Here is a 57,524-nt window from a genome sequence, read left to right as displayed (position 1 = left end):
TCCCCGGTGAAGAAGGGCAGCACCAGCGGCGTGGTCTCGTGCGGCTCGGCGGTGAGCGCGGCGGACAGGTCCTCGGGGTCGACCTGGTCGACGGCCAGGGTGACGTCCGCCCAGGCCAGCGCCCGGCCCACGTCGTTGAGCGCACCGCCCACGAGCGCCCGGTCGTGCGAGACGCGGTAGCACCACAGGCCCTCGGGCAGCTGCTCGGGCATCTCGCTCACCAGCACGCGCAGCGCGCCGGAGGTCGCGCACGACGCGCCGATCGCGGTCTCGTCGAAGGCCCCCAGCCCGACGTTGGCCGCGAGGCCGTCGGTGATCGGGGCGTACCACCGGGCGTCCTCGAGGGCCGGCCAGCGCTTGGCGATCTTGGCGGCGCGCCGTGCCTCGACCGTGACCGGCTCGTCGAGGTGGTGCACCGGAGGCAGCTGGTCGAGGCGGATGCCCGCGATCTCGACGAGCTCGGCATACCAGTCCGCGGTGTGCCGGTCGACCAGACCGGTCCAGGCGGCCGTCGAGGTGCCGGTGGCGAGCACGCCGGTGAGCGCGCGCAGGACGTAGTCGCCGAGCGAGAGGTAGTGCGCCGCCGACCCGGTGACCTCCGGGCGCGTGCGCGCGAGCCACCGCAGCCGGGCGGGCCAGTAGCTCGAGTGCACCCGCGTGCCGGTCCGCTGCTGCAGCGCGGCCTCGTCCAGCTCCTCGCGCAGCTCGCCGACCTCCTGGGCGCAGCGCCCGTCGGCGTAGGTGAAGCACGGGGTCAGGGCGTGCCCGTCGGCGTCCACCACCACGAGGCTGGAGGCGAAGGTGTCGAGCGCGACGCCTGCGGCCCGGCGCTCGCCGAGCGCCTCAGCGAGGGTGGTGACCACCTGCGTCACCTCGTCGACCACCTGGTCGGGGTCGATCTGGGAGGTGCCGTCGGGAGCCACGGTGAAGCTGTGGGAGACCTTGGCGCGGCGCCCCACGGGCCGGCCGTGCGCGTCGTACACCATGCCCCGCGTCGCGGTCGACCCGACGTCGATCGCGAGCACCAGGGGGTCGACCGCGTCCTTCAGCTCGATCTCGAAGTCGGAAGCCATAGTGCCCACTACTCTAGGCGCACCGGCCGCTGAACCGCCCCCGTCCTAGGATCGGCCCGTGCACCCCTCCACCGCGCTGGCCTGCGTCATCGTCGACGAGCTCGTCCGCGGCGGGGTCCGTGAGGCGGTCCTCGCGCCCGGGTCCCGGTCGGCCCCGCTCGCCTATGCGCTCGAGGCTGCGGACCGCGCCGGACGGCTCCGGCTGCACGTGCGCGTCGACGAGCGCTCCGCGGCCTTCCTCGCCCTCGGTATGGCGCGCGCGTCCGGTCGTCCGGTCCCCGTCGTCACCACCTCGGGCACTGCGGTGGCCAACCTGCACCCCGCCGTGCTCGAGGCGCACCACAGCGGCATACCTCTCGTGGTGGTCTCCGCCGACCGGCCCGCCGAGCTGCGGGGCACGGGCGCCAACCAGACGACCGCTCAGCCCGGGATCTTCGCCGGGGCGCTGCGCTGGGAGGCAGACCTCCCGGCACCCGCCTCGGTCCCGCCCGGCGCCGCGGGCGAGTGGCGCTCGACGGTATGCCGCGCGCTCGCCGCCGCGGTCGGCGCGCCCCCGGGGTGGGCGGGGCCGGTCCACCTCAACGTCTCCTTCCGCGACCCGCTGGTGCCGGACCTCGCCGACGTGGTGGGCAGCGAGGGCTCCGGGGTGCCCGAGGGCCGGGCCGGGGGCGGGCCGTGGACCCTCGTCGACCGCGTCCCTGCCGCGCCGGCGGAGCCGGTCGAGCCGGGGGAGCGGACGGTCGTGCTGCTGGGGGACCTGCCCACCCCGGACCTCGCGCACCGGGCCACGGCCTGGGCCGCGGCTGCGGGGTGGCCGGTCCTCGCCGAGCCGTTCGGGGCGCTGCCCGTGGGGGAGAGCGTCGTGCCCCACGGCGTGCTCGTCGCGGGGCGGGTGGCTCGCGGCGCCGAAGGCCTGCAGCACCTGGTGCCGGAGCGGGTCGTGGTGGTCGGGCGGCTGACCCTCTTCCGAGAGCTGGGGGCGCTGTCGCGGCTCCCGGGTGTGCGGGTCGAGCAGGTCTCGGCGGTGCCGGCCTGGACCGATCCGGGCCACGTCGTGGAGCGGGTCCGCCCTCTCGGCGCGCTCGAGCAGCCGGTCGAGCCGACGGTCGGTGCCGACGGCTGGGTATCCGCCTGGCTCGAGGCCGGGCGCGCGATGACCCCGGCGGTCGTGGAGGCCGTCGGCCTGGGAGACGGCCGGATGACCGGCGTGGGTGACGGCCAGGCCGGCGAGGCGACCCCCACCGTGACGGGCCCCGGGGTGGCGATCACGGTGGCCGCGTCGCTGCAGGCCGACGACGTCCTGGTCCTGGGCTCCTCCAACGGGCCGCGCGACCTGGCCCTCGTGCTCGGCGCGGTGCCGGTGCCGGCCTGCCGCGTCGTCGCCAACCGGGGGCTCGCGGGCATCGACGGCACCGTGTCCACGGCGGTCGGGGTGGCGCTGGCCCACGAGGCAGGCCGGGCCGTCGCGCTCATGGGCGACCTCACCTTCCTGCACGACGCCAACGGCCTGCTCATCGGCCCCGACGAGCCGCGGCCCGACCTCACGATCGTCGTGGTCAACGACGACGGCGGCGGGATCTTCTCGACGCTGGAGTACGGCGAGCCGCAGCGCAACGCCACGCCCCTCTCGGCCGCCGCCACGGAGCGCGTCTTCGGGACCCCGCACGGCACCGACCTGGGCGCGCTCTGCGCCGCCCACCACGTCGGTCATACGCGCGTCACCACCCTGGCGGGGCTGCGCGACACGCTCGCGAGGCCGACCGAGGGTCTGCGCGTCGTGGAGGTGCCCCTCGACCGCACCGCCCACCGCCCGCTCCGCGACCGCCTCCGCTGAGGGACCGCCGCCGCCCGCCCCCCGGAGCCGCGGAGCCCCGGCCACCGTCGGTTCCGCTTCCCCCGTTGCCCGCCTCATAGCGCACACTTCCGGCAAGGATTCGTTGGTCACGTCCAACGAATTCATCGCCGAACTGTCGGCTATGACCGGACTCGTGGCTCGGCGCTCAGCGCGCGGTGATCCAGTACCTCCGCTTGCCCGGCCGGTCAGGGCCGGTCTGCCGCACGTCCTCCAGCACCCCGCCGCAGGCCTCGACCACCGTCGCGGACGCCACGTTGTCGTCGTCGCAGGTCACGAGCACCCGGTCGACGCCGAGGTCGGCGAGCCGCTCGACCGACCGGCGCAGGATCTCCGTGGCGTAGCCGCGGCGTCGGAACCGGCGGCCCACGGCATACCCGACATGACCGCCGACCTCGACGAGGAATTCGTTGAGCTGGTGCCGGATCGAGACTCGGCCGACGACCTCACCGTCCACCTCCGCCAGGAGGAAGTCCGCCGGCACTCGCCCAGGAGCCAGACCGACGCCGGACGCCTCCCGGGCGACCTGCGCCAGCACGTCGTCCCACGTGCCGTCGGTGAGGACGAACTCGAAGTCCTCGGCGAGGAGCTCCTCGTGCAGCGCCCGCACGGCCGTCTCGTCGTCCGCCGTCGGGGGTCGCAGGATCAGCTCCACGTGGCGCAGGTTAGCCGAGCCCCGGGTCCTGCTCCGCCAGCGCGGCGAACCGGGCGAGCAGGTGCGGCCACTCGGTGAACTTGCCCCGGTAGGCCAGGTTGTCGGCCTCCCACCCGTCGTGGGTGAGCGTCACGGCCGTGCCGCCGTCCTCGGGGGCGAAGTCCACCGTCAGGCCCGTCGGGTGGTCGCGGGGCAGGGCCAGGTGGAACGTCATCGCGAAGCGCTCGCCCTTGTCCCACACCAGCACCTCGCCGATCGGGTAGTCCTCGCCGTCGACGTGCAGCACGACCGCGCCGCCCTCGACCTCCTCGACGTCCGCGCCCTCGAACGCGGCGGGGTCCGGCGTCAGGCGCGGGTCCCACCAGTCCCCGAGACGTTCGGTGAACACCTCGAAGGCGTGGATCGGGTCCGCGTCGACCGTGGTCCGGTGGACGATCGGGCCGGTGTCGACCCCGGCGGCGTGGTGGGTGTCCATGCGCAACCTCCTCAGGACCCAGTGTGCCCCCGGGGCCGCCCTCCGTGGGGCGTCCTGGTGGGAGCGCCGTGGGCGCGGCGGTGACGGGCGCAGGTCAGCGGGTCGCGAGCCCCAGGGCGTGCCGCATCGCGGTCAGCTTGACCTCGGTCTCGGCCAGCTCGGCCTCGGGGTCGCTCGCCGCGACGATGCCGCCGCCGGCGAAGAGCCGCATCGACCGCCGGTCGGGCGCCAGCTCGCCGCAGCGCAGCGCGATGCCCCAGTCCCCGTCGCCGGACCCGTCCATCCAGCCCACGGGACCGGCATACCGGCCCCGGTCCATGCCCTCGAGCTCGCCGATCACGCGGGCGGCCACGTCGGTGGGCGTGCCGCAGACGGCGGCGGTGGGGTGCAGGGCGGCGGCGAGGCGCAGCGAGGTCGCGCCGCTCACCATCGTGCCCGTGAGGTCGCTGGCCAGGTGGTAGACGTCTGGCAGCTCCAGCACGTACGGCGCCTCGGGGACGTGCAGGTCGGTGCAGTGCGGCGCCAGCGCCTCGCTCACCGACCGCACCGCGTAGGCGTGCTCGTCCAGGTCCTTCGCGCTGCTCACCAGGTGCAGGCGCGGGTCGCTCGGCCCCGTGGTCGGCTCCGCCGGCAGCGGTATGCCGTTCGCGCGCCGCATGGTGCCCGCGAGCACCCGCGAGCGGGCGCGCCCGCCCTGCAGCCGCACGAGCATCTCCGGGGTGGCACCGACCAGCCCGGCGACCGCGAAGGTCCAGGTCGCGGCATACCGGCACTCCAGGCGCTCGAGGACCGGCGCGAGGCGCACGACGTGGCCCAGGTCGTGCCGCACGACGACGTCGCGCGCGAGCACCACCTTGTCGACCTCGCCGGCGACGATCCGGTCGATGCCGCGGGAGATGACCGCGGGCCAGCCGGAGGCGGGGACGGCGCCCTCGGACTCCACGAGCGGGTCGGGGGTGCTGATGTGCGGGTTGCTGCGCCCCAGCAGCTCGACCGGGTGGCCGGGGGGCCACGGCTCGCCCTCGACGACCACCTGGGTCACCCACGCCAGGCCGTCGCGACGCCCGATCAGCACCCGGGGCACGGTCAGGACGCTGGGGTCGGCCGAGCCGGGGGAGAAGGCGAAGGAGCCGAACGCGACCAGCCCGGTGCCCGGCAGCCGCACCTCGTCCTCGACCTGCGCCGTGCCGCGCAGCTCGTCCCACCAGCGCTCCGCGGCCGCGAACCTGTCCTCCCCGTGGGTGCGCACCTCGGCGGCGCAGCCCCAGCCGACGAGACCGTCGCCCTCGCGCAGCCAGGCCACCACCTCGCGCGGGTCGACCTCGTCGGGGATCCTGGTGAGCAGGTCGCCGGTCACGTCGACGGCGAGCGTCCGCGCACGCAGACGGGGGGCAGGGGACATAGCCGTCCACTCTAGGCCGTGGTGCGAAGATGGACGCATGAGCCCGTCGCGTGCCAGCCTGCAGAAGAAGCCCCGCGAGGTCGCGGCGATGTTCGACGACGTCGCGAGGCGCTACGACCTCACCAACATGGTGATGACCGGCGGCATCGACCACCTGTGGCGGCGCGCGGTGACCGCGGCGGTCGACGCCCGTCCCGGCGAGCGGGTCCTCGACATCGCCGCCGGCACCGGCACCTCCAGCGAGCCCTACGCCGACCGCGGCGTCGACGTCGTCCCGGCCGACTTCTCGATCGGCATGCTGCGCGAGGGCCGCCGTCGGCGCCCCGACCTGCCGTTCACCGCCGCCGACGCGATGCGGCTGCCGTTCGCCAACAACTCCTTCGACGTGGTGACGATGAGCTACGGCCTGCGCAACGTCGAGGACGTCGACGCGGCGCTGCGGGAGTTCCTGCGGGTGACCAGGCCGGGCGGCCGCCTCGTCGTGTGCGAGTTCTCCACCCCGGTGGTGCCGGGCTTCAAGCAGGTCTACCAGCACGGGGTCCTCAAGGTGCTGCCCGCGATCGCCCGGCGCACCAGCTCCAACCCGGACGCCTACGTCTACCTGTCCGAGTCCATCGAGGCCTGGCCGGCGCAGGAGGAGCTGGGACGTGCGGTGCGCGCGGCCGGCTGGCAGCAGGTGCGCTGGCGCAACCTCACCGGCGGCATCGCCGCGATCCACCACGCGCGCAAGGCGCCGTCCGCCGACGAGGAGTGAGGCGACCGCGGGCAGCCCGGGCGCGCCGCGGCATACCGAGGAGGGGCAGTGGAGGTCGAGCTCGCTGAGGTCCGCGACTTCCTGGCGGCGCACGCGCCGTTCGACAGCCTGCCCGGCGAGGTGCTCGACGACCTGCCGCGACGCTGCACGCTGCGCTACGCCCGGCGCGGGAGCGAGATCCTGCGCGCGGGGTCGATGAACGACCGGCTCTTCGTGGTGCGTTCCGGCGCGGTGGACATCACCGACGACGGGCAGGTGGTGGACCGGGTCGGGGCCGGCGGCAGCTTCGGCATGTCCGCGGTGGTCGAGCACGTCCCCACCCGGTATGCCGTGACCGCCCGCGAGGACACGCTGCTGATCACGCTGCCGCAGGCCGCCTTCGACGAGCTCAGCGCGGCGCACCCGGTGGTGGCGCTCCACTTCGCGGCGACCCACCACGAGCGGATCAAGGCGGCGATCGGCCAGCTGCACCAGGCGCGGCGCGGGTCAGCGGTGCTGCGGACCACGGTCCGGGACATGCTGCGGCGCCAGCCGGTGACGGCCGGGCCGGGCGCGACCGTGCGCGAGGCGGCCCAGGCGATGACCGACGCGGGCTTCTCGGCGCTGCTCGTCGTGGAGGAGGGCCGGCTGGTCGGCATCGTGACCGACCGCGACCTGCGACGGCGCGTGGTGGCCGCCGGGCTCGACCCCTCCCGTCCGGTGCGCGACATCATGACCGAAGGGCCCGTGACCGTCAGCGCCGACGCGCTGGCGCTCGAGGTGATGCTGGAGATGACCGGTCGCAACCTGCACCACCTGCCGGTGCTCGAGGTCGACGGCTCCGTGCTGGGGCTCGTGACGACCACGGACCTGGTCCGGCTGGAGCAGGCCAGCCCGGTCTACCTCGTCACCGACCTGGCCCGGCAGCAGGACGTCGCGGGGGTGGTGCGGCTGGCCCGCGAGGTGCCCGCCGTCGTCACCCAGCTGGTCGCCGAGGACGCGACCGCGGCGGACATCGGGCGGGTGACGAGCGCGCTCCTCGACGCGGTGGCGGTCCGGCTGCTGCAGCTGGCGGAGCAGGCCCTGGGGGAGGAGCTCGGCCCCGCGCCGGGCGGGTGGTGCTGGACGGTCCTGGGGTCGGCGGCGCGCGAGGAGCTGGGGCTCAGCGGCGATCAGGACCACGCGCTGGTCCTCGCGGACGACGCCGACCCGGCCGACCCCTGGTGGGCCGCGCTCGCCGAGCGGGTGACGGCCGGTCTGGAGGCCGCCGGCCTGCCCCGCTGCGACGGCGGCGTCATGGCCACCAACCCGCGGTGGCGGATGCGCCGGCGCGACTGGGCGACGACCTTCGCCGACTGGTCGCGGGCGCCGGAGCCGGAGGCGGTCCTCGGGGCGGCGATCTTCTACGACATGCGGCCGCTGCACGGCGACACCACGCTCGTGGAGCGGCTGCGCGCCGAGGTGCTGCCACGGGCCAGCCGGTCCGAGCTGCTCCTGACCCACCTCGCCGCGCAGGCCACCCGGATGCGCCCGCCGATCGGCTTCTTCCGCGGCTTCGTCCTGGAGGACTCCGGTGCCCACCGGGACACCCTCGACGTCAAGCGCGGCATCGCGGCCGTCGTCCAGATCGCCCGGGTGCACGCGCTGCGGGCCGGCTCGGGCGAGCTGGGCACCGCCGCCCGGCTGGCTGCCGCGCGCGCAGCCGGGGTGATCTCGGCCGAGACCGCCCGGGACCTCTCGGACGCGCTCGAGCTGATGTCCTACCTTCGGCTGCGGCACCAGGCCGACCAGCTGCGCGCCGGCGAGCGACCGGATAACCACCTCTCGCCCGAGCGCCTCGGCAGCCTCGACCGGCGTCACCTGCGCGATGCGTTCGCGATCGTTCGGACCGCCCAGCAGGGTATGGCGCTGCGCGTCCCCCGGGTGGGCTGATGGAGGCACGCGAGGCGACCGGCCCGCCTGCCGGACGTCGCGGATGGTCCGCCTGGGCCCGTCGGTCGCCTGCCCCGGCCGCGCCCCTGGCGGCGCTCGAGGCGCTGCCAATCCTGCCGCGCTCCACACCGCTGGCGGACGTGGAGCTCGTCGCGCTCGACGTCGAGACGACCGGCCTGCGACCGCGGCGTGACGAGCTGCTCTCGGTCGGCCTGGTCCCGGTCGGGGGAGGGGAGGTCCGTCTCGGCGGCGCCCGGCACCTCCCGGTCCGTCCGCGCCGGCCCGTGGGGCAGTCGGCGGTGGTGCACGGCCTGACCGACGACGCGCTCGCCGCCGCGCCCCCGCTGGAGGAGGTGCTGCCCGAGGTCCTCGGCGCCTTCGCCGGCACGACGCACCGACGCGTGCTGCTCGCCCACTTCTCGCAGGTCGAGATGACCTTCCTCTCGGCCGCCTGCCGGTCCCTGCTGGGCGGGCCGCTCCGGCTGCAGGTCGTCGACACGCTCGAGGTGCAGCGGCGACTCCTTCGCGCCCAGCACCACGAGCTGCCCCGCGGCACGCTCCGTCTCGACGCGTGCCGCCGGTCGCACGCCCTGCCGCGGTATGCCGCTCACCTCGCCACCACCGACGCGGTCGCCTGCGCCGAGCTCTTCCTGGCCCAGTGCGCGGAGCTGGAGGTCCGGCGTGGGCGTCCCCTCGTCCTTGACGACGTCGCCGAGCGCGGGCTGTCGCGTTGACGCGCACGCCGCCGAGGCGCACCGGCCAGGTGCTGACCGTGCACACGTCACTCACGTGAGTGGGTTGTGCACGGGTTCACCGGGTCGACAGTGCAGGAGTCACTCACGTGAGTGGGTTGTGCGCGGCTGCGAGGGCCTGACCGTGCGCAACCCACGCACGTGAGTGGGTTGAGGGACCTGGAGTGCTTGCGGCCCGTCCCAGCGACGTCACCGCCCCACTCCCGCCCTCGGGCAGGGCTTCCACGGGTTCCCGGTCAGGAATAACCGCCCCGGGAACTGCGGGACGCGTCAGGGTCGGCACGGTGACGCGTCGCGCCATACCCGGGGCCAGGTCCTGGTCAGTTGAGACAGATCCTTCTTCCGTAATTCGCGGAAGGTGAGCCTGTGCTGGGCCCCAGGAACGCCCGTCCTAGACTGGCGCAGTTAGTGAACGTCGGCACAAGCGAGGCGCATCCAAGGTGAATCCGCAGGTCGAGACCGCTCAGGTCATCGTCGTCGGCGCCGGCCCCGGAGGGTCGAGCACCGCCGCCTACCTCGCGGCCCACGGCGTCGACGTGCTGCTCCTCGAGAAGTCCGCCTTCCCCCGCGACAAGATCTGCGGCGACGGCCTGACCCCGCGCGCGGTCCGGGAGCTGATCAACCTCGGCGTCCCCACCCGCGAGGAGGACGGCTGGCACCGCACCAAGGGGCTGCGGATCGTCGGCGGCGGCATGCGCCTGGAGCTCGACTGGCCGGGCAACGCCACCTTCCCGCCCTACGGCCTGGTCCGCACCCGGATGGACCTCGACGAGCTCCTCGCCCGCCACGCGGTCGCCCGCGGCGCGCGCCTGCACGAGCGCACCAACGTCCAGGAGCCGATCCTCGACCACCGCGGCCACATCTGCGGGGTGACCGCCAAGGTCATGGGCGAGGACGGCCGGGCCACCGGTGAGGTCCGCGAGTTCCGCGCCCCCGTGGTCGTCGCGGCGGACGGCGTCTCCAGCCGGCTCTCGCTGTCGATGGACCGCCCCAAGCGCGACGACCGCCCGATGGGGGTGGCGGTCCGCACCTACTACACGACGCCCCGTCACGACGACGACTACCTCGAGTCCTGGCTGGAGCTGTGGGCCAAGGACGAGGCCGGCGGCCCGGACGTCCTCATGCCGGGCTACGGCTGGATCTTCCCGCTCGGCGACGGCACCGCCAACGTGGGCCTCGGCATCCTGGACACCGCCAAGGACTTCGGCACCTTCGACTCGCGCGACGTGATGCGCCGCTGGGTGGAGACGATGCCGGAGAGCTGGGGCTTCTCCGAGGAGACCCGCCTCGCGCCGGTCCGCGGCGCGGCGCTGCCGATGTGCTTCAACCGCCAGCCCCTCTACGACCGCGGCCTGCTGCTCGTCGGCGACGCGGGCGGCATGGTCAACCCGTTCAACGGCGAGGGCATCGCCGAGTCGATGGAGGCCGGCCGGCACGCCGCCGAGGTCATCGCCTCCGCCCTCGCGCGCGCCACCCCCGGCGAGACCGAGGCCGTGCTGCGGTCCTACACCACCGTCATGAAGCAGGCGCTGGGTGGTTACTACACGCTCGGGCGCCACTTCGCCACGCTCATCGGCAAGCCGGAGATCATGCGCCTGGCCGTCAAGTACGGCCTGCCGCGCCGGTCGCTCATGCGCCTGCTGCTCAAGATCATGGCCAACCTGCCCCAGGAGCGCGACGGTCAGCTGGACGACCGGGTGATCAATGCGCTGAGCCGGATGACACCTGCGGCATGATGGCCCTGACGCCCCCTACGATTGCCCTGCGTCCGACCCCGCCCCCGGCGTGCCCGCCGTGGCCGCCCCGAAAGGAGTCCAGGCACCGATGATGGACTACCACCCGTATCTGCCGATCGTCTTCTTCCTCTTCTTCGGACTGCTCTTCGCGTTCGGGTCGGTGTTCGGCGGTGGCCTCCTGGGCAAGGCCCAGTACAACCGCGCCAAGGCCGAGGCCTACGAGTGCGGCATCCAGCCCACGCCGCAGGCGCACGAGGGCGGCCGCGTGCCGATCAAGTACTACCTGACCGCGATGCTCTTCATCGTCTTCGACGTCGAGGTGCTCTTCCTCTACCCGTTCGCGGTGGCCTTCGACCAGGTGGGGCTGTTCTCGGTGCTCGCGATGCTGCTCTTCCTCGTCGTGGTCTCGGTGCCGTTCGTCTACGAGTGGAGCCGCGGCGGCCTGGAGTGGGACTGATGCAGGGGTATGACGTCGTGCCGGCGTGCGGGAAGCTGTCCCGTCCCGGCGGAAGGAATGGGTGAGACAGATGGGTCTTGAGGACAAGATTCCCGGCGGCATCATGCTCAGCACCGTCGAGGGCCTGGTCGGCCAGCTGCGTCAGCAGTCGGTCTGGCCGGCGACCTTCGGTCTGGCCTGCTGCGCGATCGAGATGATGGCGGTCGGCACGCCCGACTACGACATCGCGCGCTTCGGCATGGAGCGCTTCGCGGCGACCCCCCGTCAGGCCGACCTGATGATCGTCGCGGGACGCGTCTCGCAGAAGATGGCCCCGGTCGTGCGCCAGGTCTACGACCAGATGCCCAACCCCAAGTGGGTCATCTCGATGGGTGTGTGCGCCAGCTCGGGCGGCATGTTCAACAACTACGCGATCGTCCAGGGCGTCGACCACATCGTGCCCGTCGACATCTACCTGCCCGGCTGCCCGCCCCGGCCGGAGATGCTGCTCAACGCGCTCCTGGAGCTGCAGCGCCAGATCCGTGAGTTCAAGTTCGGCTCCAGCCGCGAGGAGGCCGCCCGCGCCGCCGAGCGCGCGGCGCTCGCCGCGGTGCCGCTGCACGACCAGAAGGGTTTGCTCGCGTGACGACCACCGGACCGGAGACCCCGGACAAGACCCCGCCGTCGCAGACCACGACGCGCGACGAGGCCAACCAGCCCTCGCAGACCGAGGAGCAGGTCGTCGACACCACGACCGCCCAGGCCGGCGCGGCCGTCGTGCCCGCGGGCGCCGGCGAGCCCACCGTCGTGGCGCACCGCACGGGCATGTTCGGCGGCTCACTCGGCGGTGACACCAGCGGCTACGGCGGTCTCGACGTGCCCGTCCTCTTCCCGGGCGCGTCCGAGCGGCCCTACGGCTCCTACTTCGACGAGGTCGTCGACGCCCTCCAGGCGGCGGCCCCCGAGGCCTTCGCCGCCGGCGTCGAGCGGGTCGTCGTCGACCGCGGGGAGCTGACCCTCGTGGTGCGCCGTGAGCAGCTGCGCGCGCTCGTGGCGGCGCTCCGTGACGACGCCCGGCTGCGCTTCGAGGTCATCTCCGGCGTGTCCGGGGTCCACTGGCCCCAGCAGACCGGTGCCGAGCTGCACGCGGTCTACCACTTCGTGTCGATCACGCACGGCACGCGCCGCGTCCGCCTCGACGTCAGCTGCCCCGACGAGGACCCCCGGGTCCCGAGCATCGTGGACATCTACCCGGGCAACGACTGGCACGAGCGCGAGACCTTCGACATGTTCGGGATCGTCTTCGAGGGCCACCCCGGCCTGACCCGCATCCTCATGCCGGACGACTGGGCCGGACACCCCCAGCGCAAGGACTACCCCCTGGGTGGCGTCCCGGTGGAGTACCACGGCGCGACCATCCCGGCACCCGACCAGCGGAGGAGCTACAAGTGACCTACTCCGGCCAGCACGACCCCACCTTCGTGGGCTCCCGCGCCGACGACGGCGCGGAGTACCTCGACTCCGTCGGGACCGGCGACCTCTACGCCGGGGGCGACGAGTTCGCCGACTCCGTCGACAGCGGCGCCGTCTACACCGCCGGCGGCGGCGACTGGGACCAGATCGTCAAGGACGTGGCGACGCTCGGCGCCGAGCGCATCGTCGTCAACATGGGTCCCCAGCACCCCTCGACGCACGGCGTGCTGCGCCTGGTGCTCGAGCTGGACGGCGAGACCGTCCGCGAGGCCCGCGCCGGCATCGGCTTCCTGCACACCGGCATCGAGAAGAACATGGAGTACCGCACGTTCGTGCAGGGCACCACGTTCTGCACCCGGATGGACTACCTGACGCCGATCTTCAACGAGGCCGCCTACTGCCTGGCGGTCGAGAAGCTGCTCGGCATCACCGACCAGATCCCGCAGCGCGCCAGCGACATCCGCGTGCTGATGATGGAGCTCAACCGCATCGGCTCCCACCTGATCTGCCTGGCGACGGGCGGCATGGAGCTGGGCGCGACGACGATCATGACGGTCGGCTTCCGCGAGCGCGAGCGCATCCTGCGCTTCTTCGAGGCCGTCAGCGGTCTGCGCATGAACCACGCCTACGTCCGACCGGGCGGCGTGGCCCAGGACGTCCTGCCCGAGCACCTCGACCAGCTCGAGTCCGAGCTCCCGGCCCTGCGTCGCGGCATCCGGGAGATCGAGCTCCTCCTCCTCGAGAACCCTGTCTTCAAGGGCCGCACCGTCGACGTGGGTCACCTCTCCCTCACGGGCTGCATGGCGCTGGGGGTCACCGGGCCGATCCTGCGCTCGACCGGCCTGCCGCACGACCTGCGCAAGTCCGACCCGTACTGCGGCTACGAGACCTACGACTTCGACGTGGTCACCCGCCAGGACGCCGACGCCTACGGCCGTGTCGTCATCCGGCTGGACGAGATCTGGCAGTCGCTGCGGATCGCCGAGCAGGCCATCGCCCGGCTGCGCGCCAGCCAGGGCGAGCCGGTCATGGTGGCCGACCGCAAGATCGCCTGGCCGGCGCAGCTGTCCGTGGGCGCCGACGGCCAGGGCAACTCCCTGGACCACATCCGCGAGATCATGGGCGAGTCGATGGAGTCGCTCATCCACCACTTCAAGCTGGTCACCGAGGGCTTCCGCGTCCCGCCGGGGCAGGCCTACGCCGCGATCGAGTCGCCCAAGGGCGAGCTCGGCGTGCACCTGGTCTCCGACGGCGGCACCCGCCCCTACCGCGCGCACTTCCGGGACCCCAGCTTCCACAACCTGCAGGCGGCCTCGGCCCTGGCGGAGGGCGGCCTGGTCGCCGACGTCATCGTCGCTGTCGCGTCGATCGACCCGGTGATGGGAGGCGTGGACCGCTGACCGCGGCCCGACGACACATGAGCAACGACACTTTCCACGGCGAGGCACCGCTCCACCACCAGACGCCCCTCCAGGCGTCGGAGGAGCCGTACGCCGACGACGTCCTGGAGCAGCTGCGCACCGACGCGGCCGCGATCATCGCGCGCTACCCGCAGAAGCGCTCGGCCCTGCTGCCGATGCTGCACCTCGTCCAGTCGGTCGACGGCTACGTCACCGGCCGCGGGGTCCACTTCTGCGCCGAGCAGCTGGACCTGACCACGGCCGAGGTCAGCGGCGTCGCGACCTTCTACACCCAGTACAAGCGCCACCCCAACGGCGAGTACACCGTCGGCGTCTGCACCAACACCCTGTGCGCCATCATGGGTGGCGACCAGATCTTCGACGAGGTCAGCGAGCACCTGGGCGTCGGGCACGACGAGACCACCGCCGACGGCAAGATCACCCTGGAGCGGGTCGAGTGCAACGCGGCCTGCGACTTCGCACCCGTCGTGATGGTCAACTGGGAGTTCTTCGACAACCAGACCCCCGACTCCACCAAGGACATCGTCGACCGGCTCCGGGCCGGCGAGGAGGTCGCCCCGACCCGCGGCCCGCGCAGCGTCTGCAGCTTCAAGCACGTCTCCCGCGTGCTGGCCGGCTTCCCCGACGGCCTGGCCGACGAGGGTGTCGGCGCCGGTGAGGCCTCGGTGCGCGGCACGCTCCTGGCCCGCGAGCAGGGTTGGACCGCTCCCGGCGACGAGCGCGCGGACACCAGCGCCAGCCCCGCTGCGCAGGCCGAGGAAGGCCTGGCGCCGGGACGGCATACCTCCGTCAACGCGGGCACCAACGCGCCCGACGAGCTGCCCAAGTCCAAGGAGGACGGCCAGTGAGCACCGTGCTGACCCCGGTCCTGACCAAGTTCTGGGACCACCCGCAGTCCTGGACCCTGGAGACCTACGAGGCCAACGAGGGCTACCAGGCCCTGCGCGCCGCGCTCCAGAAGGACCCCGCCGACCTGGTCGCGATGGCCAAGGACTCCGGCCTGCGCGGCCGTGGCGGCGCCGGCTTCCCGACCGGTATGAAGTGGGGCTTCCTGCCCCCGCCGGACGGTGGCCCCCGCTACCTCGTCGTCAACGCCGACGAGTCCGAGCCGGGCACCTGCAAGGACATCCCGCTGCTCATGGCCGCCCCGCAGTTCCTCATCGAGGGCATGGCCATCACCTCCTTCGCGATCGGCTGCAACCACGCGTTCGTCTACCTGCGCGGCGAGGTCGTGCACGTCTACCGCCGCCTGATGCGCGCGGTGGAGGAGGCCTACGCCAAGGGCTACCTCGGCAAGAACATCCTTGGTTCCGGCTTCGACCTGGACATCACCGTCCATGCCGGTGCCGGCGCCTACATCTGCGGTGAGGAGACGGCGCTGCTCGACTCGCTCGAGGGTCGGCGCGGCCAGCCGCGCCTCAAGCCGCCGTTCCCCGCGGTCGCCGGTCTCTACGCGCGCCCGACCGTCGTCAACAACGTCGAGTCGATCGCCTCGATCCCCCCGATCGTGCTGCACGGCGCCGACTGGTTCTCGGGCATGGGCACCGAGCGGTCCCAGGGCTTCGGCATCTTCAGCCTCTCCGGTCACGTCGCCCGCCCCGGCCAGTACGAGGCACCGCTCGGCATCACGCTGCGCGAGCTCATCGACATGGCCGGCGGGATGCGCAACGGTCACCGGCTGAAGTTCTGGACGCCGGGAGGCTCCTCCACGCCGATCTTCACCGACGCCCACCTCGACGTCCCGCTCGACTTCGAGTCGGTCGCCAAGGAGGGCTCGATGCTCGGCACGCGAGCCCTGCAGATCTTCGACGAGACCACCTCGGTGGTGCACGCCGTCGCCCGCTGGACCGAGTTCTACCAGCACGAGTCGTGCGGCAAGTGCACCCCGTGCCGCGAGGGCACCTTCTGGCTCAAGCAGATCATGAACCGCCTCGAGAACGGCCAGGGCCACGAGGGCGACATCGAGAAGCTGGACGACATCTGCGACAACATCCTCGGCCGCGCGTTCTGCGCGCTGGGTGACGGTGCGACCAGCCCCGTGACCTCGGCCATCCAGTACTTCCGCGAGGAGTTCGAGCAGGGGATGACCACGCCCTGGTACGAGCTCTTCCCGCCGGAGCGCTCCACCCTGTTCGCGAAGGAGAGCCAGCCCGCATGACCGTCACGACCTCCCCCGCAGCAGGCGGCAACTCCGTCTCCGACGGCGGCGACGCCACGACCGAGAAGCCGACCGTGAAGATGGTCGAGCTGACCATCGACGAGGTGCCGGTGTCCGTCCCCGAGGGCACCCTCGTCATCCGTGCCGCCGAGCAGGTCGGCATCCACATCCCGCGCTTCTGCGACCACCCGCTCCTGGAGCCCGTGGGCGCCTGCCGCCAGTGCCTCGTGGACGTGGCCATGCCGGACCGCGAGGGCAACCTCAAGCCGATGCCCAAGCCGCAGGCCTCCTGCACGATGGTCGTCGGGCCGGGCATGGAGGTGAAGACCCAGCACACCAGCGCGGTCGCCGACAAGGCCCAGCACGGCGTGATGGAGCTGCTGCTCATCAACCACCCGCTCGACTGCCCGGTCTGCGACAAGGGCGGTGAGTGCCCGCTGCAGAACCAGGCCATGTCCAACGGCCGCCCGACCTCGCGCTTCGAGGACATCAAGCGGACCTTCCCCAAGCCCGTCAACATCTCCAGCCAGGTCCTGCTCGACCGCGAGCGCTGCGTCCTGTGCGCCCGCTGCACCCGCTTCTCCGACCAGATCGCCGGCGACCCCTTCATCGCCCTGATCGAGCGCGGCGCGCTCCAGCAGGTCGGCATCTACGAGGAGAAGCCCTTCGAGAGCTACTTCTCGGGCAACACCGTGCAGATCTGCCCGGTGGGCGCGCTCACCGGGGCGGCCTACCGCTTCCGCTCGCGCCCGTTCGACCTCGTCTCCACGCCCAGCGTCTGCGAGCACTGCGCGTCCGGGTGCTCCCTGCGCACCGACCACCGCCGCGGATCGGTCCTGCGCCGGATGGCGATCAACGACCCGCAGGTCAACGAGGAGTGGAACTGCGACAAGGGTCGGTGGGCCTTCACCTACCCGACCCTGCCGGACCGCCTGCGCGACCCGGTGGCCCGCGGCACCGACGGCGAGTATGCCGTCGTCTCCTGGCAGCAGGCCTACGCCGCCGCGGCGGCCGGCCTGCGCGGCGCCCGCGCGGCGGGAGTGCTGGTCGGTGGCCGGGTGAGCGTCGAGGACGCCTACGCCTACGCCAAGCTGGCCCGCGTCGCCCTCGGCACCAACGACGTCGACCACCGTGCGCGGCCGGTCAGCCAGGAGGAGACGGACTTCCTCGCCTCCAGCGTCGTCGGTCAGCGCGAGGTGAGCTACGAGACCCTCGAGCAGGCCCCGTCGGTCCTGCTCGTCGGCCTCGAGCCCGAGGACGAGAGCCCGATGATCTTCCTGCGCCTGCGCAAGGCCATGCGCACGAACAAGACGCAGGTGTATGCCGTCGCCCCCTTCGCGACGCGCGGTCTGACCAAGATGGGCGGCACGCTGCTGGCGTCGGCCCCGGGCACCGAGGCCGAGGTGCTCGTCGCGCTGGCGCAGCACCGCGAGAGCGGCGCGAGCCGCCCGGTCGACGGCGCCACCGAGGCCCTGCCGGGTGCGACCACCGCCGAGGCTCGGACGAGCGAGTACACCCTCGCCGCCGACGCGCTCACCGCTGGCTCGGTCATCCTCGTCGGAGAGCGCCTGGCGACCGTGCCGGGCGCGCTGTCCGCCGCTGCCGCGCTGGCGGAGCGCACCGGCGCCGCACTGGCGTGGGTCCCGCGCCGCGCCGGCGAGCGGGGCGGCATCGAGGTCGGCACGCTTCCGACGCTGCTGCCCGGCGGTCGCCTCGTCAGCGACGAGGCCGCCCGCGGCCAGGTCGCCACGGCCTGGGGCGTGGACGGCCCGGGGCTGCCCGCGACCCCCGGTCGCGACACGACAGCGATCCTGGAGGCCGCCGCACGCGGCGAGATCGACGCCCTGGTGGTCGGCGGTCTCGAGATCGACGACCTGCCCGACCCGGCGTTGGCGCGTCAGGCCCTCGAGCGGGCCTTCGTCGTCAGCCTCGAGGTGCGCGAGACCGAGGTGCACGCCTACGCCGACGTGATCCTGCCGGTCGCGCCGCAGCAGGAGAAGGCAGGCGCCTACGCCGACTGGGAGGGCCGCCTGCGGCTCTTCGAGCAGGCCCTGGACAGCTCCTCGCTCTCCGACCACGTCGTGCTGGACCGCCTCGCCGCCGCCCTGGGCGTGTCGCTCGGGACGGGGTCGGTGGACGCCGTCCGCGCCGAGCTCACCTCGCTCGGCACCGTCGACTCCCGCCCCGCGGCACCCACCGTCAGCCCGGTCGGACCGGCCGCGCCGGGGGAGGGTGAGGCTGTCCTCGCCACCTGGCACCACCTGCTCGACGCGGGGTCCCTGCAGGACGGCGAGCCCTTCCTGGCCGGCACCGCGCCGCAGTCGCGGGCCCGCGTGTCCGCTGGCACCGCCGCCGCGCTGGGCCTGGCCGACGACGACCTGGTGTCGGTGTCGACCGACCGTGGCTCGATCGTGCTGCCGGTCACCGTGACGGCGATGCACGACGGTGTCGTGTGGGTGCCGACCAACTCCACCGGCTCCGCGGTCCGGGCCACCCTCGGGGTGGACGCCGGCGCCGTGGTCCGTATCGCCGCGGCGGGCACCCCCGACGCGCAGACCGACCTGCGAGGTGAGGCATGAGCCTGCTCACGGCATACCCCGACCTGATCAGCGCCGGACTGGCGCTGCCGGCGACGGACGGGCCGGTGGCCGACTTCAGCGACACGCCGGTCTGGCTGTCGCTGGTCAAGGCGGCCTTCCTGTTCGTCTACGTCGTGCTCTCGGTCGTCGTCGTCATCTGGTTCGAGCGCCGCGTCATCGGCCGGATGCAGCAGCGTCCCGGCCCCAACCGCTTCGGTCCGCTGGGCATCCTGCAGACCCTGGCCGACGGCATCAAGCTCTTCCTCAAGGAGGACGTGACGCCGAAGAACGCCGACAAGCTGATGTTCATCGCCGCCCCGCTGATCGTCGCGTCGCTGGCCTTCGTGTCCTTCGCGATCATCCCGCTCGGCGGTGAGGTGAGCATGTTCGGGCACACCACGCCGCTGCAGCTGACCGACACCCCGGTCGCCGTGCTGCTCGTGCTCGCGGTCGCCGGCGTGGGGGCCTACGGCTTCGTGCTGGCCGGCTGGTCCTCGGGCTCGACCTACCCGCTGCTCGGCGGTCTGCGCTCCACCGCGCAGGTCATCTCCTACGAGATCGCGATGGGCCTGTCCCTGGTCGCCGTCTTCCTCTACTCCGGGTCGATGTCGACCAGCCAGATCGTGGAGCTGCAGTCGCAGGAGTGGTTCCTGGGCATCCCGGGCTGGTATGTCGTGCCGCTCTTCTTCAGCTTCGTCGTCTACGTCATCACGATGGTGGGCGAGACCAACCGCCTGCCCTTCGACCTGGCCGAGGGCGAGGGCGAGCTCGGCGGTGGCTTCCACACCGAGTACTCCTCGATGAAGTTCGGCATGTTCTTCCTCGGTGAGTACATCAACATGTTCACCGTCTCGGCGCTGGCGACCACGCTGTTCCTCGGTGGCTTCCACGCCCCCTGGCCGCTGAACCTCATCAACGACGACATGCTCAGCGAGGGCTGGTGGGGTCTGCTCTGGTTCACCCTGAAGATGTGGAGCTTCATCTTCCTTTTCGTGTGGCTGCGCGGCTCCCTGCCCCGGGTCCGCTACGACCAGTTCATGAAGCTGGGGTGGAAGATCCTCATCCCGCTGTCGTTGGTCTGGGTGATCGCCGTGATGCTCATCCGGGCGGCCCAGGAGGGCTACTTCGGTGAGGGCCGCTGGGTGACCGTGGCCACCCTGGCGCTCATCGGCCTGTTCGTCATCGCCGGCATCTTCGTGTGGGACCGCTACGCCCAGCGGCGTGCGGTCGCACGGGAGGAGCGCATGGCGGTCCCCGCGGAGGTCGACCCGTTCGCGGGTGGCTACCCGGTCCCGCCGCTGCCCGGGCAGAAGCTCGTCGAGCCGCGACGCGCGGTCGAGGCCGCAGCACCCGTGGCCGTCAGCACGTCCACCACCACCCACGACACGGAGGAGCGCCGTGGCTGACCAGACCGACCCGACCGTCGAGCCGACGGGGGACGCGCAGGCGCCGAGCGTGCGCGAGCGCGCCGCCGCGCCGGCCCGACCCGCGGACAGCGGCTCCCAGAAGCCGGAGCCCGGCTTCCTGTCCCAGCTCTTCGCCCCGGTGGCCGGCTTCGGGGTCACCTTCGCGACGATGTTCCGCAAGGTGCCCACCCAGGAGTACCCCGAGGTCAAGTTCCCGACCGCCAAGCGCTTCCACGGCCGGCACCAGCTCAACCGTCACCCTGACGGTCTGGAGAAGTGCGTGGGCTGCGAGCTGTGCGCGTGGGCCTGCCCCGCGGACGCGATCTACGTGGAGGGCGCCGACAACACCCCGGAGGCGCGGTTCTCCCCGGGGGAGCGTTACGGCCGCGTCTACCAGATCAACTACCTGCGGTGCATCTTCTGCGGGCTGTGCATCGAGGCGTGCCCCACCCGCGCGCTGACGATGACCAACGAGTACGAGCTCACGGACCCCTCCCGCCAGGCGCTCATCTACGAGAAGCACCAGCTGCTCGCCCCGCTGCGGCCCGACATGCTCGCCCCGCCGTTCCCGATGGCCGAGGGCATGGAGGAGCGCGACTACTACCGCGGTCAGGTCACCGGCCCGACCCAGGTGCAGAAGGACCACGTCGCCGAGCGTGACGCCGCCGCCGCGCGCGAGGAGGTCTCCCGATGACCCCGGCCGCCCCGACCGTCATCGACGGTCTCGAGCTGGTCCTCTTCTGGCTCGCCGCCGCCACCACGGTGGTCGGCGCCCTCGGGCTGCTCTTCGCCCGCAAGGCGGTGCACGCCGCCATGGCCATGGCCATGGTGATGGTCACCCTGGGTGTCGTCTACATCGTCCAGGGCGCGGAGTTCGTCGGGATCATCCAGGTGTTCGTCTACTCCGGCGCCGTGATGATGCTCTTCCTCTTCGTCGTCATGCTCGTCGGTGTCGACGCCTCGGACTCGATGGTGGAGACCCTGCGCGGCCAGCGCTTCTGGGCCTACCTGCTCGGCGGTCTCTTCGCCGTCGCCGCCGTGTTCGGTCTGACGCGCGTCGAGTGGCCCACCCCGACCGGTCTGGCCTCGGCGCAGACCGAGGGCACGGTGACCTCGCTGGCCCGCGAGATCTTCGAGCGTCAGGTGCTCAGCTTCGAGGTGCTCGGTGCGCTGCTCGTCATCGCGGTCATGGGCGCGATGGTGCTGGCCCACCGCGAGCGGCTGGTGCCTCGCCGCACCCAGCGCGAGATGGCCGACGAGCGCGTGCGCTCCAACCGCTGGGTGGCCGGCAAGCCCAACCCCGGCGTCTACGCCCGCCACAACGCGGCGGACACCCCGGCCCTGGCGCCCGACGGCACCCCCGTCGAGGAGTCGGTGCCGCGCGTGCTCGTCGCCCGCGGTCAAGTCGCCTCGCCCGAGCAGTTCCGCCTGCCCGGGTCGCCCGGCGCCACCGACGTCTCGGCGAAGAAGGGCTCCTCGGTCCGCACCGCCGACTTCACCTCGTTCGACCCGGACACCCCGCAGGTCGACCGCACCGACGACCAGGAGGGTGAGCGCTGATGGGCGTGGAGGCCTACGTCTACCTGGCGGTCGTGCTCTTCACGATCGGCGCCCTCACGGTGCTGACCCGCCGCAACACGATCATCGTCTTCATGGGCATCGAGCTCATGCTCAACGCCTGCAACCTGGCGCTGGTGACCTTCGCGCGCCTGCACGGCTCGCTCGACGGACTGGTCTACACCCTGTTCGTCATGGTGGTCGCGGCCGCCGAGGTCGTGGTCGGCCTGGCGATCATCATGTCCATCTTCCGTGCGCGTCGTTCGGCCTCGGTCGACGACGCCAACCTGCTCAAGCTGTAAGGAGCGCGCGTGTTTGTGCACGACCTGAGCCACGGGCTGGTGTCCTCCAGCTACGCGCTCGCCGAGGCGGGCGGCGCGAGCGCCGTCCATGCCAGCGAGGCGAGCGGTATCGCCGCCGTCGGCTGGCTGATGATCGCGCTGCCGCTCGTCGGTGCCGCGCTGCTTCTCCTGGGCGGGCGAGCCACCGACTCCTGGGGGCCGCTGCTGGCCACCGCCCTGTCCTGGGGCAGCTTCGTGGTCGGCGTCGCCGTCGTCGCCCAGCTGCTGGGAGCACCGGCCGAGGAGCGTTCGCTGAGCGTCCCGCTGTGGGACTGGATCGGGGTGGGCGACCTGTCCATCGCGGCGGGCCTGCTCATCGACCCCCTGTCGATGGCGTTCGTCATGCTCATCACCTTCGTCGGCTCGCTCATCCACGTCTACTCCCTGGGCTACATGGAGCACGACCCGGACAAGCGACGCTTCTTCGCCTACCTCAACCTGTTCGTCGCCTCGATGCTCATCCTCGTGCTGGCGGACTCCTACGTCCTGCTCTTCGTGGGCTGGGAGGGCGTCGGTCTGGCGTCCTACCTGCTCATCGGCTTCTGGAACTGGAACCCGCCCTACGCCGCGGCCGCCAACAAGGCCTTCATCGTCAACCGCATCGGTGACTTCGGGCTGATCATCGGCATGGGTCTGATGCTCACCACCTTCGGCGCGCTCGACTTCGCCACGGTGCACGGCAACGCCGGCCAGGCCGCCGAGCTCACCCTGACGCTGATCGGGCTGGCGCTGCTGCTCGGTGCCTGCGGCAAGTCCGCCCAGTTCCCGCTGCAGAGCTGGCTCGGCGACGCGATGGCCGGCCCGACGCCGGTCTCCGCGCTGATCCACGCCGCGACGATGGTCACCGCGGGCGTCTACCTCGTCGCCCGCAGCCAGGCCATCTACGACCTCACCCCCGATGCCCGCCTGGCCGTGGCCGTCGTCGGCACCATCACGCTGGTCTACGGGGCGATCGTCGGCTGCGCCAAGGACGACATCAAGAAGGCCCTCGCGGCCTCGACCATGTCGCAGATCGGCTACATGATGCTCGGCGTCGGCCTGGGCCCGGTGGGCTACACCTTCGCGATCTTCCACCTGCTCACGCACGGCTTCTTCAAGGCCGGCATGTTCCTCGGTGCCGGATCCGTCATGCACGCGATGAAGGACACCGTGGACATGCGCCGCTTCGGCGCGCTCGGTCGCAAGATCCCCATCACCTGGCTGACCTTCGGCGCCGGCTGGCTCGCGATCATCGGCTTCCCGCTGCTGTCCGGCTGGTGGTCCAAGGACCTCATCATCGAGGCGGCCTTCGTCGGTGAGGGCTGGCGTCCGTGGGTGTTCGGCGGCGCTGCCCTGATCGCGGCCGGTATCACGGCCTTCTACATGTCGCGACTGTTCTTCATGACCTTCCACGGCAAGGCCCGCTGGGAGGACGACGTGCACCCCCACGAGGCGCCGCTGACGATGACCGTCCCGATGATGATCCTGGCCGTCGGCTCGGTCGCTCTCGGCGCGGCCCTCTGGCCCACCGGCATCTTCGAGTCGTGGATGGAGCCGGTCTTCGGGCACGCCGTCCACCACGAGCCCGTCATCCCGGTCCTGGCCATCCAGGTCGCGGTCTTCGTGCTGATGCTCATCGGGGTCGGCCTGGCGTGGAAGATGTACGTCGCGGACGAGGTCCCGGTCGAGGCTCCCCGCGGCAACGCCCTGACCCGCGCGGCCCGTAAGGACCTCTACCAGGACGAGGCCAACGACGCCTTCTTCGTCCACCCGGTGACGTCGCTGGCACGCACCGCGATCGAGGCGGACGCCGACGTGGTGCACGGCGCGCTGGCCGGCGGCACCACCGCCGGCGTCAGCGGGCTGGCCTCGGCCCTGCGGAGGGCCCAGAACGGGTTCGTCCGCTCCTATGCCCTGACGATGCTGCTCGGTGTCGTCGCCATCCTCGGAGCTGTGTGGGTGATGCAGTGATGAACTTTCCCTGGTTGACCACGCTGCTGGTCCTGCCGCTCGTCGGTGCCCTCGTGGTGGCGCTGCTGCCGCGTGGCAGCGCGTCCGTGCGCCCCGTCGCCCTCGGTTTCTCCCTGCTCACCCTCGCGGTGGCGGTGGGGGCGACGACCCAGTACTCCATCGGGTCGGGGGAGCAGTTCCAGCTCACCGAGATCTACCCCTGGATCCCTCAGTTCGGCGTCTCCTACGCGCTGGGCGTCGACGGCATCTCGCTGTCGATGATCCTGCTCGGCCTGGTCCTCGTGCCGATCTGCATCGTCGCCGCCTGGGACGACGTCCCCGCGACGGACCGGCGTCAGCACACCTACTTCGCGCTGATGCTGGCGCTCACGTCGATGATCGTCGGCGTCTTCGCCGCGATCGACGTCTTCCTGTTCTACGTCTTCTTCGAGGCGATGCTCATCCCGGTGTACTTCCTCATCGGGATGTTCGGCGGTGCCCGAAGGGCCCGCGCCGCCACGACCTTCCTCCTGTACTCCCTCGCCGGCGGCCTCATCATGCTGGTCGCGGTCATCGCGCTCTACCTCGCGGGGCCGCGCGGGACCGAGGGATTCCTCGTCAGCAACCTCGTCGGGCTGGACCTGTCGGTGGAGGCCGGGCGCTGGCTCTTCCTCGGCTTCTTCCTCGCCTTCGCGATCAAGGCGCCGATGTGGCCCGTGCACACCTGGCTGCCGCTCGCCGCGGAGCAGGCCCGTCCGGCCACGTCCGTGCTGCTGGTCGGTGTGCTCGACAAGGTCGGCACCTACGGCATGATCCGCTTCTGCCTCAGCTTCTTCCCCGAGGCCAGCCAGTGGGCCACGCCCCTCATCCTCGTGCTCGCGCTCGCCTCGATGATCATCGGCGCGTTCCTCGCGATCAACCAGGACGACATGCTGCGCCTCATCGCCTACACCTCGGTGAGCCACTTCGGGTTCATCGTCATGGGCATCTTCGCCTTCACGACGGTCACCCAGGCCGGTGCGACGCTCTACATGGTCAACCACGGCTTCACCACCGCGGGCCTGTTCCTCGTGGCCGGGATGCTCATCGCGCGCCGTGGCTCCCGGGACATCCGCGACTTCGGCGGCTGGCAGCGGGTCACCCCGCTCATCGCCGGTGCGCTCCTGGTCTCGGGCCTGTCCGGTCTGGCGCTGCCGGGCCTGAACTCCTTCGTCAGCGAGTTCATGGTCATCGTCGGGCTGTTCGAGCGGCACCCGTGGATCGGGGTGCTCGCCGCCACCGGCGTCATCTGGGCGGCCACCTACATCCTGGTGATGTACAAGCGGATCGCCACCGGGCCCCGTCCCGAGCTCGACGTGCCCGACATGACGGGCCGCGAGAAGTTCGTCGTGGCGCCGATCATCGCCGCCTTCCTCGTCCTGGGCTTCTTCCCCAAGCCGGTGCTCGACCTGCTCGAGCCGGCCGTGCAGCAGACCCTGCAGCACGTCGGGATCTCCGACCCCGCCCCGGCGATCGACACCACCACCGCTGAGGGGAGTGGCCGCTGATGGCCGACCTGTTCACCGCGCCCGAGATCGACTTCGTCGGGCTGCTGCCGATGCTCATCGTCTTCGTCGGCGGTCTCGTGGGCTGCCTCGTCGAGGGCTTTGCCGGTCGCGCCCAGCGGTATGCCGTGCAGGTGCCCCTCGCCGTCGCCACCCTCGTGCTGGCCTTCGTGGCGCTCGTCGTCCTCGCCCCGGACCACCAGGGCATCACCGGCGCCGGCACGGTCGCGCTCGACGGCCCGGCGCAGCTGCTGCAGGGCCTCATCGTCGTCCTGGCGCTGCTGGGCATGCTGGTGATGGCCGAGCGGCTCGGCGGTCAGCAGCCGGACGCCTTCACCCAGTCCGGCGCCTCGGCGCCCGGCTCGGCCGAGGAGGCCTACGCCGGGCGGCTGGGCGCGACGACCACCGAGGTCTTCCCGCTCACGCTGCTCTCGGTCGGCGGCATGATGCTCTTCGTCAGCGCCAACGACCTGCTCCTGCTGTTCATCGCCCTCGAGGTGCTGTCGCTGCCGCTGTACATCCTCACCGGACTGGCCCGCCGTCGCCGCCTGCTCTCGCAGGAGGCCTCGCTGAAGTACTTCCTCCTGGGCTCCTTCAGCTCGGCGTTCTTCCTCTTCGGCGCCGTCCTGCTCTACGGCTTCGCCGGCTCGATGCGCCTGGACGAGATCGCGGCGGCGATCAGCAGCACCGCCGGTATGGACGGCCTGCTCGTGCCGGGCATCCTGCTCGTGGCGGTCGGACTGCTCTTCAAGGTCGGTGCGGTGCCGTTCCACGCGTGGACCCCGGACGTCTACCAGGGCGCCCCCACCCCGGTCACCGGGTTCATGGCCGCGTGCACGAAGGTCGCCGCGTTCGGCGCCATGCTGCGCCTCTTCTACGTCGCCGTCGAGGGCGCCCGTCTGGAGTGGCAGCCGGTCGTCGCGACCGTCGCGGCCCTCTCCATGGTGGTGGGCGCTGTCCTCTCGGTCGTGCAGACCGACGTCAAGCGCATCCTGGCCTACTCCTCGATCGCCCACGCCGGATTCATCCTGACCGGTCTGGTCTCGATGGACCAGGCCGGCATCTCCTCGACGATGTTCTACCTGGCGACCTACGGCTTCATGACGATCCCGGCCTTCGCGATCGTGGCGCTGGTCCGCTCCTCGGGCACCGAGGCGACCCAGATCGGCCAGTGGTCGGGGCTGGGCCGCCGCGCGCCGTGGCTGTCCGCGGGCTTCACCTTCCTCATGCTGGCCTTCGCCGGCATCCCGCTGACCTCCGGCTTCACCGGCAAGTTCGCGGTCTTCGCCGCGGCGATCAGCCAGGGCTACGCCTGGCTCGCGGTCATCGGCGTCCTGGCCAGCGCGGTCACGGCCTACATCTACTTCGCCCTGGTGGTCCGGATGTGGCTCGGTGACGAGGCCGGCGACACCCAGGTCGCGGCTCCCTCGCTGCTCACGATCTTCGCGATCGTGGCCGGCGTGGCCGTCACCCTGGGTCTGGGCATCATGCCCTCTCCGCTGCTCGATCTCGCGCAGAGCACCTCGGTCTTCCTGCGGTGAGCGTGGCGAGTCCGCAGGCGGGTGTGCCCCAGCTCCCCGGTGTCGACGACGCGCTGACGGCGCGGGTCGGCGAGGGGATGGCGGCGGTCGCGACCCGGCTGTCCGCGGTCGTGGACCACGACGACCCGTTCATCGCCGGCGCGTCGGGGCACCTCGTCGCTGCCGGGGGCAAGCGCTTCCGGCCGCTGCTGACCCTGCTGGCCAGCGAGGTCGGCGAGGGGTGGAACGAGCAGGTCGTCAAGGCTGCGGTCGGGGTCGAGCTGACCCACCTGGCCAGCCTCTACCACGACGACGTCATGGACGAGGCGGACCTGCGCCGCGGCGTGGAGAGCGCCAATGCGCGCTACGGCAACGCCACCGCGATCCTCGTGGGTGACCTGCTGTTCGGGACGGCGTCCTCGGTCGTGGCGGACCTCGGCGCCGAGGCCGTCAAGATCCAGGCCGAGACCTTCGTGCGGCTGTGCGCCGGGCAGATCCGCGACGACCTGCAGACGGGAGCGACGCCGGAGGAAGCGGACCGGACCGTCCTGGCGGGCGACGCGGACGACCCGGCCGCGGTCACGGCATACCTGAGCATCCTCGCGGACAAGACCGGCGCGCTCATCGCGACCGCTGCCCGCTACGGAGCCATGTTCGGCGGCTGCGACGCGGAGACCGTGCGCACGCTGACGGAGTATGGCGAGCGCCTCGGCGTGGTCTTCCAGCTGGCCGACGACCTGCTCGACGTCGCGTCCGCGGCGGACACCTCCGGGAAGACGCCTGGCACGGACCTCCGGGAGGGCAAGGCCACCCTGCCGGTGCTCTACGCGCGGACCTCCCAGGACCCCGCGGACGAGCGGCTGCTGGCGCTGACCCGCGGGCCGATCGACCACCCGGACGAACTCGCCGAGGCCCTTGAGCTGCTGCGCGCGCACCCGGCGATGCAGCAGGCGCGCGATCACACGACCCGCCTGGCGGACGAGGCGCGCGCGCTCCTGGACGGTCTGTGTCCTGGTCCGGCCGTGGATGCGCTCCGCGCGCTCGTGGACGGCGTCGCGCTACGCTCCAGCTGAGGAGCGACCACTGTGACCCAGCCGCACGACCGCACGATCCGCGTCTACCTGCTCGACGACCACGAGCTGGTGCGCCGCGGGCTGCACGACCTGCTCTCGGCCGAGGACGACCTCGAGATCGTGGGGGAGTCCGGCAGCGCCGTGCGCGCGGTCCCGGACATCATCCGGCTGCGGCCCGACGTGGCGGTCCTCGACGGCAGGCTGCCGGACGGCTCCGGGATCGAGGTGTGTCGGGACGTGCGGGCCGCCGACCCGTCGATCCGTGCGCTCATCCTCACCAGCTACGACGACGACGAGGCGCTCTTCTCGGCGATCATGGCCGGCGCGGACGGCTACGTGCTCAAGCAGATCGCCGGCACCGACCTCGTCGACGGCATCCGCAGCATCGCGGGCGGTCGTTCGCTCATCGACCCGTCCCTGGTCACCAAGGTCATGGAGCGGCTGCGCTCCCCCCAGCGTGACCCCCGCGAGACCACGCTCGCGCAGCTGACCGACCAGGAGCGTCGCATCCTCGAGCTCATCACCGAGGGCATGACCAACCGCCAGATCGCCCAGACGATGTACCTCGCCGAGAAGACGGTGAAGAACTACGTCACCACGCTGCTGGCCAAGCTCGGCGTCGAACGCCGCACCCAGGCCGCCGTCCTCGGCGCCAAGCTCTTCGACTCCTAGCCCCCCGCCCCACCGAGCGCGTGGAGTGGCCGGGGCGGGGGACGAAGGTCCCGGGGAAGTCCGGACCAGAGCCTCTACTACGCAAAGTCGGTTCTTGCGACGCTGGAGTCAGCCACGAAAACCACGGACGAAGGAGCTGGCTGACATGACCACCCGCACGCACCACGACATGCGTCACGACATCGACGTGGAGGAGGAGAAGCACGTCCTGCCCGTCGCGGGTGGCTACGCGCTCGGCGCCATGCGCATCGCGTTCGGCCTCTACTTCCTCTGGGCGTTCGTCGACAAGCTGTTCGGCCTGGGCTACGCGACGCCCTCCGAGAGGGCCTGGCTCAACGGCGGCTCCCCGACCACCGGCTACCTGTCCGGCGTCGAGGGCCCCCTGGCGGGCTTCTACAACGGCCTGGCCGGCAGCACCTTCATCGACTGGCTGTTCATGCTCGGCCTGCTCGGCATCGGTCTTACGCTGGTCACCGGCATGGGTGCCCGGGTCGGCGCCCTGGCCGGAGCTCTCATGTACCTGTTCATGTACGGAGCCTCGTTGCCCACCGTCACCAACCCGTTCCTGGACGACCACCTCACCGGCGCCATCGTGATGATCGTCATCGCCACCGTCCCGGCGGCGTGGGACTACCTGGGTCTGGGCAAGTTCTGGGCGCACATCGCCCCGTCCTGGCTGCGCTGACCGCGCCATGAGCGCCACGGTGCAGGCCCCCGGGCCGGTGCTGGTCGGCGTGGACGGATCCGGACGCAACGCCTCCGCGGTCGCCTGGGCGGCCGCGGAGGCACGTTCGTCCTCCGCCCCGCTGGTCCTCGTGCACGATGCCACGGGAGCTGGGGAACGGGCCGGACGAGCCACGCTGGAGCGGGCGGTGGCAGCGGTCGCCGACGTCGACAGCGGGCTCCGGCCCGCGGTGGAGATGGTCACGAGGTCCGCGAGCGAGGCCCTCGTGGAGGCCGCGAGGGTGCGCGAGACCGGTGAGGTCGACTCTGGCCAGGAGAGTCTGCTCGTCGTCGGCCGGCGGGGGGCAGGCGGGTTCACGCGGCTGAGCCTCGGGTCGACCGCCCGCGCCCTGGTCCACGGGGACGGTCCGCCCACGATCGTCGTCCCCAGCGACTGGGAGCTGGAGCGGGTCGCTCCACGGGCCCCGGTGGTGGTCGACCTGACCGCCGACGAGGGCGATCGGGCTCTGGGCTTCGGGGTGGCGCGGGCAGCGCGCGACGACCGGCCGCTGGTCGTCCTGGCGTCCTGGTCGGTGGGCCCGGCGGAGGTCCTGGCCGACCAGCCGATCCCGAAGGTGTGGGAGGACCACGCGAGGCAGGCCGAGCAGGAGCTGCGTGGGCGGCTCGGCCCGTGGTGTGCCTCCCACCCGGGCCTCGAGGTGGTGGCCCTGGCCACCGACCGCCACCCGGTCGCTGCCCTCCTCGACCAGGCCGTCGGTGCCGAGCTGCTCGTCGTGCCGAGGGGGCGGTCCGCGTTCGCGGTCGTGGAGTACGCCCAGTGCCCGGTGGCGGTGGTCTGAGCCTCAGACCGGGATCGACCAGGACAGACGGGTGCCGCGGGGCTCCAGCGCAAGGAGCTCCACGGCACCTCCGTGCTCACGGGCCCGCGCCCGCACGTTGCCCAGGCCGCTCTCGACGGCGTTCGCGCTGATGCCGACCCCGTCGTCGCTGACGCTCACCGTCAGGCGGTCGCTGGTGGCCTCGACCGACACCGTGGTCGAGCTCGCGTGGGCGTGCCGGGCGACGTTGGACAACGCCTCCCGCACGACCATGAGCACCTGCGTCTGCGCCTCGTCACCGGTCACGGAGTCGATCGGCCCGGTGAGCTGGAGGGTCGCGGCATACCCCAGGGTGGGGGTGTAGGACTCCACCAGCTGGCGCAGGTCGGCGCGGAAGCTGCCCACCCCGGCCCGGTGCCGCAGCTCGAAGATGGTGGCGCGGATGTCGCGGATGGTCTGGTCCAGCTCGGCCACGGCGTTCTCCAGCCGCTCGCTCACCTCCGGTCGCACCGCGTGGCGCGCGGCGCCCTGGACGGTCAGGCCGATGGCGAAGAGGCGTTGTATGACGAGGTCGTGCAGGTCGCGCGCGATCCGGTCGCGGTCCTCCAGCACGGTCAGCAGGTCGTGCTCCTCCTCGCCGCGGGCCCGGTCGAGGATCATCGAGGCGTGCAGGGCCACGGCGGTGAGGACGTCGTGCATCCGCTGGTGGCTGACGCCCTGCAGGGCCCGCCAGTGGTGGGCGACGAGCACGAGCGGGCTGCCGGTGCGGGTGTCGATCGGCACCAGGCTGGTGCCGAGCACCTCGCCCCGCCCGCCCGCGTTGTCGGGCGCCGGCAGCGTGGTGGTCCAGTGCTGGGCCCGCCCCGAGGCGCTGACCTCCGCCACGTCCGGTCGCAGGTCGGCCAGGGCTGCCTCGACGTCCTCGCCGGCGGATGCGAGGACGCGGCTGGCGCCGGAAGCCGCGTCGGGAGCCGCGGTCGGGCTGACGACGGCCACGACGTCGGCCGCGGCGAGCTCGCGGACGCGGGCCGTGAGCAGCGGCAGGCTCACGGACAGGTCCACCTCGTCGACGAGGGTCCGGTCCACCTCCCACACGGCGGCCGTGACCTGCTGGTGCAGGTCGCTGATCCGGCGCTGACGGAGCGTGTCCAGGTGCAGTCCGGCCACGGCGGCGACGCACTCCGCGAGGATCCGCTCACGCGCACCCGGGCTCGTCTCCCACCCCGTCAGCCGCAGCGCGCCGAAGCGGTCACCGTCGACGAGGATGTCGGCCTGGAGCCCGGCAGGCGCGCCCTGGGGGCGCAGCAGCGTCGCGAGCTCGGCCTCCGGCAGGTCGGTCACGGTGCCGTAGCGGTAGACCAGCGCCACCTGCCCGTGATGCATCTCGTCGTGCACCCCGAGCACGCCGCCGGAGGCGCCGGTGAGCTGGCACGCGGCGGCGAGCGCGCTCCGGAGCAGGTCCCGCGCGTCGTCCGTCACGGAGATCTCGCGCAGGGTGCGGAGGATACCGAGGCTGTCCCTCGCGTCGCCGTCCGGGCGCGGGCTGTCGGTCCTGTCCATGATGGGCCCAACGCTAGCGCCCGGCCCCCCGAGCGGGGGACCGGGCGCGAGCGGTCAGACGTCAGGCGCTGCGGTCAGCGGGCCGTCCGGTAGACGTGGGCCACGCCGGGGCGCGGCACGGAGTCGCCGAGGTAGGGGTAGGCGCTGTGGCCGTCCTCACCGGGGTGCTGGACGCAGATCAGGATGGAGCGGTCGGCCCACTCGACGACCGGGCCGCAGCACTCGGCGCCGGTCGGCACCGAGAGGAACTGCTGGACCTTGCCCTTGTCCGGGCCGGCGGTCGGCATCAGGAACATGCCGTCGCAGGTGCCGATGGTGCCCGGCGCACCGTCGGTGGAGATCCACAGGTGGTCGGGGTCCTCGTCGAAGGCGACGTTGTCGGGGCAGCTGATCGGGCTCACCAGCGACCGGTCGTAGCCGTTGAAGTAGGTGCTCGGGTCGCTGGGGACACCGGCGATGAGCACGATGCGCCAGGTGAAGGCGAGCGCCGCGGCGTCGTTGCCCGCCTCCACCCACTCGATGACATGGCCGAACTTGTTGCTCGCGCGCGGGTTCGCCTCGTCGATCTGGGCCGGGGTGCGGCGGGTGTTGTTGGTCAGCGCCACGTAGACCGCACCGGTGTGCGGGTTGGGCTGGACGTCCTCGGGGCGGTCCATCTTGGTGGGGCCCATCTTGTCGGCCGCCATCCGGGTCCAGGTGAGGACCTCGGCCACGGACATGCCGGGGACCATGGAGGCACCGTCCTTGACCAGCGCGATCCAGGTGCCGACGCCGTCCCACTCGCCGTCGCCGAGGCCGTCGCCCTCGAACTTCGCGACGTAGAGGTCTCCCTCGGACAGCAGCGTCATGTTGTGGGCCTTGTCGCCCTCGACGTAGGTGTCCCGGGAGACGAACTTGTAGATGTAGTCGAAGCGCTCGTCGTCACCCATGTAGGCGACCGCGCGACCGTCGGCGGCCAGGCGGATCGTGGCGCCCTCGTGCTTGAAGCGCCCCAGCGCGGTGTGCTTCACCGGCATCGAGGTGGGGTCCTCGGGGTCCACCTCGACGATCCAGCCGAAGCGGTTGACCTCGTTGGGCTCGGTCAGGACCATGAAGCGGTCCTCGGCGCGCTCCCAGCCGCGGCCGGCGGAGGTGATGCCGTAGCGCTTGAGCTTGCCCTGCGCGTCGTCGGCGCCCGTCGCGTTGAAGTACTGGTTGAAGTTCTCCTCGCCGGACAGCGAGGTGCCCCACGGGGTCTCGCCACCGGCGCAGTTGTTCAGGGTGCCCAGGACCATGTGACCCGTCGGGTCGGCGCTGGTCTTCATCCACTCGGCACCGCCGGCGGGGCCGTCGACGTGGAACTGGGTCCAGGCGTGGATGCGACGGTTGCGGGCGCCGTGCCGGTCGTAGGCCCAGGGGGAGAACTGACCCTGACGCTCGACCTCGACGATCGTCATGCCGTGCGCGGCCATCTCGATCGCGGCCTGCTCGGCCGTCGGGCCGGCCACCGGGTCGTAGCCCGGGAACATGACCTCGGGGTTGGTGTACTCGTTGTTGAAGATGATCAGGCCCTTGTTGGCGCCGTTGTTGCCGGCGCCACCGCGGTGGATCGCGAGGTAGTCGGCGTTGTAGCCGGCCTGCATCTTCTGCGACTCGACGGTCTGGTTGTTCACGTCGAAGTCGGGGGCGCCGGCCTCAACCGGGTCGCCCCAGGAGATGACGGGGGCCCAGGAGTAGCCCTCCGGCACGACGAGGTCGTCCACGTCCGCCGGGGTGGGGGCGATGGGCTCGAAGGGCGCCATGCCCTTGTTGCCGCGGCCCGGGGCGGCGTAGGCGTCCTCGGCGGTGCCCCACGCGACACTGGTGACGACGGCCGCACCGGCGACGCCCTGCAGCACCGAGCGGCGCGAGACGGCGGCGGCGACCATGTCGCCGAAGTAGGTGTTGCCGGAGGTGTTCGGGACCTCCTGGGCGCACTGGTTGCCGCAGCGGTACTGGCAGGTCTTGTGGCTGCGGTTCGTCAGGTGCTCGGACACGTGGAGCAGCGGAAGGAGCGAACGGCGGGTGGTGGGTGCAGACACGGGGTGATCCTCGATTCTCGGTCCAGGTGGCGCCGCGGTCGGGACGTGGCGGCAGCACTCGCGACGCTAGGCCCACCTGGTGTCGCGATCGACCACGAGACGGTGAACGGCGGGTGCCAGGACGGTGACCATTCGGGGGCGACGGACGGCATACCCTGGGGCGGACCCGACCCACCACCGAAGGTGACGCATGAACCCGCGCCGCGGCCTCGCCGGCCTGCTCGCCATCCTGCCCCTGGCCGCCCTGCTGCTCACCGCACCGGTCCTGCCCCCGCCCGACCGCGTCCCCACGCACTGGTCGGGCGCCGGGCCGGACCGCTGGAGCGCGGGCGGGGAGCTGCTGGGCGTCCTCCTGACGGTGACCGTGCTCGCCGCGGTGGCCGCGGCGGCCGCGGCGATCCTCACCCGGGCGGTGCCCCCGGCGTGGTCGCGCTGGGCGCTGGCGCTGGCGGGCGCGGTCGGGTGGGGCGCGGTGGCGGTCTACACGGTCCTGGTCTGGCGCACCGGCGTCGACGGACCGCGCGGGGTGGGGGAGGCCTGGGTGGCACTGTCCGTGGTCCTCGGGCTGGTGGCCGGTGCTCTGACGTATGCCGTGCACGGTCGCCGACTCCTCACGCGTGAGCAGCTCGACGAGCTGGTGCCGGAGCGGGCCCGGGTCCAGCCGGTGCGCGGACGGGCGGTGCGGCCCGTCGAGGCGTGGTCCACGGACGTGGCCTCCGGGACGATGGCCGTCATCGGCTGGGGCCTGCTGGCCGTGGGCGTCGTGTCGCTGGTCGCCCTGCTCGCCATGGACGCGGGGGTGTGGCAGCTCGTGCTCGTCGGCGGGGTGCTGCTCGGGGCGGGGCTGCTCGCGCTCGCCTGGGCACGGGTGCGGATCGCCGTCGACGCCGACGGGCTCACGGTGCGCTCGCAGCTGGTGCCGGTCCGCCTGACGCGTGTGCGCGTCGCCGACGTCGCCGGGGTCGAGGTGCAGGTGCTGGACCCCATGCGCTGGGGCGGGCTCGGCTTGCGTCCGCTGCCGGACCGCACGGCCTACATCGTCGACGGCGGGCCCGGGCTCGTCGTGCACAAGCGCGACGGGCGCCGGCTCGCGCTGCAGGTCACCGAGGGTGACCAGGTCGCGCGGGCCGGCGCCCGGACGTTGCTGCAGGCCGCCGGTCAGCGGGTGCGAGCGATCTCCCCCTCCGCGGCCGCCTCGGGCTGAGCCGCCGCGGCCGGGGCGAGCGAGCGCTCCAGCCGGGCGCCCTCGACGTCGACGTCGGGCAGGATGCGGTCGAGCCAGCGGGGGATCCACCACGCCCGCTCGCCCAGGAGCGACATCACGGCCGGGGTGAGCGTCATCCGGACCAGGAAGGCGTCGACCAGCACACCCACGGCCAGGCCGAGGCCCATCGGCCGCACCATCGTCAGGTGCGCCCAGACGAAGCCGGCGAACACCGAGATCATGATGATCGCGGCGGCCGTGACCACCCGGGCGCTGTGGTTGAAGCCGCTGACGACGGCTCGCCGGGCGTCGGTGCCGTGGACGTGCTCCTCCCGCATCGCCGAGACGAGGAAGACCTGGTAGTCCATCGCCAGACCGAACAGGATCCCGATGAGCAGGATCGGCAGGAAGGACAGCACCGGCCCCGGCTCGTTGACGTCGAAGATGCCCGAGAGATGGCCCAGCTGGTAGACGGCCACGACCGCGCCGAACGACGCCGCCAGGCTCAGCAGGAAGCCCGCCGTGGCCAGCAGCGGCACCACCACGGACCGGAACACCAGGAGCAGCAGGATCAGGGACAGGCCGACGACGACCGCGAGGTAGACCGGGAGCGCGTCGGCGAGCTTGGCGGACACGTCGATGTTGGCGACGGTCTGCCCGGTCAGGCCGATCTCGGCACCGTGGTCCTGGCCGACCCGCTCGACCGCAGGGGTGAGCCGGTCGACGAGCGCCACCGTGGACTCCTCCGCGGGGCCGCCCTCGGGCTGCACCTGGAAGGCCAGGACGTCCCGGTCGTCGCTGACGCCGGCGGGCAGCACCCGGACCACGCCCTCCACGGCCGCGAGCTCCTCGGCGATGTCGGCCTGGGCCTCGAGCAGCGCCGTCTCGCCCTCGGGCACCGGGGTGTCGAGCTCGGCGACGGCCAGGATAGGGCCGTTGGCGCCGGCGCCGAACTCCTCGCGCACCGTGTCGTACGTCGTGTACGCCGAGGACCCGGCGGGCTCGGAACCGCCGTCGGGCAGGCCGAGGCGCAGCTGGGTGGCGGGGTAGCCGAGCCCGGCGACGATCGCGAGCACGGCGAGGATCGCCAGCCACGGGCGGCGCTGCACGAAGGCCGCCCAGCCGTGGTGGGTGTCGGCCTGGCGCGCGTCCTCGGCGACCGTGTCGTGGTCGTCGCCGGAGGCCAGCGCGAGGCGCGCCTTGCGGGGCAGCACGCGCAGACCCAGCAGCGACAGCACGGCCGGGGTCAGCGTGATCGCCACGAGCACCGCGATCGCCACCGTGGCCGCCGCCACGAGGCCCATCACCGACAGGAACGGGATCCCGGTCACGGTGAGCGCAGCCAGGGCGATGATGACCGTGAGCCCGGCGAAGGTGACGGCGTTGCCCGAGGTGCCGACCGCCAGCGCGATGGACTCGCGGACCGGCATCCCGTGCCGCACCTGCTGTCGGTGGCGGTTGATGAGGAAGAGCGAGTAGTCGATGCCGACCGCCAGCCCGAGCATCAGGGCCAGCACCGGGGTGATCGACTGCATGTCGACCCACCGGGTCAGGGCCATCGCGCCGGTGAGACCCACGCCGACGCCGACGAGGGCCATGAGCAGAGGCAGGCCGGCCACGACGAGCGAGCCCAGCATGACGAGCAGCACGACGCCCGCGACCACCAGACCCACGACCTCGCCGGGACCGAGCAGGGTGGACAGGTCGTCGGTGATCTCCTTGGAGAAGCTCACCTCCAGGCCCTGCGCGTCGAGCTCGTGGCCCACGCGCTGGATCGCGGCCGTCGTCTCCGGCTCGATGAAGCCCCCCGACCCCTCGACCGTCAGCTGGGTCATGGCCACCGTGCCGGCCTCGTTGACGAGGCGGAAGCCGTCGGTGAGCTCGGCCATGCGCCGTCCGGCGGCCACGGCGGCCTCGCCCTCGGCGAGCTCGGCCCGCCCGTCCTTCAGCTCCTGCTCGCCGTCGGCGATCTGCTGCTCGGCGTCCTCGAGCTGCGCCCGGCTGGCCTCCAGCTGCTCCGCGCCCGCCGCGGCCTGCGCCTCGCCGGCCTCGAGCTGGGCGCGCTGGGTGTCGATCTGCGCCTGCGCGGCCGCGACCTGCTGGCGGCCGCCGTCGATCTGCGCCTGGCCCGCAGCGATCTCGGCCCGCGCGGCCTCGGCCTGCGCCGGGGGCACCTGGCCGGCGGCGATCCCGGCCTCCAGCTGCTGCAGCTGGGCGTCGAGCGCGGCCTGCGAGGCGTCGAGCTGCTGGGCCTGCGCGGTGAGCTCGGCCTGTCCCGCCTCGAGCTGCGCGCGCCCGTCCTCGAGCTGAGCCTGTGAGGCCTCGAGCTCCTGCTCACCGGCGGCCAGCTGCTCCTTGCCCTCCGCGAGCTGCTCGCGGGCCTGCTCCAGCTCCGCCTCGCCCTCGTCGAGCTGGTCGCGACCGTCCGCGATCTCCTGCTCGCCGTCGGCCAGCTCCTGGTCGGTCCCGTCGAGCGTGGCCTGCGCCTCGAAGGGGTCGGTGGCCTCGACGCCGTCGAGGGCCGTCCACGCGGCGACGGCGTCCGCCACGGCGCGCTCCTGCGCGTCCGTGAAGGGAGCGTCGCTGCGGATCACGACCGTGCCGGTGGTGCCGGCGGCCTCGGGGATCTCGGACTTCAGGGTCTCCAGGACGGCCTCGAAGCGGCTGCCCGGGATGGAGAACTCGTTGCTGAGGGGACGCGCCAGGGTGAGCATGCCGGCGACGGTGAGCGCCAGCAGCGCGGCCCAGGCGCCGACGACGGTCCACCGGTGCTGCGCGCACCAGCGGCCGAGGCGGTGGAGAAGAGTGGCCACGGGAGGTCCTTTCGGTCAGGACGGGGGAGGTGGGTGGTGGGAGGTCTGGTCTGGTGAGGTCTGGACGGGGTATGCCGCGCGCCGGGTCAGGCGGTCGCGTGCGGCTCGACAGGCGTGAGCCAGCCGCGCGCGGCATACCCGAGGGCGCGGTCCAGCTCGGCGTGGAAGGCGGCGACGGAGGTGTCGTCGAGGGGAGCGGAGGGACCTCTGGCGGCCAGCCACACCTTCTCGGCGGCGGAGAAGCAGCTCATGATCGTGTCGGCGAGGGTCGCGACGTAGAGGTCGTCGGTGCCCTCGGGCAGGCGGGCGCGCAGCTGAGCGTCCAGCCAGACCGCCTTCTCCGCCCAGATCGCCCGCTCCAGGCCGGCGGGAGCGCCCCGCTCCTGCCTCGGGGCGTGGCAGTTGAGCACGGTGAACCAGTCGAGCAGCGCGGTGGGGATGCCGACCTCGGAGATGTGCCGGCGGACGGCCTCGATCGGCGAGACGCCGGGGGTGAGGCGGCCCATCGAGGCGGCGAGGTGCTCGGTGTGCGAGCCGATGACCTCCGAGATCACCGCCTGGATCGAGGGGAAGTAGTTGAAGAAGGTCCGGCGGGAGATGCCCGCCGCCTCCGCGAGCTGGTCGACCGTGACCTGCTCGACCGAACGCTGGAGGGCGAGGTCGTGGAGGGCGGTGATGATCGCGTCGCGGGTCCGCGCCTTGTTCAGCTCGCGACGTCCGTGCGCGTCGGGCGCTGGCGAGGTGCCCTCGGCGGGGTCGGCGACCCGATCGGTCACGCTGCTGCTCGTCACCGGACCAGACTAGGAGAAATCTTGCACACCGTGCAAATCTGCACGGCGTGCAGGGCTCTCAGCCCGTGCCTGTGGCGCGGCGGGCGACGCGCGCGTGGCTGACCTGACGCACCATGTCCACGCTGAGCACGAGGAGGGCCAGCCACACCAGGCCGAAGCCGACCCACCGCGAGGCCGGGACCGTCTCACCCAGCAACAGCACCCCGCTGAGCAGCTGGAGGAACGGGGTCAGGAACTGCAGAAGACCTACCGTGGACAGCGGGACCCGCGAGGCGGCGGCCGCGAACAGCAGCAGGGGCACCGCGGTGGCGACACCCGTCGAGAGGAGCAGCAGGGTGTGCCCGGTCCCGTGCCCGAGGAAGGTCGTGCCGTCCGACTGCTGCAGTGCGAGGAGGATCACGACGGCGACGGGCAGGATCACCAGCGATTCTCCGGTCAGCGACTGCAGCGCCGACAGCGACCCGCCGAGCCGGTTCTTCAGCAAGCTGTAGGTCGCGAAGGACGCGGCGAGCCCGAAGGAGATCCACGGTGGCGTGCCGTAGTCCACGGTGAGGTAGACGGCCGCGACCGTGCCGGTCGCGACCGCCGCCCACTGGAGGGGGCGCAGCTGCTCCCGCAGGATGAGCACGCCGAGCGCGACCGTGACGAGCGGGTTGAGGAAGTAGCCCAGCGCGGCCTCGGTCACGTGCCCCGAGAGCACCGCCCAGGTGTAGAGCGCCCAGTTGGTCGCGATGAGCGCGCCGGCCAGGGCGACGCCACCGAGACGACGTGGGTGCCGGGCCAGCTCCGCCAGCCAGCCGAGGTCACGCCGCAGCAGCAGGACGGCGCCGCACAGCAGCAGCGTCCAGACGATCCGGTGGGCCAGGATCTCCCAGGGTCCGGACGGCCGGAGCAGGTGGAAGTAGAGCGGGAAGGCGCCCCAGAGGAGATAGGCGAGGAAGCCGTAGGCGGTGCCCTGACGGCGCCGGGCCTCCTCGGTCACTCGGGACGGACCTCGTCGGCCTCCTGGACCAGCGCGTCGCCGGCGGCGGCGGTCGGGCCCTCCGTCACCTCGCCCTCGAGCGTCTGCTCGACCTCGCCCGGCCGGGTGCCGTCGACGGTCCAGGTGTCCTTGCCGCGGAGCAGGGCGTCGAGGCTGACGCCCTCGCCCGCACGCTCGACGGCCTCGTCCACCTGGGCCCGCACGGCGTCGTCGTATGTCGCGCGCGTCACCTCGCGGAAGATGCCCATCGGCATGTGCTGCATGGTGGCGTCGTCCAGCCGCGACAGGGCGAAGGCCTGGCTCGGGTCGGGGTCGCTCGGGTCGTGGACGATGACCTGCTGCTCATCGGTCACCTCACCGACCGGCACGACCGCGAGGCGACCGGTGGTGTCCCGCACGACGACCTGGGCAGCGTCTCCGGAGCCCACCCGGACCGGCTCGCCGGCCCGCAGGTGCGCGATCCTCGCCTCGGCCTGGTCGCGGTCCTTGAGCAGCTCGAAGGCGCCGTCGTTGAAGATCGGGCAGTTCTGGTAGATCTCGACCAGGGCGGTGCCGCGGTGGGCCGCCGCCGCGCGGAGCACCTCGGTCAGGTGGGCCCGGTCGGAGTCCATGGTGCGCGCGACGAACGTCGCCTCGGCGCCCAGCGCCAGGGAGACCGGGTTGAACGGGTGGTCGACGGAGCCGGCGGGGGTCGACTTGGTGACCGCGCCCACGTTGGAGGTGGGGGAGTACTGCCCCTTGGTCAGGCCGTAGATCTTGTTGTTGAACAGCAGGATCGTCAGATTGACGTTGCGCCGCATCGCGTGGATGAGGTGGTTGCCACCGATCGACAGCGCGTCACCGTCACCCGTGACCACCCAGACCGAGAGGTCCTCCCGAGCGGTCGCCAGCCCGGTCGCGATCGCCGGGGCGCGCCCGTGGATCGAGTGCATCCCGTAGGTGTCGAGGTAGTACGGGAAGCGGCTGGAGCATCCGATGCCGGAGACGAAGACGATGTTCTCGCGGCGCAGGCCGAGCTCGGGCAGGAAGCCCTGCACGGCAGCCAGCACGGCGTAGTCGCCGCACCCCGGGCACCAGCGCACCTCCTGGTCGGAGGTGAAGTCCTTCTTGGTCAGCGACGTGCCGTCCGGGACCGTCGGCACGCCGTCCGTGCCGCGGGTCGGGAGACCGAGCTGGATCGTCATACGGAGACCTCCTCGGGGGCCAGGGCCAGCAGGTGCTCGTGGATCACCTGGGCCAGCTCGGCCGCCGTGAACGGCAGCCCGCGGACCGCCGTGTGGCTCTGGACGTCGACGAGGTAGCGGGCGCGCAGCAGCATCGCGAGCTGGCCGAGGTTCATCTCGGGCAGCACGACACGGTCGTAGCGGCGCAGCACCTCGCCGAGGTCGGCGGGGAAGGGGTTGAGGTGGCGCAGGTGGGCGCGGGCCACGTGCCCGCCGGTCGCGCGCACCAGGCGGGTCGCGGCCGCGATCGGGCCGTAGGTCGAGCCCCAGCCGAGGACGAGCACGCGCGCCTCGCCGGAGGGGTCGTCGACCTCCAGCGGCGGGATCGTCGCGGCGACGCGGTCCACCTTGGCCTGGCGCAGCCTCACCATCCGGTCGTGGTTGGCCGGGTCGTAGGAGATGTGGCCGGTCACGTCGGCCTTCTCGATGCCGCCGATGCGGTGCTCGAGGCCGGGGGTGCCCGGGACCGCCCACGGGCGCGCCAGGGTGTCAGGGTCGCGCTTGAACGGGTGGAAGACCGGCCGGCCCTCGCCGTCCAGGTCGTTGGCCTCGCTCGCGAAGCTGACCCGCAGGTCGGGCAGGTCGGCGACCGTCGGGACGCTCCACGGCTCGGAGCCGTTGCCGAGGTAGCCGTCGGAGAGCAGGATCACGGGGGTCCGGAAGGCCGTGGCGATCCGCGCCGCCTCGATGGCTGCGTCGAAGCAGTCGGTCGGGGACTTCGCGGCGACGACCGGCACGGGGGACTCGCCGTTGCGGCCGTACATCGCCTGCAGCAGGTCGGACTGCTCTGTCTTGGTCGGCAGACCCGTCGAGGGGCCGCCGCGCTGGATGTCCACGATGACGAGCGGCAGCTCGGTCGAGACGGCCAGGCCGATGGTCTCGCTCTTGAGCGCCAGGCCGGGGCCCGAGGTCGTGGTCACGCCGAGTGCGCCGCCGAAGCTCGCGCCGAGCGCCATCCCGATCGCGGCGATCTCGTCCTCGGCCTGCAGGGTGGTCACGCCGTGGCGCTTGAGCGCGGAGAGCTGGTGCAGGATGTCGGAGGCCGGGGTGATCGGGTAGGACCCGAGCACCAGGTGCAGGCCGGCGCGCTCGGCGGCGGCCACGAGCCCCAGGGCCAGGGCCTGGTTGCCGGTGATCGTGCGGTAGGTGCCGGGCGGCATCGGGGCGGGGGCCACCTGGTAGCGCACCGCGAAGCCCTCGGTGGTCTCGCCGTAGGCGTGGCCGGCCCGGAGCGCGGTGAGGTTGGCCTCGAGGATCTGCGGCGCGGCGCCGAACTTGGCGCGCAGGAAGGCCTCGGTGCCGGCGGTGTCGCGGGAGTAGAGCCAGGACAGCAGGCCCAGGGCCAGCATGTTCTTGGCCCGCTCCTTCTCCTTGCGGGTCAGGCTCTCGAAGGGCGCGAGCGCCTCGACGGTCATCGAGGTCAGCGGCAGCGCGTGAAGCTGATAGCCGGCCTCGACGAGCGAGCCGTCCTCGAGCGGGTTGCTGGTGTAGCCGACCTTGGCCAGGTTGCGCTTGCCGAACTCGTCGGAGTTGACGATCAGCGTCGCCCCGCGGGGCAGGTCGCCCAGGTTGGCCTTGAGCGCGGCGGGGTTCATCGCCACGAGGACGTCCGGGGCGTCGCCGGGGGTGGCGATGTCGTGGTCGGCGAAGTGCACCTGGAAGGAGCTGACGCCGGGGAGCGTGCCCTGCGGTGCCCGGATCTCGGCCGGGAAGTTGGGCAGCGTGGAGAGGTCGTTGCCGAGCGAGGCGGTGTCCGAGGTGAAGCGGTCGCCGGTCAGCTGCATGCCGTCACCGGAGTCTCCGGCGAAGCGGATGACCACCCGGTCCAGCTGGGTCAGGGGAGTAGTAGACATGTCAGCCACCAGCCTACGCCTCCGTAAGTTGTGGAGAGGCACCGACCCCCGCGTGTTGACGCAGCGTCATGGGGCCTCACCAGGGGCTGGGCTCGAAGTCCTTGACGAAGCAGCCGTAGAGGTCCTCGCCGCGCTCGCCCCGGACGATCGGGTCGTAGACGCGCGCGGCGCCGTCCACCAGGTCTAGCGGTGCGTGCCAGCCCTCGGCCGCGATCTCCAGCTTCTGGTGGTGCGGCCGCTCGTCGGTGATCCAGCCGGTGTCCACCGCCGTCATGAGGATGCGGTCGGTCCGGAACATCTCCTCCGCGCTGGTGCGGGTGAGCATGTTGAGGGCTGCCTTGGCCATGTTGGTGTGCGGGTGCCCGGCGCCCTTGTAGCGGCGGCTGAACTGGCCCTCCATCGCCGAGACGTTGACGACGTACGCCCGCCGAGCGCCGCGTTGCACAGCCGCCCGCAGGCTCGGGCGCAGCCGGCTGACCAGCAGGAACGGCGCGACCGAGTTGCACAGCTGCACCTCGAGCAGCTCGAGCGGGTCGACCTCGTCGACGTGCTGGGTCCAGGAGTTGGTGGTCGCCAGGTCGGGCAGCAGCCCGCCGGCGTCGATCGCGCGTCCCTCCCGGTATGCCGTGAGGCTGGCCGAGCCCGCGGACAGCGCCAGCGAGGTGAGCTGCGCGGGGGAGAGGGAGGCCAGGTCGTGGACCGCGCCGGGCGCGTCGCCCACGGTGTGCGGCAGCTCACCCCGCCGCAGCGTCCCGGCGAGCGCGGCCGGGTGGGCCTCGCTGATCCGGTCGAAGGTGAGCATCCTCGGCAGCGGCAGGGCGCGTCCGTGCCGGTCGGGCGCCATACCCGCGTCGAGAGGGTGCTGCTCGCCCTCGACGAGGTGCGCGTAAGCCCCCGGCGACCGGCGGACCGTCTGGCAGGCGTTGTTGACGAGGATGTCCAGCGGCCCGCCCGCGGCGACCTCGTCCGCGAGGGCCACGACCTGGGTGGGGTCGCGCAGGTCGATGCCGACGATCGTGAGCCGGTCGAGCCACTCGGGGGAGTCGGCGAGCTCGGTGAACCGGCGGGCGGCGTCGCGCGGGAAGCGGGTGGTGATCGTCAGGTCGGCCCCGTCGCGCAGGAGGCGCAGCGCGATGTGCAGGCCGATCTTGGCGCGGCCGCCGGTGAGCAGCGCCCGGCGCCCGCGGAGGTCGGTGCGCTGGTCGCGCTTGGCGTGGCTCATGGCGGCGCAGTCGGGGCACAGCCAGTGGTAGAAGGCGTCGACCAGGGTGTACCTGGCATGGCAGATGTAGCAGCCGCGGGGGATCTTCAGCTCGCCGACGGACGCGCCGGGCGCGGTGGAGACGAGCGGGACGCCGCGGGTCTCGTCGTCGATCCGGCTCGGGTGGCCGGTGGCCGTCTGCTCCAGCAGCGCCCGGTCGTGCTCGACGAGCGGCGCACGCTCGGCCCGGCGCGCGGCGGCCCGGCGGGTCTTGCGGATCTTCTTGTACATCTGCCCGGTGGCGCGCTTGACCGTCTCGATGTCGGGATGCCCCGCGGGGAGCTCGTGCAGGGCCGCGAGCACGCGCAGCGTGGTCTGCAGGTCGTCGGGGTCGACGCCCTGGGGGTATGCCGCGTCCGCCTCGGTCTGCTCGCTCACGAGCGTCGATGGTAGGTCGTCGGCGAGCCCGTTCAGGATCGCCCAGGGCTCGAGGAGCGCCGCACCCGCACCCACGCGGGCCCCGCGGTGACCAGACAGAGCGCGGGGCGGTCCGGCAGGTCCAGGGTCCCGAGGTCGTGGACCACCCAGGGAGCCGGTGGTCGAGCGCAGGTCCCCCACCCGACGTCCAGCCCGGTCGGGTCCTCGAGGAAGCCGGCGCCCCGCGCCTTGACCACCGCCTCCTTGCGCGTCCACCAGCGCTGGAACAGCCCGGGCAGGTCGTCCTCCGGCACGGCCCGCAGCTCCTGGAGCTCATGCGGTGAGGCCACGACCTCGGCCACGGCTCGCAGGTCGACCTCGGGCCGCGGACGGTCCTCGACGTCGACGCCCAGCCGCACCGGCCCGGTCGCCAGGGCGACGACGGCGTCGCTGTGGGCGATGCTCAGGTCGGTGGTGGCCCCCGCTGCGGCCAGGGAGGGCCGTCCGTGCCCGTCGACGACGATCGGGACCTCGACCGGCAGGCAGCCCAGGTCCTCGGCCAGCCGCGCGCGGACCCAGCAGCGGGTGGCCAGCCAGGAGGCGGCGCCCACGCGCAGCCGCGCCGCACGCTCCAGCTCAGCCGGTGTCACGTCGCCCTCGACGACCGACAGGCCGTCGCGCGGTGCCCACCGCACCAGGACGGCAGGGGCGTCGACCCCCACGTCAGCGCGCGACGTGCTGGGCCGCGACGACCTCGTCGACCCTGTCCTCCCGGATCGCCCGCACCAGGCCGTCGACGGCGTCCTCCACCTGGTCGTACATCCGCACGTAGGCCTCACGCGGCTGCCCCCAGGGGTCGGGGACGTCGCGCACGCCGTCGGCCGCGTCGCTCGCGAAGGCACCGAGCCGCACCACCTTGGCGCGGTCCTCGGCGGTCCGCGCCAGCGCGAGCACGTCCTCCTCGTTGGCCGCGTCCATGACGAGCACCAGGTCGGCCTCGTCGAAGTGGTCGACGACGAACTGCGCGGCGCGCGTGGTGAACGCGTAGCCGCGCCCCTCGCCCTCGGCGACCGACTCCGGGTGCGGCCGGCTGCCGACGTGGTAGTCGGCCGTCCCCGCCGCGCTGACCGTGACGTGGTCGAGCCCGGCCTCCTCCAGCCGGTGCACGAGCACGGCCTCGGCGGCGGGCGAGCGGCAGATGTTCCCCAGGCAGACGGTCATGACGTGCATGCCCAAGAGTGTCTCAGCCACGACCCTCACCCGCCGTCCGGGCGGGCTGCCAGGATGGCGGGCATGGCCATCACCGGGACGACCGAGCGCACGACCACGCCGGAGGGCCGCGACGCGTTCACCAAGCGGCTCCCCGACGCACCGCCGCTGTTCTTCGCCCGTGAGGCCGCCGGCCTGCGTGCGCTCGCGGCGGCCGGGGCCCGGGTGCCCGAGGTCCTCGAGGTCGCCGACGACCGGCTCACGACCACCTGGGTGGAGCAGGGCCCGGGGCGCACGACCGAGGCAGAGGAGCGCTTAGGGCGTGAGCTCGCGGCCCTCCACCGGACCACGGGGGAGCGCTACGGGTCCGTGGACGGCGAGCCCACGGCATACCTCGGCGCGTGCCGGGTCGACCTGACCCCGACCGAGACCTGGCACGAGTCCTGGGTGGCGCGACGCGTCATACCGCTCGCCCGGGCCGCGGCCGACCAGGGCCGCCTCGACCCGGCCACCGCGGCGCTCGCGGAGCGGCTCACGCCCGAGCGGCTGGGGCCGCCCGAGCCGCCCACTCTCGTGCACGGCGATCTCTGGGGCGGCAACCGGCTTCTGGACAGGGCCGGGGACAGCTGGCTGGTCGACCCGTGCGCCCACTACGGGCACCGCGAGGTGGATCTGGCGATGATGCAGCTGTTCGGCGGCTTCGGCGGCCGCGCCTACGCCGCCTACGTCGAGGCCTTCCCGCTCGCGGAGGGCTGGGAGCGGCGGGTGGCGGTCTACCAGACCGTGCCGCTCCTCGTCCACGTGCTCCTCTTCGGCGGCGGGTATGCCGTGCAGGCCGGGGACGCCCTGCGGGCGGCGGTCGCGTGAACGGGCCGACGGTGCGCGCGCCCCGCTCGGACGCCGAGGTGCCGGCCTTCCTGACGGAACTGGGTCTGCCGGGGCTGGCCGACGTGCACGTGCACTTCCACCCCGACCGCCTGATGGCGCGGATCTGGGAGTTCTTCGACGACGGGGAGGCGCGCTACGGCACGCCGTGGCCGATCCGCTACCGCACCTCGACGCAGGAGCGGCTCGACACCCTGGCCGCGCTCGGGGTCCACGACGTCCCGGCCCTGACCTACGCCCACAAGCCGGGCATGGTGGCGGCGCTCGACGCGTGGTGCGCGGACTTCGCCCGCGAGCACCCGCAGGTGCTGCGCTGCGGCACCCTCTACCCCGAGCCGGGGATGACCGAGCTGACCGCCGCCGCCGTCGCCGACGGGCTGCGGCTGGTCAAGGTGCACGTCACCGTCAGCGACCTGGCCCCCGACGACGATCTGCTCGGCGGCTCGTGGGAGCTGCTCGCGGCCGCGCGCGTGCCGGTGGTCATCCACGCGGGCACCGGCCCCCGGGTGGCCGGCCGCCCGATCGGGCACGCGGGCCCCGAGGCGGTGGGCCGGCTGCTCGCCACCCACCCCGACCTCACCCTCGTCGTCGCGCACCTCGGGATGCCGGAGTATGACGCGTTCGCGGACCTCGTCGAGCGCTACCCGCGCGTCCACCTGGACACGACGATGGCCGGCACCGACTTCATGGAGCGCCTCGCCCCGGTGCCGGCGTCGTTCGTGTCCCGGCTCGGCGAGCTGCGGGAGCGCGTGGTGCTCGGCTCGGACTTCCCCAACATCCCCTACCCCTACGCCCACCAGCTCGAGGCGCTGCACCGCTGGGGGCTAGGGGACGAGTGGCTGCGGGACGTGCTGTGGCACAACGGGAGACGGCTGCTCGGGCTCGATCCTGTTGCGCCGACCTAGTGGAGCGTGTGGTGAGTTGATTTACGGTTGCTGGGCTGCGACGCCGGGGTATAGCGCGGCCCGGCACGCCGCTGCTCCGCCGGAACTGGGAGGACCGCTGACCAGACCGCGCCTAAGCAGGAGAGTCGAGGGTGATCTCTACGGACTCCAAGCGTTCATCGGCGAGCACTTCATCTACCTCATCGTTCCCGCCAGCAACGAAGGTTTCAAGACCATCCACCGGTGTCGCTATGAGCCAGCGCCCGCTCATGGGGACAATGGCATTCGCCGTCTCGAATGAATGTCCTTGTCGTGACCCGGCCAAGGCCCGAATGAAATCTCGGACTGAAATATGTAGAAGGGGCCAGCGCTTGTGCGGCGGGGCTCCTCATCTCGACCTGCTTGGTGATCCCAGAAGCCAAACCCTTCCCATACCGCATAGAGGAACCCGCTTTCCTCTTCCGTCCGCATATGATCGACAATGGCGCTGAGCGTTGCGACCGGGGCAGAGCCTTCGTTAGGCAGCTGTGATTCCGACACTTTGTGGTAGATGTCGGCCCAGCGCGAATGCCGCCCAAAACGGACCGAGGAGTGTGCAGAGTACAGATCCTTGAAGGCTCCCTCCTCGCTCGGCGGATGAAAAACTCTGGCGATGGCGGGGAAGCCATCGGGGATCAAGTGCCTGACAGTCCTGGTGCGCTGGACTCGCAGGGCATCCCACGCCATGCCCAGCATGGGCACAGAAGCCAGCAGTTCCTCCTCCTGGCGACTGAGTCGCGCGGGCCTCAACCCTGGCATTGTCCTCCCATGTACGCGGTTTTACTGTCGCTGTCCACGAAGGTCGATGACGCGCCGATCGACGGGACCTCGCTTGAGTCGTCTACTGCTAGAACTGGACATGCCTTGTTGCTGCGTAGACGCAGAGTGGACAGGTCGCGAGGTGGCAGTCGCTGGGGATGCGGAGACTGCGAATGCGATGCAGGCGCTGGTCGACACGGAAATGAAGAACTGCAGCTTCATGCTGTGCCCTCCCATACTGAGGTGCGACCGGATGGCGTCCCAGTCCTCGGTATGGTGGCTCTTCCCAGTTGCGGTGGGGGTGAGGGTGTGACGCGCCGAGCGGCGTAGGTGTCGGGGCGAGAGGGGTCGAGGTCCTCAAGATCGGAAGCGACCAAGCATTCCGAGACCTCGAGGACCTCGACGATGGACCACCCTACGTCCTGCTGCCGTGCCGTCGGCGCGGGCAGCGTCTACTGCTCCAGCTGTGATCTGCTCGTCGGGTTGGATGGCTATCACGTGATCGGCGTGGCTCGCGGCCCGGACGGGCTGGTGGTGCGCCTGGAGTCGGCACCGGGGCCGGTGGGTTGCCCGGACTGCGGGGTGCGCGCGACCTCGCGCGGCCGGCGGGAGTGCCGGTTGGTCGACATCCCGGCGTTCGGCGCGCCGGTGCGGCTGGTGTGGGTGAAGCGGACCTGGGCCTGCCGAGAGACGACGTGTCCGCGGCGCTCGTTCACCGAGACCGACGAAGACCTCGCCCCGCCGCGCTCGACCTGGACCACCCGAGCCCGGGCGTGGGCGGTGGAGCAGCTGCGCCGCGAGCACGCCACGGTGCTCGGCCTGGCCCGCCAGCTCGGCCTGGGCTGGGACACCGTCTGGTCCGGCATCGAGCCGATCCTGGCCGCCGCAGCGGCTGACGAGTCCCGCTTCGCCGGCGTGTCCACCCTTGGCGTAGATGAGCACGTGTGGCACCACGTGTCCACCAAGCCACCGGAGGACGGCGGCCGCGGCCCGAAGGAGCTGACCGGCATGGTCGACCTCACCAGCGATGAGAACGGGCAGGTCAGGGCCCGGTTGCTGGACCTGGTACCGGGCCGGTCCAAGAAGGCCTACGCCGACTGGCTCACGCAGCGTGGTGCGGACTTCACCGCCGGCGTGCAGGTCGCCACCCTCGACCCGTTCCACGGGTACAAGGCCGCGATCGATGACGAGCTGGCCGAGGCCACCGCCGTCCTGGACGTCTTCCACGTCGTCGCCCTGGGCACCAAGTGCGTCGATGAGGTCCGGCGCCGGGTGCAGCAGGCCACCACCGGCCACCGTGGTCGCAAGGGCGACCCGCTGTACGGCATCCAGAACATCCTGCGCGCCGGTGCCGAGAACCTCACCGACAAGCAACGCGCCCGCATCGCCCGCGCGTTCGCCGCCCACGAGGCCCACGAGGAGGTCGACCTGACCTGGCAGTGCGCCCAGCTGCTGCGCGCGGCCTACCGGCAGGCGGACAAGGCCGATGGCCGCGCGATCGCCGAGCGGATCGTCGCGACCTTCCCCACCTGCCCGATCCCCGAGATCGCCCGTCTGGGCCGCACCCTGCGCAAGTGGAAAGAGGCGTTCCTGGCCTACTTCACCACCGGCGCCACGAATGGCGGGACAGAGGCCATCAACGGACTGGTCGAGTTGCACCGTCGCCTGGCTCGAGGCTTCAAGAACAGGTCCAACTACAGGCTGCGCATGCTCCTCATCGGCGGAGGGCTCAACCTATGACCCCCACCGCAACTGGGAAGAGCCGGTATGGTAGCAGCGCAAGCTAAAGCGACCGCGTACATCTCACCGTACGTTGAATACTCGGTGGTCGGTGTAGATATGCGGGTCTCAGCCGCGGCGAGCAGTCGGCGTGAACGCGATCGGGTAGCGGATCGCGCCGGTGTTGCCCGAGACCGGCAGCCACTCGCCCGGGCCGTCGGGGCGGGCGTCCGGCATCCGGGCGGCCAGGACCGGCAGGGCTACCGACATGTCCATCCGCGCCACCCAGTGGCCGAGGCAGTGGTGCACGCCCCCGCCGAAGCCCATGTGCATCGGGTGCTCGACCCGGATGTCGAACGCCGGGTCCGGCTGCGCCCGCGGGTCGGTGCCCGCGCTGTGCGAGAGCACCTGCACGATGTCACCCTCGCGCAGCACGAGGCCGTCGCCGAGGTCCACGTCCTGCAGCGCCTCCCGGGTGATCCAGGTGACGGTCGGGTTGACGCGCATCACCTCCTCCACGGCGTTGCGCCCCAGCTCCGGCTGCTCGCCGAGCAGCCGCCACTGGTCGGGGTGGGCCAGCAGCGTCTGCAGCGCCAGCCCGAGCTGGTTGCGCGTCGTCTCCATCCCGGCGAAGACGAGGAAGACGAGCGCGACAGACAGCTCCTCCGCCGAGAGCTTGCCCTCCTGCTGGTGCCGCACGAGGTCGGAGACCATGTCGTCGCGCGGGTGGGTGGTGCGGTCGCGCACGACCTCGTCGCAGTAGCCGTAGAGCCCGTCGAGCGCCGCCTCGATCCGCGGGAGGTCCTCCTTGACGCGCACGCCGAAGCTCTTGCCGAGGTCGTCGGCCCAGTGGGCCACCTGGAGCCACTCCGACTCCGGCAGCCCAACCAGCCGGCACAGGATCCGTGAGGCGTACGGCTCGGCGAACTCGCTGATGAACTCCACCGACCCGCGCTCGCAGAACCCGTCGACCAGCTCGTGGGCGAGCGCGGTGAAGCCGGGCACCATCGGCGTGAGCGCCCCCTGCTTGAACGCCGGGTTGAGCAGCCGCCGCACCCGCAGGTGCTCCTCGCCCTCCAGCGAGAGCAGCACCCGCTGCCACCAGTCGCTGAACATCCCGGAGTGGATCCCGTTCTGCGCGGGCCACCGGGCGTTGCCCTGCCGGAAACGCCGGTCCTTGAGGAGCGCGGTCACCTCCGCGTGGCGCAGCACGGCATACCCGTAGCTGGTCCGCGCCCAGAACCCCTCCTCGCGCGCGTCGATCACGGCGGGGCCGGTCACGTCGAAGCGGGGATCGGCCAGGTCGAGGAAGCGCGTGGGTGCGGACATGCGCAGATGCTAGGGGCCGAGGTATGCCGCAGGCCCGGCGGGTGCACCCGCCGGGCCCTCGGCATACCGCGAGAAGGGGTCAGCCGGCGGCCGGGATCACCGCTCCGTCGTAGGTGTCCTCGATGAACTGCGCGACCTCGTCGGAGGAGAGCAGCTCGGCGAGCTTGACGATGCGGGGGTCGGTCTCGTCACCGGTGCGGACGACGAGCAGGTTGGCGTAGGGGTTGCCCTCGGGCGACTCGACCGCGATGGCGTCCTTGGCCGGCGACAGGTCGGCCTCGATGGCGTAGTTGCCGTTGATGACCGCGGCGTCGACGTCGGCGAGGCTGCGCGGCAGCTGCGCGGCCTCGATCTCGGCGAACTCCAGGTTCTTGGGGTTGTCCTCGATGTCGAGCACGGTGGCCGAGGCCTCGCCCGTGTCGGCGAGGGTGATCAGGCCCTCGCCCTCGAGCAGCTGGAGCGCGCGGGCGGCGTTGGTCGGGTCGTTGGGGATGGCGATCTGCGCGCCGTCGGGGAGCTCGGCGACGGAGCCGACCTTCTCCGAGTAGAGGCCCAGCGGCTCCAGGTGCACCGGGGTCACGGCCGTGAAGTCGTAGCCCGCGGCGGACTCCTGCTCGGCCAGGTAGGGCTCGTGCTGGAAGTAGTTCGCGTCCAGGGAGCCGTCGTCGAGGGCGACGTTGGGCTGCACGTAGTCGGTGAACTCGACCAGCTCCAGGTCGATGCCGGCGTCGGCGGCCAGCTCGTCGTCGACGAACTGCAGGATCTCCGCGTGCGGGACCGGGGAGACGCCGACCTTGAGGGGCTCGGAGGTGGCGGCCGAGCCGGTGGCGGCGTCGGGGGCGGTGCTGGCGCCGGCGTTGCTGCCGCAGGCGGTGAGGGCGAGGGTGCCGGCGGCGAGCAGGGCGGTGAGGGTCACGGGGGTGCGCATGTCTGTCCTTCGTGTTCTGTTCTTCGGGTTCGGGGTATGGCGTGGGGCGGGCGGGCGTCGGGCCGTCAGGAGGCCGCGACGACCGCGCCGTCGTAGGTGTCCTGGATGTACTGACGGACCGCGTCGGAGGTCAGCAGCTCGTAGAGCTTCTGCACGCGCTCGTCGTCCTCGTCGCCGCTGCGGACGACGAGCTGGTTGGCATAGGTGGTGTCGCTGGTGTCCTCGGCCACGAGCGCGTCGTCCCGCGGGGAGAGGCCGGCGTCGAGGGCGTAGTTGCCGGGGACGGCGGCCAGGTCGACGTCGGCGAGGCTGCGGGGCAGCTGGGCGGCCTCGACCTCCTCGAACCGCAGGTCCTTGGGGTTGTCGGTGACGTCCAGCAGGGTGGGCACCGCGGCGTCGGGGTCGGCCAGCGTGATGACGCCCTCCTGGGCGAGCAGCTTGAGGCCGCGCGAGCCGTTGACCGGGTCGTTGGGGATCGCGACGGTCGCGCCGGTGGGCAGGTCGGCGAGGTCGGTGACCGACTCGGAGTAGAGGCCCATCGGCTGGAAGCTGATCGGCCCGAGCCCGACGATGTCGTAGCCGGCCTGCGTGACCTGGTCGGCCAGGAAGACACCGTGCTGGTAGTAGTTGGCGTCGACCGAGCCCTCGTCCAGGGCCACGTTGGGCTGGACGTAGTCGGTGAACTCCACGATCTCGATGTCGAGGCCGGCGTCGGCCGCCAGCTCGTCGTCCACGAACTGCAGGATGTCCGCGTGCGGCACGGGCGTGACGGCGACGGTGATGACCGCGGCTCCGTCGGCGCTGGTGGCGCCGGCCTGCTCGGCCTCCGCGCCGGAGCCGCAGGCCGACATCATCATCGCGCCGGAGAGGGCGACGGTGGTGAGGGCCAGGCGGCGGGGCGCGGTGCGGGACATGAGGGACTCTCTCTCGTGGTGGTGGGTGTTGCGGGGGTATGGGGTGGTGCGGCCGGGTGCGTCGGGCGCCTCAGCGGTGGGCGAGGCGGCGGGCCAGGCGGTCGCCGGCCGACTGCAGGAGCTGCACCATGATCAGCAGGACGACGACGCAGGCCACGGTCACGGCCGTGTCGAAGCGCTGGTAGCCGTAGCGGATGGCGAAGTCGCCGAGCCCGCCGCCGCCGATGGCGCCGGCCATCGCGGAGTAGGAGATGAGGGCGATGAGCGTGACCGTGGCGGCCGCGATCAGGCCCGGACGGGCCTCGGGCAGCAGGACGGCGCGGACGATCTGGCCGGTGCTGGCCCCCATCGCGCGGGCGGCCTCCACCTTGCCGGGGTGCACCTCGCGCAGGGCCGCCTCGACCAGGCGGGCGAAGAAGGGCACGGCGGCGATCGTCAGCGGCACGATCGTGGCCGTCGAGCCGATGGTCGTCCCGGTGACGAGCCGGGTGATCGGCGCGACGAGGACGAGCAGCACGATGAACGGCACTGAGCGGCCCATGTTGACGATGGCGCCGACCACGCTGCTGACCACCCGCCGGGGAGTGAGGCCGTCGGGCGCGGTGAGCAGGAGCAGGACGCCGAGCGGGATGCCGAGGACGAGGGCCAGGGCCATCGAGGCCGACACCATGTAGACGGTCTCCAGGGTGGCCTGCCAGAGGGCCGGACCGACGCGTTCCCAGTTGATCATGCGGCGGTCTCCGTGGTCGGGCGCTGGTGCGCGGCGAGGTGGTCGAGGGCTCCGCGGACCTCGTCGGGCGCGCCGTCGACGCGGAGCTGGAGGCGGCCGAAGCGCTGGCCACCGAGGGTCTCGACGGCGCCGCCGAGGACGGTGACGTGCACGTCATACCTGCGGATCAGGTCGGTGAGCACGGTGTCGGGGGAGTCGCCGCCCACGACGACCTCGACGGCCCGGTCGTCGGACGGGGGGCCCGGGTGGGGGAGCAGGCGGGTGGCCAGGGGCGACTCGGGGCGGGCCACCACGTCGCCGAGGGCGCCGGAGTCGACGACCCGGCCGTGCTCGAGCAGGGTGACGTGGTCGCAGACGCGCTTGACCACGTCCATCTCGTGGGTGATGAGCAGCGTGGTGAGGTCCAGCTCGTCGGTCAGGGTGCGCACCAGGGCGAGCACCGAGGCGGTCGAGACGGGGTCGAGGGCCGACGTCGCCTCGTCGCAGAGGAGCACCTTGGGGCGGGGAGCCAGCGCCCGGGCGATGGCCACGCGCTGACGCTGCCCGCCGGAGAGCTGGGAGGGGTGGGAGCCGAGCTTGTCGCCCAGGCCGACGCGCTCGAGCAGCTCGCCCGCGCGGGCGCGGCGCTCGGCGCGGCCCACACCGGCCAGCTCGAGCGGGAGCTCGACGTTGGCCAGCGCGGTGCGCGAGTCGAGCAGGTTGAACTGCTGGAAGATCATGCCGATCCCGCGGCGGGCGTCGTTGAGGGCTCGTGCCGAGGTCAGGGCGGTGAGGTCGAGGCCGTCGACGGTCACGGTGCCCGTCGTGGGGCGCTCGAGGAGGTTGACGATGCGCGCCAGCGTGGACTTGCCGGAGCCAGACGGGCCGACGACGCCCATGACCTGGCCGCGCTCCACGGTGAGGCTGACGTCCTCCAGGGCGGTGACGGCAGCCTGCCGGCGCGTGGCCGGGAAGGTCTTGCCGACGGTGTCGAGCGTGATCACGGATGGGTCCTCTGGCAGAGCGGGTCGGGGCAGACGGGCAGGCGGACCGGCCGGGGCGCAGCAGCGCGCGACCGGTTCACCGTCGGGTGGGGGTTTGCCGGTCCTTCAGGAGGGCCGGCCGACATCGAGAGTACGCCGAAGACCCTGCGGCGAACAAATCCGTGTGTGAACGATCTGCTGCCGAAACGGCCATCGTTGCCAACGTGGACGAATGCTCTGCGAGATATGCCGCTCCAGGAAGCGGGATCTTCGGCGGGGAGTGGGCCCGGTTGGCCGAAGATTTTCCTGGCTGCGACTGTCGGCGGTCGGTCCGCGAGGTGACCGATGGCTGGCCCGGCAGGGAACGGCGTGAGGGGGGCGGACGCCCTCGCGTCCCGGCGACACGCCCGCGTTGAGGCGCCTCAGGCGGGCACGTGCACGCTGGAGCCGGTGGCGGTCGGCGTGCCGTCGGGATGGGGCCGTCCACATGCGGGTGCGGCGGTGCTCGGCCCCAGGTCGGTAGGTTGGCGGTCGAGGCGCGTCCGTCGTTGTGCCCGGCTCGGCGCCCTGCCGTGACGCGGACGGTCGCCGCACCGGACGCCTGGAAGGAGAGCTCGTGAGCGATGCCACGGGGTGGGCCACGGTCACCCGTCGCTACCGTCAGCGCCCGGCCGGATGGTGGTGGGTCGCCGTCCTGGTGGTCCCGCTGCTGCTCGCCGGGCTCGGCCTGCTCGGAGGCGCGCCGGCGGAGGACGGTGCGACCGAGCAGCCCGCCCCCACCACCTCGGCCCCACCGGTCGTCGTCCCTCCTCCCTCGCACGACCGGGTCGACGGCCTGCCCTCGCCGTTCAGCCTCACGGTCTCGGACGGGCAGCTGAGGGTCGCCGCGCAGGTGCCCGACGAGACTGCCGCCAAGGATCTGCTGGCCGCCGTGACGGCGACGGCGGCGGACCTTCAGGTCGACGACGCCATCGAGGTCGTCGACGATGCAGTCGCCCCGGCGCCCGAGACGCTCGCAGCAGCGGTGGCGGCCGGCGCAGCAGCCGCGCGCGACGACCTCGAGATCGACTGGGACGGGACCGTCCTCACCCTGACCGGCGAGGTCGACGATGCGGAGGCCCGCGCAGAGATCGAGGACGCGGCCCGTGCCGCGCTGCCGGTGGCGACGGTCGACAACCGGCTGACGCTCGTGACGGGAGAGTGAGATGGACCTGGTGACCCAGTGGCTGTGGTGCCTGGCCGCCTTCGTCCTCGGCGCCCTCGTCGCCCTCGCGGTGGCGGCGGCCGTGGTCAGGGCCCGCAGCGTCGACGAGGCGCTGGCCGACCTGCCTGACGCGCGTGAGGTCGGTGGCCGGCGATGAGCGACGTGAATGTCTGGCTGCTGCTCGTCTCCTTCGCCCTGGGGGCCGCGCTGACCTGGCTGGCCACCGTCCGCCGCGTCACCGTCGAGGTGCCGCCCGCAGCGGAGCCCGACGCCCCAGACGCACCGGAGCCCGAGGCCCCAGACGAGCCCGATCCGGAGCTCGCAGCGCCCGACGACCTCCCGCCGGCCCCTGCCGTCGACGCGGTGGAGGCCGCCCGCCTCGGTGCGCTGGGCGCCGCGGGTGCCGGGGCCGCCGCCACGCTCGGGATCCCGGACGTGGAGATCTACGGCCCTCCGGCCGCGATGGAGCCCGTCGACCTGCCCGAGGCCCACGAGGACCTGCCCGGCATACGGGTCCAGGCTCCGAGCTGGCAGGGCCCGCTCGCGGAGGACGAGCCGGCGCCCGCCGAGCCCGACGCGAGGACCGAGACGGATGCGGGAGGCGACCACCCGGGGCCATGATGAGGCCATGGGCCCGCCCCGCACGCCCGCCTACGAGGCCGCGCTGCGCTCCGCTCAGGAGTCGTATGCCGCACTGCCGCCGGGCGGGCCGGTCCGCCTCGCCAAGCGCACCTCCAACCTCTTCCGCAACCGTGCCGAGCAGGCCGCGCCCCGGCTGGACCTGTCCGCCTGCCAGGGCGTCTTCGCCCTCGACCGCGAGGCCGGCCTGGCCCGGGTCGGGGGCCTGACGACCTACGAACGCCTCGTCGACGAGCTCCTGCCGCACGGGTTCATGCCGCTCGTGGTGCCGCAGCTGCGGACGATCACCATCGGCGGCGCCGTCGTCGGGCTCGGCATCGAGTCCACCTCCTTCCGCAACGGGCTGCCCCACGAGTCGGTGGTCGAGGCCGACGTCCTCACCGGTGACGGGCAGGTCGTCACCGCCGCCCCGGACGGGGAGCACGCGGACCTGCACCGCTCGCTGGCCAACTCCTACGGCACCCTCGGCTACACGCTGGGCCTCGTCATCGAGCTGGAGCGCACCAGTCCCTACGTCGTCGTCGAGCACCACCGCTTCCGCGACCTGGACGAGGTCAGCGCGACCGTCGGGCAGATCATGTCGACCCGCCAGCACGACGGGACCCCGGTGGACTTCCTCGACGGCGTGGTGTTCTCCGCGCAGGAGGCCTACCTCACCCTCGGCCGTTGGGCGACCTCGACCGAGGGTTTGCGGCCCAGCGACTACACCGGACCTGAGCCCTACTACCGCTCGATCCAGCACCGTCGCCGCGACGTCCTCACCGCCGAGGACTACCTGTGGCGGTGGGACACCGACTGGTTCTGGTGCTCTCGCGCGTTCGGCGCGCAGCACCCGGCGGTCCGGCGCCTGTGGCCGCGTCGGCTCCTGCGCAGCGACGTCTACTGGCGGATCATGAGGTTCGAGCAGGAGCACGGCTGGTATGCCGCGCTGCAGCGTCGTCGCGGACGCCCGCCCCAGGAGCGGGTGATCCAGGACGTCGAGATCCCCCTCGGCCGGA

General features: G+C 72.4%; 50 protein-coding genes (2 of these 50 only partly in view). 31 read left to right on the top strand and 19 right to left on the bottom strand.

Going from position 1 to position 57,524, the window contains the following annotated elements; genetic code table 11:
• Positions 1-1,073 carry the 5' portion of a gluconokinase gene (locus IEV65_RS12295; protein WP_188431215.1) on the bottom strand. 427 nt of this gene lie to the left of the window's left edge, so 1,073 of the gene's 1,500 nt are visible here — the first part of the coding sequence; its start codon is at positions 1,071-1,073; its stop codon lies off the left edge, out of view.
• Between the two features lie 58 nt (positions 1,074-1,131).
• On the opposite strand from IEV65_RS12295, the gene menD reads away from it, so the two are divergent.
• On the top strand, positions 1,132-2,907 hold the full coding sequence (gene menD / locus IEV65_RS12290; protein ID WP_188431213.1) for a 2-succinyl-5-enolpyruvyl-6-hydroxy-3-cyclohexene-1-carboxylic-acid synthase: 1,776 nt from the start codon (positions 1,132-1,134) through the stop codon (positions 2,905-2,907).
• 166 nt (positions 2,908-3,073) lie between these two features.
• Here the strand turns inward: menD and IEV65_RS12285 are convergent, their stop codons facing one another.
• From IEV65_RS12285 to IEV65_RS12275, 3 genes are all read right to left on the bottom strand, one after another.
• Positions 3,074-3,580: a GNAT family N-acetyltransferase gene (locus IEV65_RS12285; protein ID WP_188431211.1), complete on the bottom strand. Its 507-nt coding sequence runs from the start codon at positions 3,578-3,580 to the stop codon at positions 3,074-3,076.
• 10 nt (positions 3,581-3,590) lie between these two features.
• Positions 3,591-4,055, bottom strand: coding sequence for an SRPBCC domain-containing protein (locus tag IEV65_RS12280; protein ID WP_188431209.1), 465 nt, complete (start codon positions 4,053-4,055; stop codon positions 3,591-3,593).
• A gap of 94 nt (positions 4,056-4,149) precedes the next feature.
• Entirely contained in the window at positions 4,150-5,457 is a 1,308-nt protein-coding gene (locus IEV65_RS12275) for an isochorismate synthase (protein WP_188431207.1), read from the bottom strand.
• 37 nt (positions 5,458-5,494) lie between these two features.
• Here IEV65_RS12275 and IEV65_RS12270 point away from each other — a divergent pair, with 37 nt between their 5' ends.
• The 22 genes from IEV65_RS12270 to IEV65_RS12165 all read left to right on the top strand — a co-directional run bounded on the left by IEV65_RS12270 (position 5,495) and on the right by IEV65_RS12165 (position 30,242).
• Positions 5,495-6,211, top strand: coding sequence for a demethylmenaquinone methyltransferase (locus tag IEV65_RS12270; RefSeq protein WP_188431205.1), 717 nt, complete (start codon positions 5,495-5,497; stop codon positions 6,209-6,211).
• 48 nt (positions 6,212-6,259) lie between these two features.
• On the top strand, positions 6,260-8,122 hold the full coding sequence (locus IEV65_RS12265) for a putative nucleotidyltransferase substrate binding domain-containing protein (RefSeq protein WP_188431203.1): 1,863 nt from the start codon (positions 6,260-6,262) through the stop codon (positions 8,120-8,122).
• Complete coding sequence (locus IEV65_RS12260; RefSeq protein ID WP_188431201.1) at positions 8,122-8,856, top strand: exonuclease domain-containing protein; 735 nt, start codon at positions 8,122-8,124, stop codon at positions 8,854-8,856. Before IEV65_RS12265 ends, IEV65_RS12260 begins: the two co-directional genes overlap by 1 nt.
• A gap of 458 nt (positions 8,857-9,314) precedes the next feature.
• The gene (locus IEV65_RS12255; protein ID WP_188431200.1) at positions 9,315-10,610 is read left to right on the top strand and encodes a geranylgeranyl reductase family protein; all 1,296 of its coding nucleotides are present in this window, start codon (positions 9,315-9,317) and stop codon (positions 10,608-10,610) included.
• Positions 10,611-10,701: 91 nt separating this feature from the next.
• Positions 10,702-11,067, top strand: a complete 366-nt coding sequence (locus IEV65_RS12250; RefSeq protein WP_188431197.1) for an NADH-quinone oxidoreductase subunit A — start codon at positions 10,702-10,704, stop codon at positions 11,065-11,067.
• 70 nt (positions 11,068-11,137) lie between these two features.
• A complete protein-coding gene (locus tag IEV65_RS12245; RefSeq protein ID WP_188431195.1) occupies positions 11,138-11,692 on the top strand; it encodes a NuoB/complex I 20 kDa subunit family protein in 555 nt (184 codons plus the stop codon).
• Positions 11,689-12,498 carry an NADH-quinone oxidoreductase subunit C gene (locus IEV65_RS12240; RefSeq protein WP_188431193.1) on the top strand — a complete coding sequence of 270 codons (810 nt, stop codon included), beginning with the start codon at positions 11,689-11,691 and terminating at the stop codon, positions 12,496-12,498. Before IEV65_RS12245 ends, IEV65_RS12240 begins: the two co-directional genes overlap by 4 nt.
• Positions 12,495-13,919, top strand: coding sequence for an NADH-quinone oxidoreductase subunit D (locus IEV65_RS12235; protein WP_229735230.1), 1,425 nt, complete (start codon positions 12,495-12,497; stop codon positions 13,917-13,919). The genes IEV65_RS12240 and IEV65_RS12235 overlap by 4 nt, the downstream gene beginning before the upstream one ends.
• Before the next feature lie 17 nt (positions 13,920-13,936).
• Entirely contained in the window at positions 13,937-14,788 is an 852-nt protein-coding gene (gene nuoE / locus IEV65_RS12230; RefSeq protein ID WP_188431191.1) for an NADH-quinone oxidoreductase subunit NuoE, read from the top strand.
• Positions 14,785-16,098: an NADH-quinone oxidoreductase subunit NuoF gene (gene nuoF, locus IEV65_RS12225; RefSeq protein ID WP_188431190.1), complete on the top strand. Its 1,314-nt coding sequence runs from the start codon at positions 14,785-14,787 to the stop codon at positions 16,096-16,098. Before nuoE ends, nuoF begins: the two co-directional genes overlap by 4 nt.
• Complete coding sequence (locus IEV65_RS12220) at positions 16,095-18,677, top strand: NADH-quinone oxidoreductase subunit G (protein ID WP_188431188.1); 2,583 nt, start codon at positions 16,095-16,097, stop codon at positions 18,675-18,677. The genes nuoF and IEV65_RS12220 overlap by 4 nt, the downstream gene beginning before the upstream one ends.
• Positions 18,674-20,083, top strand: coding sequence for an NADH-quinone oxidoreductase subunit NuoH (gene nuoH / locus IEV65_RS12215; RefSeq protein WP_188431186.1), 1,410 nt, complete (start codon positions 18,674-18,676; stop codon positions 20,081-20,083). Before IEV65_RS12220 ends, nuoH begins: the two co-directional genes overlap by 4 nt.
• A 49-nt stretch (positions 20,084-20,132) precedes the next feature.
• A complete protein-coding gene (gene nuoI / locus IEV65_RS12210) occupies positions 20,133-20,777 on the top strand; it encodes an NADH-quinone oxidoreductase subunit NuoI (RefSeq protein ID WP_188431589.1) in 645 nt (214 codons plus the stop codon).
• Positions 20,774-21,643: an NADH-quinone oxidoreductase subunit J gene (locus tag IEV65_RS12205; RefSeq protein WP_188431184.1), complete on the top strand. Its 870-nt coding sequence runs from the start codon at positions 20,774-20,776 to the stop codon at positions 21,641-21,643. The genes nuoI and IEV65_RS12205 overlap by 4 nt, the downstream gene beginning before the upstream one ends.
• Positions 21,643-21,942 (top strand): NADH-quinone oxidoreductase subunit NuoK, encoded by a 300-nt coding sequence (nuoK, locus tag IEV65_RS12200; protein ID WP_188431182.1) that lies wholly within the window; start codon positions 21,643-21,645, stop codon positions 21,940-21,942. Before IEV65_RS12205 ends, nuoK begins: the two co-directional genes overlap by 1 nt.
• 15 nt (positions 21,943-21,957) lie before the next feature.
• A complete protein-coding gene (gene nuoL, locus IEV65_RS12195; protein ID WP_371870170.1) occupies positions 21,958-23,931 on the top strand; it encodes an NADH-quinone oxidoreductase subunit L in 1,974 nt (657 codons plus the stop codon).
• Positions 23,931-25,457, top strand: a complete 1,527-nt coding sequence (locus IEV65_RS12190; protein ID WP_229735229.1) for an NADH-quinone oxidoreductase subunit M — start codon at positions 23,931-23,933, stop codon at positions 25,455-25,457. The genes nuoL and IEV65_RS12190 overlap by 1 nt, the downstream gene beginning before the upstream one ends.
• Positions 25,457-26,995 carry an NADH-quinone oxidoreductase subunit NuoN gene (gene nuoN, locus IEV65_RS12185; protein ID WP_188431180.1) on the top strand — a complete coding sequence of 513 codons (1,539 nt, stop codon included), beginning with the start codon at positions 25,457-25,459 and terminating at the stop codon, positions 26,993-26,995. The genes IEV65_RS12190 and nuoN overlap by 1 nt, the downstream gene beginning before the upstream one ends.
• A 77-nt stretch (positions 26,996-27,072) precedes the next feature.
• A complete protein-coding gene (locus IEV65_RS12180; protein ID WP_188431583.1) occupies positions 27,073-28,047 on the top strand; it encodes a polyprenyl synthetase family protein in 975 nt (324 codons plus the stop codon).
• Positions 28,048-28,059: 12 nt separating this feature from the next.
• Positions 28,060-28,719 carry a response regulator gene (locus IEV65_RS12175; protein ID WP_229735228.1) on the top strand — a complete coding sequence of 220 codons (660 nt, stop codon included), beginning with the start codon at positions 28,060-28,062 and terminating at the stop codon, positions 28,717-28,719.
• A 145-nt stretch (positions 28,720-28,864) separates the two neighbouring features.
• Entirely contained in the window at positions 28,865-29,404 is a 540-nt protein-coding gene (locus IEV65_RS12170; RefSeq protein WP_188431178.1) for a hypothetical protein, read from the top strand.
• A gap of 7 nt (positions 29,405-29,411) precedes the next feature.
• Positions 29,412-30,242 carry a universal stress protein gene (locus tag IEV65_RS12165; protein ID WP_188431176.1) on the top strand — a complete coding sequence of 277 codons (831 nt, stop codon included), beginning with the start codon at positions 29,412-29,414 and terminating at the stop codon, positions 30,240-30,242.
• Between the two features lie 3 nt (positions 30,243-30,245).
• Here the strand turns inward: IEV65_RS12165 and IEV65_RS12160 are convergent, their stop codons facing one another.
• The gene (locus IEV65_RS12160; protein ID WP_188431174.1) at positions 30,246-31,781 is read right to left on the bottom strand and encodes a sensor histidine kinase; all 1,536 of its coding nucleotides are present in this window, start codon (positions 31,779-31,781) and stop codon (positions 30,246-30,248) included.
• Positions 31,782-31,855: 74 nt separating this feature from the next.
• Positions 31,856-33,841, bottom strand: coding sequence for a PhoX family protein (locus IEV65_RS12155; protein WP_188431172.1), 1,986 nt, complete (start codon positions 33,839-33,841; stop codon positions 31,856-31,858).
• A gap of 190 nt (positions 33,842-34,031) precedes the next feature.
• Between IEV65_RS12155 and IEV65_RS12150 the strand changes: the two genes are divergently transcribed.
• The gene (locus IEV65_RS12150) at positions 34,032-35,045 is read left to right on the top strand and encodes a hypothetical protein (RefSeq protein WP_188431170.1); all 1,014 of its coding nucleotides are present in this window, start codon (positions 34,032-34,034) and stop codon (positions 35,043-35,045) included.
• Here IEV65_RS12150 and IEV65_RS12145 read toward each other — a convergent pair.
• From IEV65_RS12145 to IEV65_RS12110, 8 genes are all read right to left on the bottom strand, one after another.
• Complete coding sequence (locus IEV65_RS12145; protein ID WP_188431168.1) at positions 35,000-37,858, bottom strand: MMPL family transporter; 2,859 nt, start codon at positions 37,856-37,858, stop codon at positions 35,000-35,002. The two genes, IEV65_RS12150 and IEV65_RS12145, sit on opposite strands and share 46 nt — an antisense overlap.
• An 86-nt stretch (positions 37,859-37,944) precedes the next feature.
• Positions 37,945-38,649, bottom strand: coding sequence for a TetR family transcriptional regulator (locus tag IEV65_RS12140; protein WP_188431166.1), 705 nt, complete (start codon positions 38,647-38,649; stop codon positions 37,945-37,947).
• A gap of 58 nt (positions 38,650-38,707) precedes the next feature.
• Positions 38,708-39,631: an EamA family transporter RarD gene (gene rarD, locus IEV65_RS12135; RefSeq protein ID WP_188431164.1), complete on the bottom strand. Its 924-nt coding sequence runs from the start codon at positions 39,629-39,631 to the stop codon at positions 38,708-38,710.
• Positions 39,628-40,815 (bottom strand): 2-oxoacid:ferredoxin oxidoreductase subunit beta, encoded by a 1,188-nt coding sequence (locus tag IEV65_RS12130; RefSeq protein ID WP_188431162.1) that lies wholly within the window; start codon positions 40,813-40,815, stop codon positions 39,628-39,630. Before IEV65_RS12130 ends, rarD begins: the two co-directional genes overlap by 4 nt.
• Positions 40,812-42,707, bottom strand: a complete 1,896-nt coding sequence (locus tag IEV65_RS12125; RefSeq protein WP_188431160.1) for a 2-oxoacid:acceptor oxidoreductase subunit alpha — start codon at positions 42,705-42,707, stop codon at positions 40,812-40,814. Before IEV65_RS12125 ends, IEV65_RS12130 begins: the two co-directional genes overlap by 4 nt.
• A 76-nt stretch (positions 42,708-42,783) precedes the next feature.
• Positions 42,784-44,346 carry an SDR family NAD(P)-dependent oxidoreductase gene (locus IEV65_RS12120; RefSeq protein WP_188431158.1) on the bottom strand — a complete coding sequence of 521 codons (1,563 nt, stop codon included), beginning with the start codon at positions 44,344-44,346 and terminating at the stop codon, positions 42,784-42,786.
• Positions 44,347-44,378: 32 nt separating this feature from the next.
• On the bottom strand, positions 44,379-45,047 hold the full coding sequence (locus IEV65_RS12115; RefSeq protein WP_188431156.1) for a 4'-phosphopantetheinyl transferase family protein: 669 nt from the start codon (positions 45,045-45,047) through the stop codon (positions 44,379-44,381).
• Between the two features lies 1 nt (position 45,048).
• Positions 45,049-45,555 (bottom strand): low molecular weight protein-tyrosine-phosphatase, encoded by a 507-nt coding sequence (locus IEV65_RS12110; RefSeq protein ID WP_188431154.1) that lies wholly within the window; start codon positions 45,553-45,555, stop codon positions 45,049-45,051.
• 63 nt (positions 45,556-45,618) lie between these two features.
• On the opposite strand from IEV65_RS12110, the gene IEV65_RS12105 reads away from it, so the two are divergent.
• From IEV65_RS12105 to IEV65_RS12095, 3 genes are all read left to right on the top strand, one after another.
• On the top strand, positions 45,619-46,401 hold the full coding sequence (locus tag IEV65_RS12105) for a fructosamine kinase family protein (RefSeq protein WP_229735227.1): 783 nt from the start codon (positions 45,619-45,621) through the stop codon (positions 46,399-46,401).
• Positions 46,398-47,324, top strand: a complete 927-nt coding sequence (locus tag IEV65_RS12100; protein ID WP_188431150.1) for an amidohydrolase family protein — start codon at positions 46,398-46,400, stop codon at positions 47,322-47,324. Before IEV65_RS12105 ends, IEV65_RS12100 begins: the two co-directional genes overlap by 4 nt.
• A gap of 1,182 nt (positions 47,325-48,506) precedes the next feature.
• Positions 48,507-49,841, top strand: coding sequence for an ISL3 family transposase (locus IEV65_RS12095; protein WP_229735226.1), 1,335 nt, complete (start codon positions 48,507-48,509; stop codon positions 49,839-49,841).
• Positions 49,842-49,949: 108 nt separating this feature from the next.
• Here the strand turns inward: IEV65_RS12095 and IEV65_RS12090 are convergent, their stop codons facing one another.
• From IEV65_RS12090 to IEV65_RS12070, 5 genes are all read right to left on the bottom strand, one after another.
• Positions 49,950-51,149, bottom strand: coding sequence for a cytochrome P450 (locus tag IEV65_RS12090; RefSeq protein WP_188431148.1), 1,200 nt, complete (start codon positions 51,147-51,149; stop codon positions 49,950-49,952).
• Between the two features lie 79 nt (positions 51,150-51,228).
• On the bottom strand, positions 51,229-52,077 hold the full coding sequence (locus IEV65_RS12085; RefSeq protein WP_188431146.1) for a MetQ/NlpA family ABC transporter substrate-binding protein: 849 nt from the start codon (positions 52,075-52,077) through the stop codon (positions 51,229-51,231).
• A 65-nt stretch (positions 52,078-52,142) separates the two neighbouring features.
• The gene (locus IEV65_RS12080) at positions 52,143-52,991 is read right to left on the bottom strand and encodes a MetQ/NlpA family ABC transporter substrate-binding protein (protein ID WP_188431144.1); all 849 of its coding nucleotides are present in this window, start codon (positions 52,989-52,991) and stop codon (positions 52,143-52,145) included.
• A 70-nt stretch (positions 52,992-53,061) separates the two neighbouring features.
• Positions 53,062-53,721 (bottom strand): methionine ABC transporter permease, encoded by a 660-nt coding sequence (locus IEV65_RS12075; protein WP_188431142.1) that lies wholly within the window; start codon positions 53,719-53,721, stop codon positions 53,062-53,064.
• Complete coding sequence (locus IEV65_RS12070) at positions 53,718-54,704, bottom strand: methionine ABC transporter ATP-binding protein (protein WP_188431140.1); 987 nt, start codon at positions 54,702-54,704, stop codon at positions 53,718-53,720. The genes IEV65_RS12075 and IEV65_RS12070 overlap by 4 nt, the downstream gene beginning before the upstream one ends.
• Before the next feature lie 595 nt (positions 54,705-55,299).
• On the opposite strand from IEV65_RS12070, the gene IEV65_RS12065 reads away from it, so the two are divergent.
• The 4 genes in view from IEV65_RS12065 to IEV65_RS12050 are tightly spaced (at most 7 nt apart) and all read left to right on the top strand, a layout consistent with a single transcriptional unit that may run on beyond the window.
• Positions 55,300-55,887: a BON domain-containing protein gene (locus tag IEV65_RS12065; RefSeq protein WP_188431138.1), complete on the top strand. Its 588-nt coding sequence runs from the start codon at positions 55,300-55,302 to the stop codon at positions 55,885-55,887.
• Position 55,888: 1 nt separating this feature from the next.
• Positions 55,889-56,044, top strand: coding sequence for a channel accessory protein ArfB (gene arfB, locus IEV65_RS12060; RefSeq protein WP_188431136.1), 156 nt, complete (start codon positions 55,889-55,891; stop codon positions 56,042-56,044).
• Positions 56,041-56,508 carry a channel accessory protein ArfC gene (gene arfC / locus IEV65_RS12055; protein WP_188431134.1) on the top strand — a complete coding sequence of 156 codons (468 nt, stop codon included), beginning with the start codon at positions 56,041-56,043 and terminating at the stop codon, positions 56,506-56,508. The genes arfB and arfC overlap by 4 nt, the downstream gene beginning before the upstream one ends.
• Before the next feature lie 7 nt (positions 56,509-56,515).
• Positions 56,516-57,524, top strand: partial view of an FAD-binding oxidoreductase gene (locus tag IEV65_RS12050; protein WP_188431133.1) — the 5' portion only. Its footprint extends 380 nt past the window's final position; the window shows 1,009 of its 1,389 coding nt (coding positions 1-1,009); its start codon is at positions 56,516-56,518; its stop codon lies beyond the right edge, outside the window.

Source organism: Ornithinimicrobium tianjinense, assembly GCF_014636495.1.
GTDB classification, from domain to species: Bacteria; Actinomycetota; Actinomycetes; order Actinomycetales; family Dermatophilaceae; genus Ornithinicoccus; species Ornithinicoccus tianjinensis.
This window is presented reverse-complemented; position numbering and strand designations above follow the sequence as displayed.

What these genes read in the sequence shown, in the direction of transcription:
- IEV65_RS12280 (WP_188431209.1), bottom strand. Translation starts at nt 4,055, where the DNA reads ATGGACACCCACCACGCCGCCGGGGTCGACACCGGCCCGATCGTCCAC.
- IEV65_RS12275 (WP_188431207.1), bottom strand. Translation starts at nt 5,457, where the DNA reads ATGTCCCCTGCCCCCCGTCTGCGTGCGCGGACGCTCGCCGTCGACGTG.
- IEV65_RS12270 (WP_188431205.1), top strand. Translation starts at nt 5,495, where the DNA reads ATGAGCCCGTCGCGTGCCAGCCTGCAGAAGAAGCCCCGCGAGGTCGCG.
- IEV65_RS12260 (WP_188431201.1), top strand. Translation starts at nt 8,122, where the DNA reads ATGGAGGCACGCGAGGCGACCGGCCCGCCTGCCGGACGTCGCGGATGG.
- IEV65_RS12250 (WP_188431197.1), top strand. Translation starts at nt 10,702, where the DNA reads ATGGACTACCACCCGTATCTGCCGATCGTCTTCTTCCTCTTCTTCGGA.
- IEV65_RS12245 (WP_188431195.1), top strand. Translation starts at nt 11,138, where the DNA reads ATGGGTCTTGAGGACAAGATTCCCGGCGGCATCATGCTCAGCACCGTC.
- nuoE (WP_188431191.1), top strand. Translation starts at nt 13,937, where the DNA reads ATGAGCAACGACACTTTCCACGGCGAGGCACCGCTCCACCACCAGACG.
- IEV65_RS12220 (WP_188431188.1), top strand. Translation starts at nt 16,095, where the DNA reads ATGACCGTCACGACCTCCCCCGCAGCAGGCGGCAACTCCGTCTCCGAC.
- nuoH (WP_188431186.1), top strand. Translation starts at nt 18,674, where the DNA reads ATGAGCCTGCTCACGGCATACCCCGACCTGATCAGCGCCGGACTGGCG.
- IEV65_RS12205 (WP_188431184.1), top strand. Translation starts at nt 20,774, where the DNA reads ATGACCCCGGCCGCCCCGACCGTCATCGACGGTCTCGAGCTGGTCCTC.
- nuoK (WP_188431182.1), top strand. Translation starts at nt 21,643, where the DNA reads ATGGGCGTGGAGGCCTACGTCTACCTGGCGGTCGTGCTCTTCACGATC.
- IEV65_RS12190 (WP_229735229.1), top strand. Translation starts at nt 23,931, where the DNA reads ATGAACTTTCCCTGGTTGACCACGCTGCTGGTCCTGCCGCTCGTCGGT.
- nuoN (WP_188431180.1), top strand. Translation starts at nt 25,457, where the DNA reads ATGGCCGACCTGTTCACCGCGCCCGAGATCGACTTCGTCGGGCTGCTG.
- IEV65_RS12180 (WP_188431583.1), top strand. Translation starts at nt 27,073, where the DNA reads ATGGCGGCGGTCGCGACCCGGCTGTCCGCGGTCGTGGACCACGACGAC.
- IEV65_RS12170 (WP_188431178.1), top strand. Translation starts at nt 28,865, where the DNA reads ATGACCACCCGCACGCACCACGACATGCGTCACGACATCGACGTGGAG.
- IEV65_RS12165 (WP_188431176.1), top strand. Translation starts at nt 29,412, where the DNA reads ATGAGCGCCACGGTGCAGGCCCCCGGGCCGGTGCTGGTCGGCGTGGAC.
- IEV65_RS12160 (WP_188431174.1), bottom strand. Translation starts at nt 31,781, where the DNA reads ATGGACAGGACCGACAGCCCGCGCCCGGACGGCGACGCGAGGGACAGC.
- IEV65_RS12150 (WP_188431170.1), top strand. Translation starts at nt 34,032, where the DNA reads ATGAACCCGCGCCGCGGCCTCGCCGGCCTGCTCGCCATCCTGCCCCTG.
- IEV65_RS12130 (WP_188431162.1), bottom strand. Translation starts at nt 40,815, where the DNA reads ATGACGATCCAGCTCGGTCTCCCGACCCGCGGCACGGACGGCGTGCCG.
- IEV65_RS12125 (WP_188431160.1), bottom strand. Translation starts at nt 42,707, where the DNA reads ATGTCTACTACTCCCCTGACCCAGCTGGACCGGGTGGTCATCCGCTTC.
- IEV65_RS12110 (WP_188431154.1), bottom strand. Translation starts at nt 45,555, where the DNA reads ATGCACGTCATGACCGTCTGCCTGGGGAACATCTGCCGCTCGCCCGCC.
- IEV65_RS12105 (WP_229735227.1), top strand. Translation starts at nt 45,619, where the DNA reads ATGGCCATCACCGGGACGACCGAGCGCACGACCACGCCGGAGGGCCGC.
- IEV65_RS12095 (WP_229735226.1), top strand. Translation starts at nt 48,507, where the DNA reads ATGGACCACCCTACGTCCTGCTGCCGTGCCGTCGGCGCGGGCAGCGTC.
- IEV65_RS12090 (WP_188431148.1), bottom strand. Translation starts at nt 51,149, where the DNA reads ATGTCCGCACCCACGCGCTTCCTCGACCTGGCCGATCCCCGCTTCGAC.
- IEV65_RS12085 (WP_188431146.1), bottom strand. Translation starts at nt 52,077, where the DNA reads ATGCGCACCCCCGTGACCCTCACCGCCCTGCTCGCCGCCGGCACCCTC.
- IEV65_RS12080 (WP_188431144.1), bottom strand. Translation starts at nt 52,991, where the DNA reads ATGTCCCGCACCGCGCCCCGCCGCCTGGCCCTCACCACCGTCGCCCTC.
- IEV65_RS12075 (WP_188431142.1), bottom strand. Translation starts at nt 53,721, where the DNA reads ATGATCAACTGGGAACGCGTCGGTCCGGCCCTCTGGCAGGCCACCCTG.
- arfB (WP_188431136.1), top strand. Translation starts at nt 55,889, where the DNA reads ATGGACCTGGTGACCCAGTGGCTGTGGTGCCTGGCCGCCTTCGTCCTC.
- arfC (WP_188431134.1), top strand. Translation starts at nt 56,041, where the DNA reads ATGAGCGACGTGAATGTCTGGCTGCTGCTCGTCTCCTTCGCCCTGGGG.